This window comes from Agarivorans sp. JK6 (assembly GCF_045277145.1).
GTDB lineage: Bacteria > Pseudomonadota > Gammaproteobacteria > Enterobacterales > Celerinatantimonadaceae > Agarivorans > Agarivorans albus.
This window is the reverse complement of the sequence record NZ_CP113525.1, coordinates 3057844-3115514: the sequence shown is the minus strand read 5'-3', so window position 1 is coordinate 3115514 and position 57671 is coordinate 3057844. Positions and strand designations below refer to the sequence as shown.

39 protein-coding genes (2 of these 39 only partly in view) are annotated in these 57671 nt (G+C 45.3%); 14 read left to right on the top strand and 25 right to left on the bottom strand.

Annotation, left to right across the window (positions count from 1 at the left end):
• The 3 genes from OV592_RS14395 to OV592_RS14385 form a co-directional block, all read left to right on the top strand.
• Positions 1-832, top strand: partial view of an alpha/beta fold hydrolase gene (locus OV592_RS14395; protein WP_406609062.1) — the 3' portion only. It extends 104 nt beyond the left edge of the window; the window shows 832 of its 936 coding nt (coding positions 105-936); the start codon falls outside the window, past its left edge; it ends in the stop codon at positions 830-832.
• Positions 833-1050: 218 nt separating this feature from the next.
• Positions 1051-2010, top strand: a complete 960-nt coding sequence (locus tag OV592_RS14390; protein ID WP_406609061.1) for a diguanylate cyclase — start codon at positions 1051-1053, stop codon at positions 2008-2010.
• 362 nt (positions 2011-2372) lie between these two features.
• Positions 2373-3809 carry a hypothetical protein gene (locus OV592_RS14385; protein ID WP_016402816.1) on the top strand — a complete coding sequence of 479 codons (1437 nt, stop codon included), beginning with the start codon at positions 2373-2375 and terminating at the stop codon, positions 3807-3809.
• A gap of 65 nt (positions 3810-3874) precedes the next feature.
• Here OV592_RS14385 and OV592_RS14380 read toward each other — a convergent pair whose 3' ends face one another.
• Positions 3875-6553, bottom strand: a complete 2679-nt coding sequence (locus tag OV592_RS14380; RefSeq protein ID WP_406609060.1) for a polysaccharide lyase 6 family protein — start codon at positions 6551-6553, stop codon at positions 3875-3877.
• 459 nt (positions 6554-7012) lie between these two features.
• Between OV592_RS14380 and OV592_RS14375 the strand changes: the two genes are divergently transcribed.
• The 3 genes from OV592_RS14375 to OV592_RS14365 all read left to right on the top strand — a co-directional run bounded on the left by OV592_RS14375 (position 7013) and on the right by OV592_RS14365 (position 10012).
• A complete protein-coding gene (locus OV592_RS14375; protein WP_406609059.1) occupies positions 7013-8974 on the top strand; it encodes an ATP-dependent nuclease in 1962 nt (653 codons plus the stop codon).
• Positions 8975-9396: 422 nt separating this feature from the next.
• Positions 9397-9651, top strand: a complete 255-nt coding sequence (locus OV592_RS14370) for a hypothetical protein (RefSeq protein ID WP_406609058.1) — start codon at positions 9397-9399, stop codon at positions 9649-9651.
• A 109-nt stretch (positions 9652-9760) separates the two neighbouring features.
• Positions 9761-10012 carry a hypothetical protein gene (locus tag OV592_RS14365; protein WP_406609057.1) on the top strand — a complete coding sequence of 84 codons (252 nt, stop codon included), beginning with the start codon at positions 9761-9763 and terminating at the stop codon, positions 10010-10012.
• A 91-nt stretch (positions 10013-10103) separates the two neighbouring features.
• On the opposite strand, the gene putP is transcribed toward OV592_RS14365, so the two are convergent.
• From putP to OV592_RS14345, 4 genes are all read right to left on the bottom strand, one after another.
• Entirely contained in the window at positions 10104-11600 is a 1497-nt protein-coding gene (gene putP, locus OV592_RS14360; RefSeq protein WP_406609056.1) for a sodium/proline symporter PutP, read from the bottom strand.
• An 80-nt stretch (positions 11601-11680) separates the two neighbouring features.
• Positions 11681-12379: a hypothetical protein gene (locus OV592_RS14355; RefSeq protein ID WP_406609055.1), complete on the bottom strand. Its 699-nt coding sequence runs from the start codon at positions 12377-12379 to the stop codon at positions 11681-11683.
• A 1-nt stretch (position 12380) separates the two neighbouring features.
• A complete protein-coding gene (putA, locus tag OV592_RS14350) occupies positions 12381-15533 on the bottom strand; it encodes a bifunctional proline dehydrogenase/L-glutamate gamma-semialdehyde dehydrogenase PutA (protein ID WP_406609054.1) in 3153 nt (1050 codons plus the stop codon).
• A 439-nt stretch (positions 15534-15972) separates the two neighbouring features.
• Positions 15973-16740, bottom strand: a complete 768-nt coding sequence (locus OV592_RS14345; protein WP_406609053.1) for a helix-turn-helix domain-containing protein — start codon at positions 16738-16740, stop codon at positions 15973-15975.
• A gap of 246 nt (positions 16741-16986) precedes the next feature.
• Here OV592_RS14345 and OV592_RS14340 point away from each other — a divergent pair, with 246 nt between their 5' ends.
• The 5 genes from OV592_RS14340 (at position 16987) to OV592_RS14320 (ending at position 35523) form a co-directional block, all read left to right on the top strand.
• A complete protein-coding gene (locus OV592_RS14340) occupies positions 16987-18639 on the top strand; it encodes an ABC transporter transmembrane domain-containing protein (RefSeq protein WP_406609052.1) in 1653 nt (550 codons plus the stop codon).
• Position 18640: 1 nt separating this feature from the next.
• On the top strand, positions 18641-20692 hold the full coding sequence (locus OV592_RS14335) for a peptidase domain-containing ABC transporter (protein ID WP_406609051.1): 2052 nt from the start codon (positions 18641-18643) through the stop codon (positions 20690-20692).
• A gap of 2 nt (positions 20693-20694) precedes the next feature.
• Positions 20695-22020, top strand: coding sequence for an HlyD family type I secretion periplasmic adaptor subunit (locus OV592_RS14330; RefSeq protein ID WP_152779394.1), 1326 nt, complete (start codon positions 20695-20697; stop codon positions 22018-22020).
• A gap of 12 nt (positions 22021-22032) precedes the next feature.
• Positions 22033-34725, top strand: coding sequence for a VCBS domain-containing protein (locus tag OV592_RS14325; RefSeq protein WP_406609050.1), 12693 nt, complete (start codon positions 22033-22035; stop codon positions 34723-34725).
• A 186-nt stretch (positions 34726-34911) separates the two neighbouring features.
• On the top strand, positions 34912-35523 hold the full coding sequence (locus OV592_RS14320; protein WP_016401291.1) for a hypothetical protein: 612 nt from the start codon (positions 34912-34914) through the stop codon (positions 35521-35523).
• Here the strand turns inward: OV592_RS14320 and OV592_RS14315 are convergent.
• The 17 genes from OV592_RS14315 to yidA form a co-directional block, all read right to left on the bottom strand.
• On the bottom strand, positions 35496-36740 hold the full coding sequence (locus OV592_RS14315; protein WP_406609049.1) for an MFS transporter: 1245 nt from the start codon (positions 36738-36740) through the stop codon (positions 35496-35498). The genes OV592_RS14320 and OV592_RS14315 overlap by 28 nt on opposite strands.
• Positions 36740-37393 carry a DapH/DapD/GlmU-related protein gene (locus tag OV592_RS14310; RefSeq protein WP_016401289.1) on the bottom strand — a complete coding sequence of 218 codons (654 nt, stop codon included), beginning with the start codon at positions 37391-37393 and terminating at the stop codon, positions 36740-36742. Before OV592_RS14310 ends, OV592_RS14315 begins: the two co-directional genes overlap by 1 nt.
• A gap of 16 nt (positions 37394-37409) precedes the next feature.
• Entirely contained in the window at positions 37410-38162 is a 753-nt protein-coding gene (phnP, locus tag OV592_RS14305) for a phosphonate metabolism protein PhnP (RefSeq protein WP_406609048.1), read from the bottom strand.
• Entirely contained in the window at positions 38159-38761 is a 603-nt protein-coding gene (gene phnN / locus OV592_RS14300) for a ribose 1,5-bisphosphokinase (protein ID WP_406609047.1), read from the bottom strand. The genes phnP and phnN overlap by 4 nt, the downstream gene beginning before the upstream one ends.
• Positions 38761-39897 (bottom strand): alpha-D-ribose 1-methylphosphonate 5-triphosphate diphosphatase, encoded by a 1137-nt coding sequence (phnM, locus tag OV592_RS14295; protein WP_406609046.1) that lies wholly within the window; start codon positions 39895-39897, stop codon positions 38761-38763. The genes phnN and phnM overlap by 1 nt, the downstream gene beginning before the upstream one ends.
• A 4-nt stretch (positions 39898-39901) precedes the next feature.
• Complete coding sequence (phnL, locus tag OV592_RS14290) at positions 39902-40603, bottom strand: phosphonate C-P lyase system protein PhnL (protein ID WP_406609045.1); 702 nt, start codon at positions 40601-40603, stop codon at positions 39902-39904.
• Between the two features lie 24 nt (positions 40604-40627).
• Positions 40628-41452: a phosphonate C-P lyase system protein PhnK gene (gene phnK, locus OV592_RS14285; protein WP_406609044.1), complete on the bottom strand. Its 825-nt coding sequence runs from the start codon at positions 41450-41452 to the stop codon at positions 40628-40630.
• Positions 41436-42335 (bottom strand): alpha-D-ribose 1-methylphosphonate 5-phosphate C-P-lyase PhnJ, encoded by a 900-nt coding sequence (locus OV592_RS14280; RefSeq protein WP_406609043.1) that lies wholly within the window; start codon positions 42333-42335, stop codon positions 41436-41438. Before OV592_RS14280 ends, phnK begins: the two co-directional genes overlap by 17 nt.
• Positions 42322-43443 (bottom strand): carbon-phosphorus lyase complex subunit PhnI, encoded by a 1122-nt coding sequence (locus OV592_RS14275; protein WP_406609042.1) that lies wholly within the window; start codon positions 43441-43443, stop codon positions 42322-42324. Before OV592_RS14275 ends, OV592_RS14280 begins: the two co-directional genes overlap by 14 nt.
• Positions 43443-44042, bottom strand: coding sequence for a phosphonate C-P lyase system protein PhnH (gene phnH / locus OV592_RS14270; protein WP_406609041.1), 600 nt, complete (start codon positions 44040-44042; stop codon positions 43443-43445). Before phnH ends, OV592_RS14275 begins: the two co-directional genes overlap by 1 nt.
• Entirely contained in the window at positions 44042-44512 is a 471-nt protein-coding gene (phnG, locus tag OV592_RS14265) for a phosphonate C-P lyase system protein PhnG (protein ID WP_406609040.1), read from the bottom strand. Before phnG ends, phnH begins: the two co-directional genes overlap by 1 nt.
• Entirely contained in the window at positions 44509-45207 is a 699-nt protein-coding gene (gene phnF / locus OV592_RS14260; RefSeq protein WP_406609039.1) for a phosphonate metabolism transcriptional regulator PhnF, read from the bottom strand. The genes phnG and phnF overlap by 4 nt, the downstream gene beginning before the upstream one ends.
• 11 nt (positions 45208-45218) lie before the next feature.
• The gene (gene phnE / locus OV592_RS14255) at positions 45219-46007 is read right to left on the bottom strand and encodes a phosphonate ABC transporter, permease protein PhnE (RefSeq protein WP_406609038.1); all 789 of its coding nucleotides are present in this window, start codon (positions 46005-46007) and stop codon (positions 45219-45221) included.
• Between the two features lie 69 nt (positions 46008-46076).
• Positions 46077-47084 (bottom strand): phosphonate ABC transporter substrate-binding protein, encoded by a 1008-nt coding sequence (phnD, locus tag OV592_RS14250; RefSeq protein ID WP_406609037.1) that lies wholly within the window; start codon positions 47082-47084, stop codon positions 46077-46079.
• Positions 47085-47110: 26 nt separating this feature from the next.
• The gene (gene phnC, locus OV592_RS14245; protein WP_406609036.1) at positions 47111-47935 is read right to left on the bottom strand and encodes a phosphonate ABC transporter ATP-binding protein; all 825 of its coding nucleotides are present in this window, start codon (positions 47933-47935) and stop codon (positions 47111-47113) included.
• A 414-nt stretch (positions 47936-48349) separates the two neighbouring features.
• Positions 48350-48640 carry a hypothetical protein gene (locus OV592_RS14240; RefSeq protein WP_016401275.1) on the bottom strand — a complete coding sequence of 97 codons (291 nt, stop codon included), beginning with the start codon at positions 48638-48640 and terminating at the stop codon, positions 48350-48352.
• 332 nt (positions 48641-48972) lie between these two features.
• On the bottom strand, positions 48973-49797 hold the full coding sequence (gene yidA / locus OV592_RS14235) for a sugar-phosphatase (RefSeq protein WP_406609035.1): 825 nt from the start codon (positions 49795-49797) through the stop codon (positions 48973-48975).
• A 238-nt stretch (positions 49798-50035) separates the two neighbouring features.
• On the opposite strand from yidA, the gene OV592_RS14230 reads away from it, so the two are divergent.
• Positions 50036-50524 (top strand): GNAT family N-acetyltransferase, encoded by a 489-nt coding sequence (locus OV592_RS14230; protein WP_406609034.1) that lies wholly within the window; start codon positions 50036-50038, stop codon positions 50522-50524.
• A 42-nt stretch (positions 50525-50566) separates the two neighbouring features.
• Complete coding sequence (locus tag OV592_RS14225) at positions 50567-51907, top strand: GNAT family N-acetyltransferase (protein ID WP_406609033.1); 1341 nt, start codon at positions 50567-50569, stop codon at positions 51905-51907.
• A gap of 385 nt (positions 51908-52292) precedes the next feature.
• On the opposite strand, the gene OV592_RS14220 is transcribed toward OV592_RS14225, so the two are convergent.
• Entirely contained in the window at positions 52293-53327 is a 1035-nt protein-coding gene (locus OV592_RS14220; protein WP_406609032.1) for a YcjF family protein, read from the bottom strand.
• Positions 53324-54751, bottom strand: a complete 1428-nt coding sequence (locus OV592_RS14215) for a YcjX family protein (protein ID WP_406609031.1) — start codon at positions 54749-54751, stop codon at positions 53324-53326. The genes OV592_RS14220 and OV592_RS14215 overlap by 4 nt, the downstream gene beginning before the upstream one ends.
• 1028 nt (positions 54752-55779) lie before the next feature.
• On the opposite strand from OV592_RS14215, the gene OV592_RS14210 reads away from it, so the two are divergent.
• A complete protein-coding gene (locus tag OV592_RS14210; protein ID WP_406609030.1) occupies positions 55780-57444 on the top strand; it encodes a carbohydrate-binding module family 20 domain-containing protein in 1665 nt (554 codons plus the stop codon).
• Between the two features lie 139 nt (positions 57445-57583).
• On the opposite strand, the gene OV592_RS14205 is transcribed toward OV592_RS14210, so the two are convergent.
• On the bottom strand, positions 57584-57671 hold the final stretch of the coding sequence (locus tag OV592_RS14205) for a 3-phenylpropionate MFS transporter (RefSeq protein ID WP_406609029.1). The gene runs 1076 nt beyond the window's last position; 88 of the gene's 1164 nt are visible here — the last part of the coding sequence; the start codon falls outside the window, past its right edge — the gene reads right to left on this strand; its stop codon occupies positions 57584-57586.

Sequence of the window (57671 nt, the reverse complement as noted above, 5' to 3'; positions counted from 1 at the left end):
CGACGACCTTCCCGGAAAACACGTACAACTTAGTCATGGCTTAGTTCACTTTCATCGAGATGGGCAACGCACTGCGCCTGTTGTTGTGCTAATTCATGGGTTCTCTGCATTTTCTTATGTTTGGGAACGTAACGTTAATAGTCTACTTAAGCAGGGCTATCAGGTGATTAGCGTTGACCTATATGGGCGAGGTTATTCGGCTAGACCAAATACTGCTTATACTCGGCAGCTGTTTGTGGAGCAAATAAAGGAGTTGCTCGATGACCAGCAAATAGATGAACCGGTGTATTTAGCAGGTTTATCTATGGGCGGGGCGATTAGCGTAAGGTTTGCTGAATTGTACCCCGATAGAGTCGCAGGGCTTATCTTACTTGCACCTTTAACCACCACACCTAAAATTGCGCCTTTGCCTATACCTATTATCGGTGAATATGTGGCCTATAGCTTTGTGATACCTAGTTTGCCTAAACGACAGTTAGACGATTTATCTAACCTAGAAAAAGCACTCGATTGGGTGGCACAGTTCGAGCCTCAAATGCGCTACAAGGGCTACCGAAAAGCAATGTTGGCAACCGTAAGAGGTTTGATGCAAGAGCCAATGCTAGATGCTTATTTTGCAGTGGCTAAAACTAATATACCTAGCTTGATTGTGTGGGGAGATGCCGACAAAGTATTGCCATATCGCCAAGCGCAGGGTGTTCAAAAAGCCTTAGGCGAGCATTGTCAGTTAGTCACTGTTGAAGGGGCAGGACACGCTTTGCAGTATGAATATAGCGAGCAAGTTAATCAGCACATTGCTACATTTTTAGCATCTATCAACAAGCTTAAATAGCCACCAAGCTGGTTTGTTTATCTCGTTATCGAAGGCGCTGTCAGAGCGCCTTTTCTTATACTTTTGTTATCGAATAAAGATACATTTGTTATTTATAAACTTGCCATTTACAGCATTGCCATAGATACTAAATTTGAACATTTGTTAACGGCAACAAAGTTTCTAGAGCGTTGATTTATCAACTTATAGTTTACTTTTTGCCCTACTAGAAGTTAGCTATGCAAGCACCAAGTACACCTATTGGCGAAGCAAGTCGCCTTAAAGCTTTAAAAGATCTCGATATTTTGGATACGATGCCAGAAGAGCGTTTTGATCGGATTACTCGAATGGCCAAACGGCTATTTGATGTGCCAATTGCTTTAGTGAGTTTGGTTGATGAAAACCGCCAATGGTTTAAATCATGTTTTGGTGTTGATGCCAGTGAAACGCCTCGTGACATCTCTTTTTGCGGTCACGCCATTTTAGGTGACGATACCTTTCAAATTGAAGATGCCCTAGCAGATCCGCGCTTTGCAGATAACCCACTGGTAACAGGCTATCCGCACATCCGCTTTTATGCCGGGCACCCACTTACTACTCCACATGGAGAGAAGCTAGGTACCTTATGCATTATCGATACTAAGCCAAAAAGCCTAACTAAAGATGACCTCATTGCACTGGATGATTTAGCGGTAATGGTGGAGCAAGAACTGGCTGCACTACAAATGGCGATTACTGATGAATTAACCAACATCTCTAATCGTCGTGGCTTTATGAAGTTGGCACATTACTCGTTTGCCATGTGCCGTAGGCAAGTTATTCCGCTTACTATTGCCTATATGGATTTAGACCAGTTTAAACCCATTAACGATAAATACGGTCATGCTGAGGGTGACAATGCTTTGCGTTTATTTGCCGAGCAAATGCGTGTTTCATTTCGAGAGTCTGACCTGTTTGCCCGCATGGGCGGAGACGAGTTTGTAGTAATGTTTACCGATACCAACGAAGCGGATGCGACCGAAATACTACAACGATTCGCCAGCGATCTTAGAGCGGCTGCCAAGCAGCATAAGCTCGCTTACCCTCTATGTTTTAGTTACGGTTTGTTGGAAGTAGACTTTACTCAATATCCTTCTATCGACAGCGCGTTAGAGCAAGCTGATCAGTTAATGTATCGTCATAAAAGTTGCCAGCGCTAGAAATATCCTCGCGGTTAACCAATCTCTTGTTTGATTGTTAAATATTCGGCTTTTATTAAATTAATATGCTTGGATATTTTGCCGTTCGCAAACGCTAAACCTCTGGTATTACCTCTTAAAAATGTAAAGTGTTATTGTTTTAAAGCTGGCTGTATGAAGCTTAAACCGCCAAGGAAAGGCTTTTCTTGGCATTGTTTTTAGATTTTTATAGTGATCCTTGTCTCAGATTTTTTAATGCATTAGACAAATAAAAATTTATGCAGACAGGTTAACAAAAGATCAAATTGGTAATCCAATTGTGTTTTATTTGTTGATGTGTGGTGTTAGCTTTGCCTTGAATTTAACTCAAGGAGATGCAGTTCATGTTAAAGCGCCACCAAGCTTCAAGGAAGGTTTCATCATCATTAGTGGCTTTGTTAAAGCCTTCGGCCATTGCGGTTCTAGCAACCGTTGCTTTGGCTAGCGGCGCAAATGCCGCTAACTATACGGCCAGCAATGCCAGCCAGCTAAGTGCTCGTTTGCAAGATGCAGCCAACAACGGCACCGGCGTAGATGTTATTACCATTCAAGGCAGCATATTTACCGACCAGCAAATTGATATTCAAACTCCGGTAACTATTCAAGGTGCAGCTGGGTTTCGCGTAAGCCGTATCATTCGTACTTCTGATGATGGTTTTCAACCTTTGTTTAATATTCAAAGTTCGAATGTGACTATTCGTAATTTGCTGCTAATTGACGAGAAGGGCCAAAATACTAATACCCAAGTGGCCAGTGAAGCAGGGAACGACCACTCAAATGCGCGCTTAATTAACATTCCTTACGAAGACGCTTACCAGCAAATTGCTAACATCACCATCGAAAACAATACCTTTGAAAACACCGCTGTTGGTGTGGCGTCTTCTGGTTTAATTCCACGTAATTTGTCGATTACCAACAATGACTTTATTAAAGTGAATCGCAGTGTCGAACTGCTACGAGATGTTGGCCGGGTATACAACGTGTGGAATGTAAGTGCCAACAACGTGGTGCTTAACGGCGGAACACTAAACATTTCAAATAACCGTATTCGTGGTAATCGAGTGCGTTTAGGGATCTCTGTAGATGCGGGTAACGACGGGGTATACGTGCCGCCAAGCTTTACCAATATTCCGTTTTTTGATGCAGCAGCCCGCGCTCAGTTTAGTGATAAACCGGTCGTGTTTGCCAATGGCTCGCAAGTTAACTCAAACACTGTAGAGGGGGCCAACGAGTTTGGCATTGCTTTGGCTACTGTGGCTAACGTAACTGTTGCGGGTAACACAGTGAGTACAACGGAAGATGATATTAACTCGTCTGACGATATCGAGAACAACTTTACAGCAGGCATCAATGTTGAACATAACAGCCGCGATATTGTGGTAGACAGCAATACTATTACCGTGGGTGCTTCAGGTAACTTTGCTACGGGTATTAATGTATTGGCCTTTCAAGATCATCACGCCCCGTTAAACCATGCTCAAGCTAGCAGCAACATTACGTTGGTTAGAAACATCTTTAAAGGAACTGGTGAGAACACCATTTTAGCCTTTGGCTTCTCTAACTTAGTGGTTGAAGACAACAATGCTTCGCAGTTTACAACGCGTAACCCTTACCAAGTAACGGCGTCTTTTTACAACGTGCCTTGTGGTTTAAGTACCAGCACTGCACGCGGTACTAACAACAATATTCGTTACAACCAAAGCTCGTTTAACGGCACCGGCAATGCGCCGCAGTACTACGACAAAAACGGTAACGTTGTATCAGGTTATACTTGCCAATAGGCTTAGCTAAAATAGAAAAGCAGCACCTAGGTGCTGCTTTTTTTGGGGGGGGGGTTATTTTGCAGTTAGTCTTCGCGACTCATTAATCGAATGTCATCAAAAAAAGCTTCGCTAGCAGCATCTGGCGCTGCTGAATAGCTAAGTTTGAACTCATCTATCCGCACTTCTAATTCGTCATCAGTAAATTGTTCATGTGCATAAATTGCTGCGTCGTCGTAGCTTGCCGTGTCAATTTGCATATAAGCAAATACCTCTACGCTGCTATGTGCAGCTGAGTTAAAGCTTAACGTTACTTGTTTAAAACAGCTTTTAACGCTGCCTTGCGGGGCGTTGCTTAAGTCTTTCACATGGGCAAAGGCTTGGGCGATTATTGCGCCAGTGCTGTCTTTTGCGCCGTAATGTAAGGTACTTAAAGAGCTATCACCTTTGTTGTCACAGTAATACAGCGAGTACTCTAACTCGGTGTTTAGTGGAATATTTGCAACGGTTTGGCTTAAACCTGGGGTGGCAGTAAAGTCGTGATTGCTGGCCGAGTTTTTGAAGCGGATCCGCGCCGAACCACTACTAGTAGAGCCGCTGTCGCTAAATGCGCTGTCGCCAGAGCTACCAACATCGCCTAAACCGGCACCACTATCTTCGTGTTGTACCCAAGCATCACTAGAACCACTATTGCTACGAAATTCACCTAAGTTTCCATCAACCAAATCGGTATCGGTGGTTACTGCGTCGGGCAGGCTTAAAGTAAGTAGCGCTTCGGTAGCATCGCCAGAGTTAAACTCGCTGCTTACCCATTTATAGTCATCGCCGGTAACTACGCCTGCTTGCTTTGCTATGTCACCCAAGGCCAGCTGATAACTGCCTTTTACAAAAGCCGATAGAGCGTATGGAGTATTAGCCTTTAACTGAATCGTTTGGCTTAAGCTGCTACTGCCACTAAGTTGGGCGCTAGCACTTCTCGAGAACGATTCACTCGCCTCGGCGATTTGAGCACCGTTGTTAGTCCAAGCGTTTAGCTCATCGTCAAAGGCAGGGTTAATGATCTCTGCTTCTAACATGGTGGCTTGAGGCTTGCTGATTTGATAACTGCTTGGCCCTACATCAGCAAAACTCAGTGCTTTTAAACTAACACTGCTTGTTAGCGGTTGATCTGCGCCGACGCTGCTTGGCTCGGTGCGGGTTTGCCCATCCATATCTAGATTAACGTCAGCAAAATCACCTTTGCTGTAGTCACTTACTGCATCTAAGTTAGGCGAGCTGTCGGCAGGGCGATATAGCTCATCTGTCCCTCTTTGTAAGTTTGCCGAGTAAAACTCGATGCCGGCGGTGCCTAATGGCACAGCATCGTCATCAGAAAAGGCCTGCCCGTGGAAGATGTTCCCTACCACGGTTGAATCAGGCAGCATGCCGCGCTCAGCTTGGGTAATCACCGGCCCAATAGCTTTATCGATAAGGTTATTGGCCAAATAAACGGTTTTAGGCTGCTGTGGTTTGCCGCCGCCGTCAATATTTAAGCTGTTTACGCTATCAACAATGGTGTTGTTAGCTACGTGCACATTCTCTACTTGTTGGTAGCCGTTATCACCATCGCCCGCGCCGTCGTATCCTAATAATACAATGCCGCCGTGGTGGCTAGTATTTTGGTAGCGTGCGCCTTCAATGTAGTTATTCACCACCGAGTGACCGTCGTCGGCAATACGAATACCGCCAGCTAGTGGGTAGTCTTCACTTAAAATAAAGTTGTGTTCAATTTTGTTGCTGTTGCCGTGACGGTTGGTTAACGAGCCATAACTATTACGAATGGTATTGTAAGCAATAACGTTATTAGAACCTTTGTTAGAGATAACCTCGGCTTCACCTTGGATCCGCTCAAATACATTTCGCACAATAAATGAATTACCAGGGTAATGGTGGGTAAAGCTTAAACCGGTGCGAATAGCTTCATAATCGTTGTCGCTGCTTCCAGCATACATCTTGTTGTTGGCGGGCGGGCGATTAGCAATGTAGTTGTTATACACCACAATGCCTTGAGCAAGTTCGGCCAGTTTAGTGGCTTCATCCCAGCTATCATCTACCCAGCGGTTGAATGAAATCATCGGGTTTTGCACGGTTTTACCGCTAATTACGCTATGGTCTAGCCATACATCTTTGCCGTATATATGTACTAAAATCCCGTAGTCGTCTTGCGCTTTGGCATCAATAATCGCAATTTCACTAATTCGGCAATTGTGGCATAAATCGTTTGTGCCAAAACGGGTAGCAATTAAGTTGCTTCCGTATTCCACGCCATCAAAAATTAGCCCTTGCAACTGGGCATAACTGCCGCCCATGTTTATCGCTACTTCACCGCCTTTTAAGATGGCCTTACCAGGATGTTCGGCAGCTACTTTAATAGGTTGTTCCAAGGTGCCATTGCCACCAAAACTAAGTTGAAAATCACCACTGTATTCGCCGTCGGCTAAACAAAGCGTGGTACCTGCGTCCATTTCTTTAGATGCGGCATCCACCAAGGCCGAAGTGGAAGAAAACACCTGAGTACAGTTTATGCTAGCAACAGTTAACACACCTTCTGGTAGGCCAAAGCTAGGCTCATTAGGGGTGGGCTCTGGGTCAACTGGCGGATCAATAATCACCGGCGGGTCCACGGGGTCTGTTGGGTCTAGTGGGGTGGCAGGGGAGTCGCTACTGCTATTACATCCAACAACTATTAAGCCAAGAACAACTGGCAGGTACTTCTTAAAGTACATGGGATCTCCTTTTCACTGTTTGTTAATGGTAAGCGGGTAAAGCAATAAGCGACATTTTACTCAATAGTTATCAATAAAAAGTGATCGTATTAATATATTTTAATAATACATATAAAGATTTGGTGATTAAGCTTGGGTTATAAAGCCTTTATATGAAAGCTTTGTTCATGCTTAGTTGCACGCTTACTCAAATTACTCTCTTTATAAGTAGTACAAAATAGGTGGGACTTGAGTTGAAAGAATAAGGCGGATGGGTAGTTGTAAGCGCTTGAGACTTAAGCTATTTAGACCTCAGTAATTCAATTCCTCCTTTCTACAATGGCTTGCATCCTTTTATGCTGACTTTTTTATCAATTTTTTGTTCTGGATTGCTGATTGGTCATATAAATGCTGTTAGGCTGGCTTTTTCGATGCGTGAAAAGAGGAACACTTCCTCTTAATAAGCTAACTAGGATGAGCATGAAATTAGAGTCAGTTAGAATTCAAAACTTTCGATCTTTTAAAGACGAAACCGTGAACTTTGATGATTATAATTGCTTTGTTGGGCCAAATGGAGCTGGCAAATCAACAGTGATGAATGCATTGAATGTATTTTTTCGCCAACATAAAGATTCTAAAACCGACCTAAGCAAGCTTTCCGCTGACGACTTTCACCATAAAAATACGAATGAACCAATCTCAATTACGGTAACTTTCAAGGACCTTTCGGAAGATGCGAAAAACGGCCTAGCTGATTATGTAAGGCAGGACAAGTTAGTTGTTACCGCTATGGCTGAGTATGATGAAGGAACAGAAAGAGCGGAAGTAAAACAATTTGGTAATAGACTTGGTATGACCGAGTTCAAAATTTGGTTTGAGGCTGTAAAATCTAAGAAACCAGCAAAGGAATTAAAAGAAATCTTTGCTAGCTTACGAGAAAAGTGGCCTGATATATCAACAGCAAATTCAAAAGCCGATATGGCTGAGGCACTTAATTCCTTTGAGGCTGCTCACTCTGAGAGTTGTAGTCTTATTCCTAGTGAAGATCAGTTTTACGGTGTTTCGAAAGGTGCTAATAGACTTGCTCCACATTTACAATGGGTATTTGTCTCCGCGTCAAAAGACTTTTCCGAAGAAGCCGAGGAAAATAAAAATTCTGCTCTTGGCCAGCTATTATCAAGAGCTATAAGATCAAAGGTAAACTTCACTGAAAAAGTCACCGACTTACGAAATGGTCTAAAACAAAACTATCAATCAATGCTAGAAGCAGAACAAGGCGTTCTTTCTGGTATATCTGATTCATTGGAAACTAAGCTAAAACTATGGGCTAATCCCAGTGCCACAGCAAAAGTTATTTGGAAAAGTGACGCTGATAAAGCTATAAAAATAGAAGAACCATTTGCTCATATACAGATTGGAGAAAAAGGATTTGAGAGTGAATTGGCACGTTTTGGTCATGGAATGCAGAGGTCATACCTATTAACTCTACTCCAAGAGTTAGCCGATATTGATGACGAAAATGCTCCTAAACTTGTTATGGCTATTGAAGAGCCTGAATTGTATCAACACCCTCCTCAAGCAAGATACCTTTCTGAAGTATTACAAGAACTAGCAAATGACAATTCTCAAATCGTAGTCTGTTCACATAGTCCGTATTTTATACCAAGTGATAGTTTTCATGCAGTGAGAATGGTAAGAGAAGTTGGTTCTCCGATTTCTTCATCTGTAACATCACTAGAATATGATGACTTAGTTAAAGAGCTTACGGATGCTGGTGAGAAAGCAGTCAAAGAAAGCGGTATGATCGCTAAGCTTTACCCAACATTGCGACCTGAAATTAGTGAGATGTTCTTTAGCAAGAAATTGATATTAGTCGAAGGAGTAGAGGATGTAGCTTATTTAAGCTCTTATATTCAATTGATGGGTAAAATGTCTGAGTTTAGGCGCTCTGGATTCCACATAATTCCTGTTGGAGGAAAGAATGAACTAATCAAGCCCCTTGCTATAGCAAAGCTTCTCAATATCGAAGTTTTTGTAGTTTGTGATGCTGATACGGACAAAACGAGAGATTCTGAAATAAACAAACATAAGAAAGACAACGCTGCTATTTTGCACCTATTAGGCCACGACAAAACTGAAAATTGGCCTAGTAATGATGTGAAAAAATCTAACATTAGAATGTGGAAAACAAATATAACAAATACCATAGGGCCAGAATTTGGTGAAGATTGGAAACAACATGAAGATCAAGCTGCTGCTTTTTATGGAAATGCCGGTGGATTGAAGAAAAATCCTTTAGCTGTTTCAAGGGCTCTAGAGAGTGCTTGGAAAGCAGGCTTAAAGTCAGGTACGTTACAAAACTTAGTTAATAATATTCTTGGTTCCAGTGAGCCGGAAGCTAACAAGTCAAATCAGCCAGACAGCGCAAGCGCTGCTGTTTGAGGCGTTACATCTGCAAAGGATATGCATGGAAACTAGTCGTAGAATCAGGCTACTTGTAGCATTTATAGCGCCTCTTGGAATGGTATTAATCGGGTTTCAACTAGCTTTCTGGTCTTCATTTTTAAGTCCTTCGGCGCTATATGACTACACAATTCTATTTTTAAGTCTTGTGCTTGGAGCGTATGTTTTTTCTTCTGCTGTGGAAAAGCGGAAGGGCTTATGGGTTTCAATATATATTCTCGTAATGTTTATGCTGCTTTTCTATGTGGGGTTTGCTGTGGCCTGTATTAATGGGGTTTGCTTATGAAAAGCTATAACAAGTTCAGGTTGGCGATGTTTTAATCACTACTTTATTCGTCACAACTATCAAATCACACCAGCTGATGGTGTCAAAAGTAAAACCTTAACTCCAAGGAAGGAAAATGAATAACAGCGAAAAAATAGCAGAACTCGAAAAGAAGGTCACTAGAGTGACTTGGATAGAATCACCTGGTCCGATTATGTTTGGCTTAGGTCTATATGGAAAATTTGGGGCAGGGGGAAATGCTTTTCACCCTCTTCTTAATGATGCGACAGTGGTAATCTCCCTGTTGGTTATTGGTGGATTAATCATGATTTGGGGTGGTTATAATATCTTCACTCTTAAAAGGCAGCTGAATCGGCTAACTAAAGCGTGAAGAGATAATTTCAAGCAAAAGTTTCGTTATGCACTGTTCCTACTTGTAGACAAATACGAACACTGGCTTGTTAGTACTTTCGGTCGTAGTTGTATAAAAAGGTTAGTACATGGAAGTGACTATAGATTTGATCATCTGTGGAGTGTTATTCCAAATGGGAGTACACGCTATCTATACGGGGAAAATTCGGTTCGAGTTTGGTCTTACTAATGGGCAATCTGGCTCTCGAACGGAATTCGTTTCTTCTAAATCTGCCTTGTTAGAAGGCACTAGTGCAAGGATAGTGGGGGCTGCGGTGGCAGTATTTGCGGTTCTGTTTTACCTGTCTAGTGAGAGAGGCGAAGTGTTATTTGTGTTGTAAGCAGGCTTTAAGTCGCTAAATAAAAAAGCCGTTTACCCTTGGGTAAACGGCTTTTTGTTTAGCTGTTTTTAGCTGCCTTGTGGTTAACGGCTTAGTCTAATTCTACCAGCTGTTTTTCGTATTTAGCGTGAATGCTATGAATTGCTGGTGTTGCGCCACCTGTGGCTTTGCTCACTGTAATAATGGCAATGCTGGCGAACAGGAAGCCGGGAACAATTTCATAAATGTCGAACAAGCCGCCACTTAATTGCTTCCACACTACTACGGTTACGCCGCCTAACACTACGCCGGCTAGTGCGCCGTTGCGGTTCATGTCTTTCCAGAACAAGCTAAGTAGTAGTGCAGGGCCAAAGGCTGCGCCAAATCCTGCCCATGCGTAAGACACCAAACCTAGTACCGAGCTTTCTGGGTTCATGGCCAGAATTAAAGCCACTATCGACAATGCGACTACGGCGATACGGCCAACCTTAACAATCTCTTGTTGGCTGGCTTGAGGGCGAAAAACTTGTTTGTAGAAGTCTTCGGCTAAGGCAGACGAGGATACTAATAATTGTGAGTCGGCAGTACTCATAATTGCAGCCAAAATAGCTGCTAATAGTATGCCGGCAATTACTGGGTGGAAAATAGCATTTACCAACAGCATGAAGATGGTTTCGCCATCTTTAATATCGCCACCTAGGTGAGAATCTACATACAAAATGCCCACTACACCAATGAGTAGTGCGCCAGCCATAGAAAGAGCTGTCCAGCTTACTGCGATGCGACGGGCGGTGCCGATGTCTTTGTTGCTTCGAGTGGCCTGAAAACGCGCCAAAATATGTGGCTGACCAAAGTAACCTAAACCCCAAGCCACTAGCGAGATAATGGCAATGGCCGATAAAGGCTCGCCTTTTACGTCGGTCCAAAGGTTTAGTAGTTCTGGGTTTTTAAGGGTGAGGGCTTGGCTTAAGTCTCCAAAAGAGCCTTCCATTGCGGCAATCGGCACGATCATTAAGGCGGCGGCCATTAATAAACCTTGCACTAAGTCGGTCCAAGATACAGCTAAAAAGCCACCAAATAAGGTGTAAGACACCACACAAATGGTGCCGACAATCACTGCTGTGGTGTAGTCTAAACCAAATACTGTTTCAAACAGTTTGCCGCCCGCCACTAAGCCAGAGCTGGTGTAGAACAAGAAAAATAGCAAGATAAAGAAGGCAGAGATTGATTGCAGTAATTTAGATTTATCTTCAAAACGGCGCGCAAAAAACTCAGGAATGGTTAAGGCGTTATCCATCACAATGGAGTAAGTGCGCAGGCGTTTGGCGCAAATAAGCCAGTTTAACCAGGTACCAACGAGTAAGCCGCCGGCTAGCCAAATGGCCTCGATACCGGCTGCGTAAGCATAGCCAGGTAAACCAAGCAGTAACCAACCACTCATATCTGATGCACCAGCCGATAATGCCGCTGGCCATGGGCCTAGTGAGCGACCACCTAAGAAGTAATCTTCCGAGTTGGCGGTGCGTTTATAGGCGTAAATGCCAATTGATAGCATAACGATTAGATAGGCTATAAATGTAGCACTGATAGCAAAGCTATTTTCAATCATTCCTTTTTCCTTTTATTGCTGAGTTCAGCATGTTGGTTTATTTGGGTTGTCGCTGCTAATGGCTAACCAGGCCTTTAGGTTTATTCGCCGCTGCCTAGCTCAAGCAAGCTGGCGTTACCACCAACGGCGGTAATGTTTATGGTTCGTGTGCGCTCGGTTATAAAGCGCAAACAAAGTGTTGGCTCACTGAGTTGGCTAAGGTTACGCATATCGGTTTCATAGACGAACTGCGCAAGTTGGCCATCTCGCTCTGCTGCCAACTGGTTGTAGTGGATGCAATTTTGCTTGGTGCCTGCTAATGCAATGCCCGCAAACAAGCTGTTTTGTGCAATCTCCGGCCCCAAGCTATAAGCCAAGGGCTGTGCCACTCTATCTGGGCAGCCTGCGCGCAGTAGGTCGCTCAGTACTTCGTCTATAGGGCTATTTGCAGCACAACAAATAACAGTATTGCCAGCCACTAACACTGCGGCCATTAAACCTACTAGCGCTTCGTTGTTGGCTGTTTCATCGGCCACCAACAAAAAACAGCCACGTCCAGCGGTATATAGCTGGTTGCTTTCGCCTGTAGGCCCTTGTAGCTCATGCTCGTTAGCAATAAGCGCTAGGGCTTGTTGGCATTGAAAACGGATCATTGCTGTACATTCGTGGTAGCTTTGGTCTCGTTGGCCAAGCAGTTGGGCCCAAGCGAGTAGTAACTCGCTACGTTGAGCCACTGTTTGCTGCTGCCAAGCATCTTGCATTGCAAGACTTTGTTTTAATACTTTGTTAGTCGTGGTCATATTAGTGCTCCTGCTGGGCAAGGGTGTTGCTTATGTTCGCCTTAGCAAAACGGTACAAATAGTGCGGGCCACCCGCTTTAGGACCCGTGCCAGAAAGACCCTGACCACCAAAAGGCTGTACCCCTACAACGGCACCTACTTGATCTCGATTTACGTAGCAATTACCCACTCGAGCACGCTGCTCGATATGCCGATAGGTACTTTCATTACGACTATGCACGCCCAAGGTTAAACCAAATCCACTTTGATTTATTTGATCGATCACCCTATCAAGTTGATTTGATTGATATTTAATCACATGCAAAATAGGGCCAAAGTGTTCTTGTGTTAATTGAGCAATGTCTTCGATTTGATAAGCGCACGGCGCAACAAAGCTGCCTTTGCTGCAATCTTCTGGAAGCGCTACTTGGTAAATGAGCTGAGCGTTCTTTTCTAACCAGCTAATATGAGCCTGCAGTTTTGTTTGAGCTTGTGGGTCAATCACCGGGCCTACATCGGTGCTTAATTTTTCTGGATTACCAATGGCCAGCTCTTGCATAGCACCTGCAATCAGCGAATAGACGCGTTCGGCAATATCCTCTTGAATAAATAATACCCGCAGCGCCGAGCAGCGCTGGCCTGCCGAGGCAAAAGCTGAGCGTAGTACATCTCTTACTACTTGCTCGGGCAGGGCGGTGCTGTCTACTATCATGGCGTTTTGGCCACCGGTTTCGGCGATAAACGGCACTGGCAAGGCATCGCGTTTAGCCAGCTGTTTGTTAATGGCTTGCGCAGTTGGCGTTGAGCCGGTGAAGGCAACACCTGCGATTCGTTTATCGCTGCATAAGGTTTGCCCTAGCAACGCGCCATTGCCCAGTATGAGTTGGATAACCTGCTTAGGTATTCCTGTTTCTAGTAGTAACTCGATACAGCGAGCAGCAATAAGGCTGGTTTGTTCGGCAGGTTTGGCGATGACACAATTGCCGGCAACCAAGGCGGCAGATACTTGGCCGATAAAAATGGCTAAGGGGAAATTCCACGGGCTAATACACACAAATACGCCGCGCCCTTGGTAACTGACTTGCTGTGCTTCGCCCCGAAACGAGCGTTGCTGCATAGGCGAGCTAAAGTGTTGAATGGCTTGCTGTGGGTAGTAGCGTAAAAAATCTACTGCTTCGCGAATTTCGTCAATGCTATCTAATACTGTTTTGCCCGCTTCGCGATGGCACAAGGCCACTAACTCTGGCATGTTTTGTTCTAGCTTATCAGCTAAGTGCAGCAAGTAGTTGGCACGTTGGCTTACTGGTGTTTGTTGCCATAGTTGGCAGCCTTGTTCTGCTACATTAATTGCCTGCAAGGCTTGTTCTGCATTGGCCCACTTTACTTCTCCAACCTGTTGAGTTCGTTGGTAAGGCGCTGTTATAAGATGGTGTTCGCCACTTTGAGTTTGCCCTTCAATAATTGAGCTGGCTTGCCATTGGTGATTGCCTAAAAACTGGCTGACTTGTTGCTCAAAGGGCTGCCATTCGCTTTCTATGTCGGTGGCGATGCCTTGGGAGTTTTGCCTTTGCTCACCAAACAATTGTGGAGGCAGGGCTATTTTCGGGTTATGTAAGCAGCTGCGTGATTGCAATAAATCTACTGGATGCACGGTTAAATCGGTGACCGGACAACGGGCATCTACTAAACGATGAACAAACGAGCTATTAGCGCCATTTTCTAATAAACGCCGCACTAAATAAGGCAGCAAATCTTTATGGCTGCCCACCGGGGCATAAATACGTACTTCGCTATTTAGCAGTTGTTTGGCATGGCTATATAGCGTATCGCCCATGCCGTGTAAGCGCTGAAACTCAAAGTCTTGGTGAGTCGCCATCGCCGACACCGCTGCAATAGTTTGCGCGTTATGGCTGGCAAACTGCGGGTAAATAAGCCCGCGAATATGCTCGCTAAGCAATAAACGCGCACAGGCCAAATAGCTCACGTCGGTGGCTTCTTTGCGCGTAAATACCGGGTAACCATGGTGGCCATGTTGTTGAGACAACTTTAACTCGCTATCCCAATAAGCGCCTTTTACTAAACGCATGGGAATGACATCGCCTTGCTGTTTGGCCAGTGTAGCTAACCAAGCAATTACTGCTAATGCCCGCTTTGAGTAGGCCTGCACCACTAAACCAAATTTGCCCCAGCCTTTAACAGCTTGGTGCTGGTAGAGCTTGGCAAATAGCTTTAAGGATATTTCTAGGCGGTCGGCTTCTTCGGCATCAATGGTAATGGCAACATCCTGTGCTCGGGCATGTTTTAGCAGTGCTAAAACCGTATCAAACAGCTCTTGCAGTACCTTTTCGTGGTTGGCTGCTTCGTAGCGAGGATGCAAGGCCGAGAGCTTGATTGATACCGAGGCCGCAGGATGAGCTTCACTAGTACTTGAACGTTGCTTAGCCACAACGCTAATAGCTTGGTGATAGTCGTTAAAATACTTTTGAGCATCTTGGCGGGTAAGGGCCGATTCGCCCAGCATATCAAAAGAATAAGCAAAGCCTTGTTGTTGCAAAGGCTCGCCATTGTTTAAGGCTTCTTGAATATTGCGGCCTAGTACAAACTGATGCCCCATTATTTTCATGGCTTGATGCATGGCTTGGCGGATTACCGGCTCGGAGAATTTGTTTACTAGCTTGTTGAGCACCTTGCTGGCTTGGCCATCTTGCGGGGTATCTAAACTCACTACTTTACCGGTTAGCATTAAGCCCCAGGTAGAAGCATTTACAAACAATGAGTCCGAGTTTTTAAGGTGAGACTTCCAATCTGCCACGCTCATTTTGTCACGAATTAACGCGTCGGCGGTGGCACTATCGGGAATGCGCATTAGCGCTTCTGCCAAGCACATAAGCAGAATACCTTCGCGGGTATCTAGGCTGTATTCAAGCAGCAGAGCGTCGATCATTTGCACGGCATTTTTGTCGGCGCGAACTCGCTCGATAAGTTGAGTGGCCAACACCGTAGTTTGGGTTAATTCACTTGGGCTAGGTTTAGCGAGTGGGATAAGTTGGCTTAACCAGCTTGATTCGTTTACAGCATAAAGCGGCGAAATGCATTGCCAAACCTTGGCTAAGGGCTGCTCAATAAACGAAGCTTGGGTCATGGCCTTAGCATCGAGTTGCATAGTGTTGTGCATGCTGGATCCTCGTGTTGCCATCCTCTGCGAGGGGACAGAGGATGTTACGGCTTTGTTATTTAGAGGCCGATTGTAGAGCGCTTTGGGCGTCGCGTATTTCGAAAAACTCCGCGTTTTTTTCGAAATTCTCTGTTGATGAACAAAAAGCGAAGCAAGCGTTTAACAATCTATTTAACCTGAACTCGGGATAAGGGAGTGACAATAACTCTCCTACCCAGTGCTTAATTTAGCTTTATGTTTCTAGCGAGGTAGTTTTACTTAGTTCTAGGCGAAGCTGCGCGCAAATCGCTAGCCTATTGCAAGTGGCTTCAACACCGAAATAAGTAAAAATAGCCCTTAGAAATCGGTTTATTATCCCGAGCTCAGGTTATTCACGTTGCTTATTTATAGTGTAGTCAGCCTAGGCGGGGCGAGCGAAGGCGACGTGGATGTTTTAGCTTTAGCTGGCTTGTTTACGGTAGCGAGCCGGTGTGATGCCATAAAAAGTGCTAAATGCACTGGTAAAGCTACTTTGGCTAGCAAAACCACAACGATGCGATATTTGCTCAATGCTTAATTGCGGTGTAGCTAAAAGCTGTTTAGCCGCGTTAAAGCGTTTGCGTAGCAAATATTGATGTGGGGTTAATCCGGTTTGCTGGCGAAACAATAAATGAAATTGGCTTTCGGCTAAAAACACACAACCAGCAAGTTGCGCCACGGTGATTTTTTGCTGCAAGTGTTGTTGAATGTAGCGGTCGATATGCTCCATTTGCAGGCGGGTGACCTTAGCTTGATGTTGTTTGCTTTGAGCCAAGTGATTTTGCAATACACACAACAGGGTATTGGCACAGGCCTCGGCTAGCATGGTGTCTTGCGGCTTAGTTAGCATTTCCTGACAAAGTGCATTGACGAGAACTTGCGATTGGTTGGCTAGCTTGAAGTATGATTGATGTTCGAACAACTGCTCGATTTTGGTCTGCAAACTAGCATGTTGAGTATCGGCCAGATTAATAACCAAGATTTGATTTCTGCCTACCCCGGTAAAGGCATGATCCGCAGAGGCGGGCACTAAGCAACCTTGACCTGGCCCCACCAAATTAGCTTGACCTTGAATGTCAAACTCGGTTTGTCCTTGCAAGCCAATCACCACCTGAAAATACTGATGGCTATGGTGGTGAGAGTGGCTGGGTAATGCCAGCACTTGAGCTAAGTTGGCTGATTCATTCATATCTGTTTGTTTAAAAAGTAATAAATAGATTTAAATGACAACATATACAGCAATGCTGAAATCATGAGCTAGATTAACGCTAACCGATAGTGAATTAGTTTTGTATTTGTGTCAATTTTGTTAATGAATATGTTGAGGCTTATTCGCAGGCTTAAATAAAAACTCACCAAAAAAGAAAAACTTCGATTATTTGCTAGGCTTATCAATAACTCATCGCAGTGTTTATTGAGAAAGGAAGCCAGCTAAATGAGGTATGCGTTAAGCTTATTGTTTCGAAACCGGTCAGCAATCGATGTATTGCTCTCATCTACATTTATAAACTTACTCTCGCTCGCTTTGCCTTTTGCCATGTTGCAGATTTACGACCGCATATTACCCAACCAAGGCTACGGCACGGCTACGGTTCTTATGCTCGGTGTAGCGGTGGCTATTTTACTAGAGCTAGTGTTGCGATATATACGTAGTTGGTTATTGGCTTCTGCAGCCGCTAACTTTGAGTTGCATACCACTATTGATGCGGTGAAAGCGCTACTCGCCAGCAGTTTTGAACCTATCGCGAAACTTGGCAGGGGCGGGGTATTTAATGGCTTAAGTTCAATAGCAGGTATGCGAGACCTATATTCTGGTCAAGCGGCCTTAGCCCTGATTGATTTCCCATTTGTTGTTATTTTCTTAGCTTTAGTGGCTTACATTGGTGGGCCCTTAGTTTTTATTCCGATTGCCGTATGGGGGTTAATTAGCTTACTTGTATTGTTGCTTGGCAAGCAGTTAGCCCAAGCCACTAAAGATTTAGCGCTTAGCGAGGCTGAACGTTCACGATTGTTGATTAACGTATTGTCTGGGCTAACCACCACTAAAGCCTTAGCTCTAGAAAGTGGCATTGCCGCAAATTACCGAAAAATTAACTATAAGCGTTTGCAACAACAACAGCGGGTTGATTGGTTATCAGCCAAGCTGCAAGAGTTTATTCAAGGCGCCTCTCAGGGAACTACCTTAGTATTGGTATTGTTGGGGTGTTTAATGGTGTTAGATGGACAGTTAACCACTGGTGGCTTAGCGGCTTGTTCTATATTAGCGGGTCGAGCGGTTGCTCCTTTAAGCGCCATTATTAGTCTGCGCTCTCGAATGGTTACCGCTAAGTCTGCGATGCAACAAGTAAGGCAGTTGACAAGTTTAGAGGGAGAACGCTTTAGCGCCGAACATTGCTATCAGCAAAAGTTACCAGCAGGGCCCATTGAATACAGCCATCTAAGTGCTAAAACTTCGGTGGCCTGTATTGAAAACGCGAGTTTTAGCTTGCCCGTTGGCAGCATGGTGGTAGTGCAATCTAATCCTCTTAGCCACGCCAGTTTAGTATTAAGTACGCTGGCTGGCTTTCATCAGTTGCAACAAGGCAGCATTAATATTGCTGGTGTTGAACTTGGCCAGCATGACGCAAATGAGTATCGCCAATCCGTGGTGTATTTAGCGCCGTGGCCTACCTTGTTTGCCGGCAGTTTGATGGAAAACATGACCTTGTTTCGGCCTGAATTAGAAGCTAATGCCATGGTGTTAGCAGAAGAGTTGGGTTTGAGTGCTGCCATTTCCTTGTTACCAGCCGGTTATCAAACCCGCGTGGGAGACAGCGGTAATCAAATGCTTAACAAAGGAGCGATTAAACTTATCGCTTTGGTGCGCGCGTTAGCGCAGCAACCGTCGATATTGCTGCTAGACGAGCCTATGTTGTCTCTAGATGCTGATGCTCAGCAGCGTTTACTGGCCTTGCTAAGTAAGCAAGGCGATGACATGACGGTGATGATCGCTTCGCATTTTGACGAAGTAAAAGCCCATTGCGACATACAACTGCAAATTGCAGAAGATGGCTTAGTCAAGCTGTTAAAACAACAGAGGGGGGCTTAACATGGAGCAGCAAAATCCTGATTTAAAACCCACCTTAATTAGTTTGTTGCAGCAACTTGGTTTGTACTCTCAAGCAACCAATATAGAACAAGACCAGCGCATAGATTCGCTAGATGTTATGGGTTTTGTGGGGCTGCTTAAAAAACACCATATTGCCTATTCGGTGCATCGTCACTTGCCTTCCTTAGTTTCTCAAGCGGCTCATCCTTTTGTACTGATATCTGATCATCATGCTCCTAAGTTGTTGCGTCGCCATGGTGAGCAACTGGAACAGTTTGAGCAGCAGTGGCAAGCCTGTGACCCCGCAACTATCGGTGAAGACGCGCATCTAATTATGATTGAGCGCTTGCCTCAGCAGGGATCTTCTGCGAAAGCTTTTGCCGAGCAAGTGAGCAAGCGAAGTAAATGGTATCGGCCGGTATTTTGGCTCAGTTTATTGTCTAGCTTGACGGGATTAGCCGTGCCGCTATTTACAATGGCAGTTTATGACCGTGTAATTGGCGGTCAAACACCTGAGGTATTGCCCAGTATTGCTTTAGGTGCGGCATTGGCCTTAAGCATTTTAGTTGCATCTCGCTTGATTAGAGCAAGAGTGATGTCCTCAGCGAGTAATCGCATGGCGAGAGATTTGTCTGAACTTACCTTTCACCGTTTGCTGAACATGCCGTTAATGGTGTTATCGCGAGTGGGCATTGCCAATCATGTGGCGCGTATGCGTAATGCAGAAAAAGTTCGCACTGTGTTATCTGGTCCTGCTGCAGGTGGCTTAATCGATTTACCTTTTACCTTCATCGCCTTAGCGACCATTACTTTGTTGAGTGGTTGGTTGGTGCTGGTTCCACTGCTGATGTTACTGGTGTTTTACCTACTTATGCGACTAATGCGCAGCTACATTCAAAGCGCTTCTCCTACGGTATCTGGTGAGTATCAAAATGCGCTTAACGAGTTGGCTAAAAATCTCACCCAATTAAAAGCGGCCGGGCAAGTCGATGCTTGGACCACTAAGTTTGCCCGTTTATGCCGTGAGAATAGCCGGCAGAACTTTCGTTATGCGGCGCGCAATGGGCTAATGGCTGCCGTTGCTCATGCTTTAAGTCTATCCACTGCCTTGGTCACTGTTTTCTGTGGCATTTTCTTGGTGCTTAACCAGTCAATATCTGCTGGGGCGTTGATTGCCTGTGTCATGCTGATTTGGCGAATTACCGGCCCAGCGCAACTAGCGTTTAGCTCCACCCAAAAGTTCACCTTGCTAAAGGGGGCCGCTGAGCAGTTTGACCGATTTATGCAGGTGAAAACCGAAAATAGCGAACTGCGTTTGGATGTACCCGATATGAGCTGCGCACCTAGTGTGTCTTTTCAACATTTAACCTTGCGTTATGGAGCCGAAATGGAGCCGGCATTATCGGCCGTTAATGCTGAAATAGACGCTGGAGAAATAGTAGCAGTCATTGGCCCTAATGGCTGTGGTAAAACCTCATTGTTGCTATCAGCTTTAGGGGTAATTGAACCTCAAGCCGGTTATGTAGCAATAAACAACAAAAACATTCGCCAGTACGATCCGGAGCTATTGCGCTCATGGGCGGCTTATTGCCCGGCAGAGCCAGATTTATTTCCGGGCACTTTGGCTGAAAACCTACGAGTAGCAAATCCTGATGCCAGTGATGAACAATTAATTGATGCGTTGTTGGCTGCTGGTGGGCAAGCGTTATTTAGCGCGTTAAATGAACAGTTAGATGCGCCAATTGCAGGTGATGACAGTGCCATGCTATCGGCGGTAGAAGGTGGCTACATTTCTTTAGCAAGAGCACTACTAAAAGGGGCTCAGTACTTGCTGTTAGACGAGCCTTTAGCAAACCGAAACCCAGATGCTAAACGCCAATTTATTCGCACCTTAGAAAGCTTGCGAGGCAAAGCCACAATTATCTTCACCAGCCATGATCAAGAGCTAATTCAACTAGCCGACAAGGTAATAATTTTAGACAAAGGTACAGCCGCTTATGTTGGACCTATTCCTTCACAGCAGCCTCAAACCAACAGTGATACGGAGCAGTAAATATGGAACAGCGTCAATTGTCTAATCGTATTTGGCCAGAACATGAATTTACTGATGCCATTGAAGCCCCCGCGGAGAGAACGCTGATTAGGCGTATTGCGTGGTTTATTGCGTTGTCAGTATTGGGAATGCTGTTGTGGTCAATTTTTACCACTGTGGAAGAAATTGCTAAAGCCAAAGGGCAGGTAGTGCCACTGGGTCACCGACAAGTTATTCAAAGCCAGCTAGGTGGAACTTTAGCCTCTGTGAGTGTAGAGGAAGGTGACGTGGTTAAGCAGGGCGATGTACTTGCAAATTTTGTGGCCATTGATAGCCAGTCTTTAGAGGAAGAATTAGCCAGCAAACAAGCCAACTTAGAATTACGTATTGAGCGTTATAACGCCTTTGTTGAGCAGCGCCAAGCTAACTTTTCGGCATTTGAAGCAGAGTATCCTAAATTGGTGGCGCAGCATGTTTCAGCGCTTAAAAGGATGAATGCTGAGTTAGCTGCAACCTCAGCATTAACAGAATCGGAGATAGCTAAAGCTAAGGCAGAATTAGCAGCAGTAGAGAATGAAGTGCCAGCATTAAGTGATCAAATAGCGGCTTCTCGTAAAACCATCAACATGATGAAATCACCAGGTGGCATTCAGGTGGTTTCTAAATTACAGGTACTAGAAGCTCAACAAAAGCTCGACTCTTACATAAGAGAGCTAAAATCTTTAGAGGGTAAAGAACAAGTTTTAAGTAAAAGTCTAACTAACCTAAGTAAGCAACTAGATCAGAAAAATGCGGCTTTGTTCAATCAAGTAGGCGAAAAACGGGCTGAGGCTCAAGCCGAATTGTTAGGGGTTGAGGCGCGTTTAAAGTCTTCCGGTTCACAAGTTTCTCAAACTACTGTTTTGGCGCCGGTCGATGGGATTGTGCAATCTATTCCGACTACCTCCTCAGGCAGCGTAATTGCACCAGGCGGAACTGTCGCAGTAATTGTTCCCACTACCAAGGAAGCGCTAATCGAAGCCAAACTATCTCCACGTGATATTGGTTTTGTTACCGAAGGACAACCTGCAAGGGTGAAAATAGACGCCTTTGATTACAGCCGATATGGGGCATTAGATGGGATTGTGCAAAGGATTTCTCCTTCTACAGATACCGATGAGAAAGGGGGCGTTTTTTACAAAGTTAAAATAAGCATAGATAAACCCTATTTTAACGATGACCCTGAGCGCTTTGGCCTTATTCCTGGGATGACTGGTGAGGTGGATATTGTGACGGGGGATAAAACGGTATTTCAATACTTATGGAAGCCAGTATTTACCAACATAACCACAGCCTTTGGCGAACGTTAAGAGAGGTTTGTTATGACTAAGCAGCAAGATAAATCAGCCTCAAATGCCAAAGGCAAACTCTCTCTAGGTAGTAACAGCAACAACAAAGGTAAGGAGCTAAAAAAAGCCAAGCGTATTGATGAAGATGTTGCGCGACTTAAAGCTAAAGAACTCCGGGATGGAAAAACCGTAGGTTTAAGCAATCAAGATTTGGTTGCTGATAAATCTCATCAGCAACTGCTAAGTGAGCAGCAGGCTTTACCAGATGAGGGGTTATTGTCAGAAGCCACAAATCCGTTAGAGACAATTTCGAAAACCGGTAAAGGTGGGGAATCTGCTAATGCTAAATCCTCCGAATCCGATGACACTTCAAAAGCCGTTGCTGGCGCTGCCTTGGTGGAAGCTCCCTTAATTGATGGCAGCAAAGCGACAGCAAGAGTGGGTAAAGGAGGGGGTAGCAGTGCCAACTCTCATTGGTTTGCTGCACATTCATTTCTTAATCATGTTGGGGTTAAGGGTTTAACGAGCAACCAGTTGGCAAATGTTGAGGGTAATAATTATAAGCCCAGTGTGACAGTACAACAGCTTACTAAAGTTAATCACTCTCAAACTGACCAGCAGCAAGTACCTGTTATTCATGCTGAAGGGGCTCAGCAACAAAGCGGATCAGTAAAAGAAGATAAAGTGAGCGAGGTGAGCGGTCAGTTGCATGTTGCTGGTGTTGACGCTAACCAAGTAAGCTGGTCAGTTGAGTCAGGAAGTGGGGTTTATGGCCAGCTGGTTGTAGACTCTCATACTGGCCAGTGGCGTTATCAGTTGGATAATGTACTAGCTACGACCAATGCTTTGGCTGAAGGAGAGCACCATAGTGAGCAATTTGTTGTTTTAGTTAAAGACAATCTGCAGCATCAAATCAAAATGGTGGTTTCAATAGAGGTGGAGGGTAGTAATGATAAACCCCAAATCTCTGGTTTGCACCATGCCAACGTTACTGAGATGGCTGCACTTTCTGAAGTTGATGGTCAGTTATTCGCTAAAGATCCAGACCACAATGAGCAACTACAATGGGCAGTTAGCCACTCTCAAGGTCAATATGGCCGATTAACTATTAACCCTGATAATGGGCAGTGGCAATATCAGCTTGATAATAAGCAACCTGCAACCCTTGCGTTAATCGAAGGGCAAAAGGGGGTTGAGCACTTTGTTGTTAGTGTAACCGACAGTGCTGGTGAAGTAGTTAAGCAAGACTTAACTATTCAAGTTCTTGGCACTAATGAACAGGCGATCATTGGCGGAGGGTATAGTGGCTTACTCAGCGAAGATAAAGATGTTCATCAAGGGCAACTGCGCGCAGATGGTGTATTAACAGTTACGGATCTGGATAGCGGTCAAAACCAGTTCCAAGCCAATGTGCTACAAGGGCAGTTTGGTAGCTTATCTATTGACGAACTTGGCCATTGGACATACACAGCTGACAATTCTCAGACTGCCATTCAAGGCCTTAACAGTGGCGAGTCACTCACCGATACATTGTTGGTGCATTCAGTTGATGGCACTGAGCAAAAGATCACGGTGACCATTAACGGCTCTGACGACAAAGCTGTGATAGGAGGTACTGCAACCGCCACATTAACCGAAGACAAAGACCTTCATAGCGGACAGCTTCGCGTTGATGGCGCGTTAACAATTACTGACGCAGACAATGGCGAAGCCCAGTTCCAAGCAACGGCTTTGCAAGGGCAGTTCGGTACGCTGACTATCAATAATCTCGGCCATTGGACCTACACAGCGGATAACTCACAAGCCACGATTCAAGGTCTAAAAACGGGTGATTCGGTTACGGATACGTTATTGGTTCACAGCGTCGATGGCACTGAACAAAAAATCACTGTCGCGATTAACGGTACTGATGACAAAGCAGTGATTGCAGGCACCAGTACAGCTACGCTCACCGAAGATAAAGACGTGCATGGTGGTCAACTGCGTGTTGATGGCGCACTTAACATCACCGATGCTGACAACGGCCAAGCCCAGTTCAATGCCGAGAGCCTGCAAGGCCAATTCGGTACACTGACTATCAATAATCTCGGCCATTGGACCTATATCGCCGATAACTCACAAGCCAACATTCAAGGCCTGAAAACGGGTGACTCGGTTACGGATACTGTATTGGTTCACTCGATTGACGGTACATCACAAAAAGTCACCGTCACCATTAACGGTAGTGAAGATAAAGCAGTGATTGCAGGCACTTCAACTGCAACACTCACTGAAGATAAAGACGTTCACTCAGGATTATTAAGGGTTGATGGTGCGTTAACCATTACTGATATCGATAACGGCCAAAACCAATTTGTTGCCGATAGCTATCAAGGTAATTACGGCTACTTATCGATTAATCAGCTTGGCCATTGGGTCTATACTGCTAATAATAACAGCGCCGCCATTCAAGGCTTAAAAGCTGGGAACACGCTAACTGAAACATTATATGTGCATGCGATTGATGGCACAGAGAAAGTTCTTAAGATAAATATTAATGGAACCGAAGATAAAGCCCTCATCAGTGGTGTATCAAGCGTTTCACTTGTTGAAGATAAAAACCTACACGCTGGCTTTTTACATGCAGACGGTATGTTGGCAGTAAAAGATGCTGATATTGGAGATAACCAGTTTCAGGCCAATGCTTCACAAGGTTTATTTGGCGAATTAACCATAAATAATAATGGTCATTGGACTTATACCGCTGATAATAATCAACCTGCAATTAATCAACTCAAAACAGGTGAGTCGTTAATTGATACGATAGTTGTTAAATCTATCGATGGCAGCGAACATCAAATAAAAGTCATCATCAAAGGTCAAGATGATAAAGCAGTTATCTCAGGTTCATCCACATTAGATGTCACTGAAGATAAAAACCTTTTCCAAGGACAGTTGAGAGCAGATGGTCAGCTTAATGTTTTAGATCCCGACTTAAGTGAAGCCCAATTTATCGCTGGTACTCTCACTGGTCAGTATGGCCATTTTACTATCGACCCTTCTGGCGCTTGGACATACACCTCAAACAACAAACAAGCGGCAATACAATCTCTTAATGCAGGGCATGAAATTACCGATACGGTCATAATCAAAACTGCTGATGGCACCGAACAAACTCTCTGTGTTCATATTCATGGTACCAATGATAATGCAGTTATTTCAGGCACAAATACTGGGGTAATTTCAAATGCTTCTGGCGCACCAAATATTTTGTACGCTAATGGTCAACTTAACATCACTGATGTTGATACAGGAGAAGCACATTTTCAATCACAAGTAATAGCAGGTGCTTATGGGAGCTTTTTAACGATTAAGCCAAATGGTGAATGGCAATATGCAGTCGATCATTACAATGCTAATGTGATCAAGTTACCCCATGGGCAGCAGCTAACCGAAAGCTTTACCGTAAAATCCTTAGACGGTACCGAGCATACTATCTCAACCACCATTGTCGGTGATAACACGCCAGCGATCATCACAGGTACTGATGTTGCGCTATTTAAAGAAGACGGCACTAAACAAACAGCGACAGGACAATTGAACATTCTCGACCCTAATACTGGCGATGAGCATTTCAAGCCTGAAACGCTACAAGGCAAATATGGCGAATTACACATCGACGACAAAGGGCTATGGCATTATGCGCTCAATAATCAAGGTGTAGCAGTTCAAAGTCTTAAAAGTGGCGAAACCGTTGATGACTTGTTCTTTATTAAAGGTCACGATGGCACTCCACATGGTATTCAAATACAAATACTTGGAACCAATGACTTAGCCAATATAAATGGGGTAGATGCGGGTGTTGTCGTTGAAGACAAACTGAGTTCAGGCCTACTGATAACCAAAGGTCAATTGACCATTACCGATATAGATAATGGCCAAGATTTATTCCCTTCAGGACTACAACAAGGGCAATTCGGTCAACTTGTTATCAGTAATAATGGTCAATGGCAGTACATTGCTAACAACAATCAACCTCAGATACAGCAACTGTCTCAAACAGAAGCGCTTAAAGAAGTATTTGTGGTCCACTCAATTGATGGCACCAGCCACAAAATTGAAGTCAATATACATGGCAGCAATGACATCGCTAAGATCACCGGCGATACCTCTGCAGTGCTTCAAGAAGACATTCATAGCCACCGAGGAAATCTAGTCGCACAAGGCCAGCTAGTCGCCACTGATATCGATCACGGTGAATCCCAATTTATTGTGGATGTTAATCACGCTGCTTACGGTCAATTTTCAATAAATAATGACGGCCATTGGCAATACGTTGTTGATAATAATAGCCCTAATATTCAGGCGCTCACCAGCAAAGATACGCTCACAGATACCATCATCGTCCGCACCGTAGATGGCACAGAAAAATCCATTACAGTTACAATTAATGGCAGTGATGATAAAGCGATTATTGGTGGCGTTGATACTGGTGATGTCACCGAAGGCACCGCAGGGCTTGATATGTCACCAGATCAAGCTCAACCAGGTATGAGCCTTCTTGGACGCAGTCCGCTTTATGTCAGTGGTGCACTGACCATTACCGATCTTGATGCAGGTGAGGCAACCTTTGACTCTCGCGGCCTAGGATTTAATTATGCCGGTAAATACGGTGACTTAATGCTGCGAGAAGATGGAACATGGTCATATTATGCAGATGCTGGCAACATCCGAATTAAAGGTGGACATGCGACTAATAGAGGCACAGCAATTGATCAACTTGGTAAAGGAGAAACACTCACCGACACAGTAACTATCTATTCAAAAGATGGTACAGCTCACGATATAGTGATCACCATTCACGGTAGTAATGATCGCCCTTACTGTTCATCTGAGGTGACTCTCAATGCTGGCACAGAAGATACTCGCCAAACCATCACTGCAGCACAACTCCTATCCAATACAATTGATGTCGATAATAATGACGCAGGACTACTGACCATTGAGAATCTGCATGCAGACCATGGCTCAATTAAACACAATCAAGACGGTAGCTTTTCATTCACACCGGAAAAAGACTATAACGGCCAAGTACATTTCACCTATGACGTCTTAGATGCTCATGGAGGTACCACCCACACCGGCGCGACAACAGTATTAACGGCAGTTCAAGATAGCGCAATTATCACTGAAGTTAGCACTGGGAGCATTACTGAAGATGGGTCTCATAGAAGCAGTAATGGAGGAACAGTAACGGAGTTAGCAACGGGCTCACTTACTGTGGTTGACCCTGACACTGGTGAAAACTCATTCCAGTTTAGCCAATTCGGTGAAACAAAAATTCATGACCCTTATAATGGCTTGTTACGTATCGATAGCGCTGGTACTTGGACTTATCATGTTGATAACGCAAAGCTACAATACCTAGCTGAAGGTCAAACTGAAGTTGTTATATATCGCGTACATAGTAAAGATGGTACACCCTACGATCTTCATATTAATGTCACGGGGACTAATGATGCACCCACTGTAAACCAAGTGCATCTAACCAATGGTACTGAAGATGTCAGTTACCAAATGCAAGCAAGCCAGTTTGGTTTTACTGACATAGATACTGGCGACACCTTACAGGCTATTACCTTAACTAACTTGCCAAGCGCAGCAGAAGGCAAATTTGTACTTGATGGACATGATGTATCAGCAAATCAGATTATCGATGTTGGAAATATCAGTAAGCTTCAATTTGTCCCAGCTAAGGACTTTCATGGTGATGTTCATTTCAGTTATACCGTGAATGATGGCCATGCCGATTCCGCTCCCGCTCAGGCATCCATCAATATCGCAGCAGTGAATGACCCATTAACTGACAGTGGTGCCCGCAATTTAGGCACAACAGATGAAGACCATTCGATTCATATTACACAGGCGCAGCTACTTGAACATTTGTCGGACCCTGACGGGTCACTACAGATTGTTGGTACCCCAACTTCATCCCACGGAACCTTTAGTGGCGACGCAATTCACGGCTACACGTTTACGCCTACTGCCAACTTTCATGGCGACAATGTCGATATTATTTACCAAGTTACCGATGGCACCAGCCAGAGCACTGCGCATGCAAGCATAGACATTGCCTCTGTGACCGATAGTGCTCATGCAACACTAAGCTTTACCACTGAACAACAGGTAATGAGGTTTGATAGTAGTGGTCAAGGTTCGGTAATGAACAATGGCGAACTACAAACAGGCGACACGATCTCCAATATTGCCGTGGAGTTCAACGTCATCGGTGGCAATCAGGTTGCTACACAAGGTATACATGGGGCAACGTTTATTAGTTATGGGAACAGCCATTCCACCAACGAACTTTACGCTTGGAAACCATCAAATCTAACCGTATCGATTTGTGGCACTGAGTATGCGACAGGTATTGACACTACTGCTGACAATTTAACCCACCGTTACACACTATTGTGGGACTCCCACTCTGGCATCTTACAAGTATTGCAAGATGGTAAAGTAAAATTCACCCAAGATAATGTCCATCAAGGTGATACGATGCCAGGTAAGGGGATGCTGTCGCTAGCGCAGGATCAAGATGGCAACTTAGTCCATGAGGATGGCCACCATCAAAATCATGGTTTTCAGCCCAAAGATGCATTCCATGGGCAAATATTCAGTGCTGCAATGGTCACTAATCATCCGGTTGATGCCAGCTTATTATCACAAGCCCCGTTAAATAGCGTTGTGGATAAAAATAATGGCTTGGTTATTGATATTAGGATGGCAAATGGGGTCGCGAGCGATCTTACTGGCCATCATCAAATCACAACAACAGCTACTGGAGTGATATCAGAAGTCGTGCAAGTCGACAGCACCTTGGTCCCACCAAATCCTGATGCGCTCATTCGCTTAAATCCGGTCATCACTCCCCCTACCGATACTGACGACAAAATTGTCAAAACAGAGATTACTGGATTACTAAAAGGTACTGTTATCAGTGATGGACATGGGCATAGTCACACTATTAATGGAATGACAGATAAAGTCGATGTTAAAGATTGGTCGTTAGCCGATTTAACTGCACAATTGCCTGGTGGCGATAGTCACAATATGAATATAGGACTCATTGTCACCACCCAAGGACCAGACAATACTCAAGCGATAGACAGCCATTTTCAGGCATTAGTTCTGGATCCAACCAAACCAGTTCCCAATGCCCAAATTGGTGGTGATGATCTTGCCAATACTGATGAAGATACCAGCATCTCTGGCGTGCTAAGTGTGCAAGATACAGATACCGCGCAAATGCACTTTAATGTTGCTGCTCTAGATGGCACCTATGGACACTTAGCTATTAATTCAGCTGGCCAGTGGACCTTTACTCCAAATGCCACCGCTAATGCGTTAACCAAAGATGATCAGGTACACGAAACCTATACCGTTTCTAGTATTGATGGCACCCAACACCAAATCACCATCAACATTGATGGCCGTGACGATAACCCAATCGTTACTGAACTCGCAGCACCTAAAACCGTTATTGAAGACGGCGGACACGACCACGTTCGCACTTCAGGCATGCTAAGTATCAGCGATCCAGATACTGGAGACACCCATAGCATTACCGAACAAACCGATGTGTTGGGTACATATGGACACTTTACAATTGCAGCCAATGGCGGCTGGCAATACGAACTTGATAATGCTTTAGCTGCTACTCAAGCCTTAACCGAAGGGCAACACGTTACCGAAACATTTAATGTAGTCGTTACCGATAATGAAGGTGGTCAAACAACTCACACCATGCACTTTGACGTACAAGGTAGCAATGAAGCACCAACGATTGCGACACAAGTCATCCATGCTATTGAAGATGTTAGTTATCACTTTACTGATGTTGACTTTGGTTTTACTGACAGCGATGGCGGCAGCTTAAGCAGTATCACCATTACGGAATTACCCGCTGCCAGTTTAGGTGTGCTGCATCTAAATGGTGCTGCCGTAACGGTTAACCAAGTCATTAGCCAAACGGATATTGCTAACCTGATATTTACCCCTGAACAAGACGTTAACGGTAGAGTTAACTTTAAGTACTCAGTTAATGATGGCCATGACAACTCATCGGTAGCAACGGCTGAAATTGATATTGCAGCAAGAAATGATGCACCGACCTCAGTTCATCTAAGTGTTAGGGATATTGAAGACCATAGCCATACTTTCAGTAAAAATGAATTCAGTTTTGCTGATGTTGATACGGGCGATACATTGCAGCACATTACCATCACTCACCTGCCCAACCCTGCACACGGTAGTTTATTATTAGATGGTCGAGCAGTGGTTGCTGGCCAGCAAATTGATGCTGATAACATTGATAAATTGGTCTTTACGCCAGTAACAGATTTTAATGGCGAGTCTGCGTTTAAGTACTCAGTAAGCGATGGCAGCCTAGACTCGAAAGAGTACACTGGCGCAATCCACATTTCAGCAGATAACGATGCGCCAACTTTCTTAGCAGGTGGGCAATTTGCATCACTGCCCATCTCGGCGGCTTACGAATTTTCGGGTAATCAAGGCACCGATCTATCAGGCCGAAATAATCATGCCGTGCTAAGTGGCACCATCACTGCCACCACAGGTGCTGATGGCACGCCAGATTCAGCAGTGCAATTTCATGGTGATAGCGGTGCCAAAATCGAAGTCCCGGATTTACAATATGGCCAAGGTATTACGGTATCCGCCACGGTAAAATTTGACTCAATAGCTGACAGTTATTCCAGAGTGTTTGATTTTGGTAATGGCCAAGCCAAAGACAACATTTTGCTCACCCATAGTGGCACCACCGATACACTACAGCTCGAATTCATCGACGCTGCGGGTCAAAAGCATGACCTAATGGTGCCTCATGGGGTCACCCCGGGCCAATGGATGAAACTGACCGCGACCATTAGTCATGATGGTCATATGGCACTGTATAATAATGGCCAGCTATTAGGGGAAACCGATAGCGGCGCAGAGCTTCCCGCTACCGCTAGAAGTCAAAATTTCATTGGCAAGAGCCACTGGTCACAAGATGGTAACCTGCATGGTGCTTTTGATAATTTTGCGGTGTTTGATCAGGTCATTTCTCCTGCACAAATTAAAGCACTTGCTGCAGCAAGTAACTTGAATGATCTGCTACATAAGTACGATCAAATAGACCACGACCAATTTCACGCAACAGTTAACGTCAATCAAAGCTTTACCATCAATCAAGATGATATTTTAAACCAAGCCACTGATATTGATGGTGACACCTTATCGGTATCCCACGTATCCATTGCTGGGAATCACGGCACGATTCACGATAATGGTGATGGCACTTGGACCGTTACCCCTCAATCCAACTATCGCGGTGAATTGAAAATCGAAGTCGACGTGACCGATGGGCAAGAAACACTACCTGCGCACCTTACAGTTCAAGTAGGGAATGCCAGCATCACAGGCGATAGCAAGCTAACTACCGACGAAACCCATGCCGTTTCGGGTCAACTTACGGTGACCGACCCCGATACCAACCAAGATCACTTCATCGCTCAAGTACTGCCTAGCAGCCATGGGGAATTTAGTATCGATACCAGTGGTCATTGGCAATATACGCCTAACAAAGCCGCACAAGCGCTGTCACTGGGCCAAAGTGCCACCGATATCGTTACAGTTAAGACTGCCGATGGCACCCAACATCAAATCAGTGTCGACCTCACTGGTAGCGACACCGCGCCAACCACCGTCACCACCGATTTAGGCAAGGTTGAATCTGGCCACACACACGACTTTCAAGCAACTGATTTACTTGCGAATGTTACCGATGTTGATACCAGCACCGCGGGATTATCGATTGTGGCAGGTTCACTGCTCTCTCCCCATGGAACGGTAGTAACCAATCCTGACGGCAGCTATAGCTTTACTGCAACCCCAGGCTTTGTTGGTAACGATTTAGCCATTAGTTTCAAAATCAGCGATGGTCATAACACTATTGATGCCAACGCAATAATTGATGTCACGCCGCCTCTGGCAATTACCAGATTAGAATATGATACCGGTGTCAGTGACAGTGACTTTGTTACTAGCGACGGCCACATAATCTTATACGGAACTGGCGAGCCCGGTAGCACTATCATGGGCAGTGGGATTCTCAGCGGTCCTAAAGCAATTGTCGATGCAAATGGTCATTGGAAAATGGATGTCAGCGCAACAGATCGCGCCGATGGTACCTATACGCTGACCGTATTTGAAGTAAAAGCTAATGGCAGCTATGCCCAAGCCCATCATAAAATCACTATAGATACTGCTAAACCAACGCTGTCTATCGACCCTATCTCCAATGACGATTGGGTAAATCATCATGACCATCAGCAGGATTTAACTATTACAGGTGTCACAACCCATGTGGCTGATGGCAATTCGGTTGATGTGATTGTGGCTGGTACACACTATAGCGCCAGCGTTAACAATAACCATTGGCAATTGACCATTCCTGCCAACCAAGTTGCCAATATTGGCGACAACGCCTATCAAGTTCATGCTGAGGTTGTCGCTACAGCAACTGGCGATAGCGCTCATGAACAGAGGCAACTGGTGGTTTCAGCTGATCTCAGTACGCTGATACAAACTCAAGCCGTCGAGGAAGACAGTAAGACGACTGCAGCGGGAACGTTATTTGCTGTTGGTGCCAGTGAAACCGTGACCACTACCGGGGTGCTGCAGGGCAACTATGGCACCTTACACATGAACGCCGATGGTAGCTATCACTACACATTGGACAATCAAACTGCCGCGATTCAGCAAATGGGGCAAACCGATAGCCATGCAGATAACTTTTTCATCAGTTACACCAATAACCATGGCGACACCAAGCATGCCGTGGTCAATATTGGTATTCATGGCACCAACGACGCGCCTCTACTAACAGGCACTTTTGAGATATCCCGTTCAATTACGACGGGCTCAATGACCAACACCCACTCTTACGGCTATATCAATATTGATGACATTGATAACGCTGATAACCTCAACGTCGAGTACATAGATAATCAAGGCGGTCACCATCAACTGGATTTCACTCCAGGCAACCGCAATAAAATTGATGTGCAGGGCATTGGTTACTTTAATATTGATGCCGACGGTCGCTGGGACTTTACATTTAGCCACAGTGGTCCAGAGCGTGACAAGCTTGATCAAGAAGTGGCTGCAGGTAAAATCCATACCGAAACGGTCACCCTCAAAGTTACCGATGGCAGCGGTGAGAGCCGAGAAGAACACTTAACAGTACACATTGGTGACGGTAAAACCGGGCCGCAAATTTTCGGCGCGTCCGAGTCTGTGGTTACCGAAGATAAAGTCACACGCTCGCACGGTTTACTCGATTTATTAGTTGGTGATGTCAAAGTCGCCAGCGGTGTCACCTGGGCATTGCAAGCCGGAACACGTCCGCAATACGGTGACCTAACCTTAAGTAGCGATGGCAGTTGGCAATATCAGGCCCACAACGATTCGGCTCGTGTGCAGGCCTTGGCTCAGGGTGAGCGACTTGAAGAAACAATAATGGTGACCGCTACCGACTCTCTTGGTCACAGCGTAGACCAAGCCATGAAGTTAGTGATCATCGGTACCAATGATGTACCTGTTGTTGGTCATGCCCTTGCTAATACGGTTGTTGAAGATCATCTGCTCACTCTGAGTAAAGCTGATTTACTTGCTAACGTTCACGATACAGACGCTAAAGATGTGCTTGATGTAAGCCATTTATCAATAGTCGGTGGTGGTACTATCACCCAACAAGGTGACCATTGGGTTATTAATCCAGGGGTAAATTATAATGGGGAATTACGCTTAAATTATACGGTGACCGATGGTCATGTAGCGATAGATAACACTATGGCGATTCATGTGTCGCCTGATGCCGATACTCCTACCATGATATTTACTAAGCATGTCGGTGATTTAGCTTCGCCACTCGATACTATGGCGATTTCGGGGAATGAAAATTCTGATTTAGCACTTAATATTAACGTATCCAGTCCAGATACAAATGAAACGCTCACAGTTGAAATCACAGGCGTTCCACCAGGGGCTTCGCTATCTGCGGGGACTGAAAATAACGGCATATGGACACTACAACAAAGCGAATTAACTAACCTCAAAGTTATTCCTGAAGCTGACTTTCATGGCCATTTTGATTTAAATGTTTCAGCAATTAGTCATGATGGCAGTGAACAGGCTTCGGTTAGTCAAACTATTGGAGTTGATGTACTGGCGGCACCTGTACTCGCCGGAATAGGGCAATCAGATGCTCCACAAAGTGACACTGAAACAGATACGCTGACCTTTAGTTCAAATGTTGATGCCGATTTATCCAACTTGGCAAGCACTGGAGTTCTCAATGATCCTATTGCTCCGGTAGACCACTACTTTCAAATGTTGGGAATGACCAGAGATAACACGCCATTGGAGTCTTCTGATGGCGACCAAACAGATCTACTACCTGAATTTAACGTAGACAACCCTTTAGCTGATGCAGATGATTTAGCATTACAATCGTCGGATCCGTTTGACAATCCATTGGCTGAAGGTGAGGACCAACATCATCAACTTGATGATGCCCAAGACAATAATCATAGCCAACTTGTTGATGATAATACGGTTGTGGATAGTCATGATGATGAGCTGTTGCATTCGGCGCTCAACAATATGCACAATCAATGGTAAATATATCGAATGTTGTTTGAGCTAAATGAATATCAAATATTGCACTAAAATAAGGCGATATGTTAATTCTTAGCAAAATAAACTAAAAGGGGATGGTGAGGTAGTTTTTTCTCTTGGTGTTCACTAAGTGGCGTGGCAAAATGCCGCCTTACCCTCATATGAAGTTGTTTAGTTAAAGGACTCAACATGAAATTACGCCTCGCTGTTGTTGGCGCTGCTATGTTCGCTGCTCTTCCTGCTCAAGCCGATCTACTAGGTTTAACACTGGCTAGCCATATCGCTCAAACCAATACTGACCCAAAAGCCTCGTCGGCTTGGCAAGGAGATTTAGAGCTGCGTTTTAAGCATCCTATTCCGCTTATTCCAAATGTGGCAGTAGGTGCTAACAAACGTAAGCAAGGTGATGCGGCAGATGGTTCTAGCTACCAAGGTGAGTTGTATTACAACTTGTTTGATACTGCAGGCCTTTATCTAGATGTGGGTGCGGGTTACGAGCGTTGGGACAGTGCCAACACTGCCTTAGCTGGCTCTGATGACGGTGAGCAAGTATACGCTGTAGGGCGTGTGGCTTGGCGTTTCCCTGGTTCTGGCTTAGGTTTGGAAAGTGATTTAAAACTGTCGCTTACCGATGAAGATTACAAAGCTAACCGTTTCCGCGCGGGTGTTAACTACGAACTGTTTGATTTAGTGGCGAGCACTATTGATATCTCTGCCGGTTACCAGTACGAAGATATTGCAACACGTAGCTACAGCACCAGTAATAGCGGCGCTTACTTAGGTTTAGCTGTTAACTTCTGATAGCGAGTTATTTTGGCAGTTTGTTGCAAACAACAGGCTGCCATTGCCATAAACCCTAGGCCTGCACTAAGGCTGACTAAACCAAAAATACCCTGCTGCTGATTTAACTGCCAAGCAAAAGCACCAAGAAATGGGGCACTTGCGCTGGCGAGTAAATAGGGCACGGCCAACATTCCCGATATCGCTCCAAAGCCTTGTTCACCGAGTAATTGTTTGGTTAACACTGGCCGCAAAATACTGGTCACACCATAAGCACTCCCTTGTAATACGACAAACAGCCAAATAAGGTGCTGGAGATGATCGAGCTGCCACAGCAAAAAGGCGGCAACGAGCAAACTGCCAAAACACAGCATGGTTATAAGGGTATTCGATAGCCGTTTATCTACACTGATCATTGCGATGCGCCCAAGCACTTGCATTGGGCCAATCATCGCCATGACTAACACGGCATTATCTGCGCTAAAGTTGAGAGCGTGCATGCTTGGTAGTAAAAAGTTGACCAATACCGTGTGGTTAAGTGCGCTAAGAGAAAAGGCTAAGGCAATAAACCAGAACACTGCGTTTTTAAGCTGAGCATTTGGCGCGCTCGATTGCTTAATGTTTGCGATGGCTTGCGTTTTGCGAAGCTCTGAGCTTTGGGCCGCTTGAATTAACTTGGCGCTAATAAACAGCAATGGTGTAGCGATGAGCAAAACAATCAAGGCCAAACTCATGGATGTTATTCGCCAGCCTAAGAGGTCGATAAGGTAATGGCAAAGTGGAAAGCTTAGGGTACCTGCAAAGCCAGCATATAAGGTGACTTTGGTGATCGCCGATTTAGCGTTGTCCCCGCGATAACGGGTAAGAAAAGCAAAACAAGGTTCGTATAAACACCCAGCGCTAGCACAGCCTAGCACTAACCAAGCAACATAAAACTGCCATAAGCTCTGCACTTGGCTAACGGCCAGCAAAGCCATTCCGCCCAGCATAGCGCTGCAGCTTAAAACCCGTGGGCCAAATCCTTTGTCGATTAAACCGCCAATAAATGGCGAGCAAAGTGCAGAGGCGACTAAGCAAATTGTGAATGCTAACGAGACATCGGCAATCGACCAAGCAAGCTGCTGATGCCAAGTGAGCAGCGTGGCAGGAAAGCTATAGTAAAGGCATGCCCAAAGTAGTGTTTGGGCAATGGCCATTCCATGAGTGGCTAAGCGAATTTTCGTTGAGGCTAGTGCCACTAAACGCTTTCGCTTAGCAGTTGTTTCTCATAATGCTCTAGAAAGCTTAAGCAGTCTTCTTGGAACAAGGGAAGGGCCTCGGCAAGCTTTTCATGCGACCAATCCCACCAGGCGAGTTTTTCTAGGCGCTCGCCAGTGCTTGGTTCATCAAAGCGCGGCCTTAATACCTTGGCAGGATTACCCACCACGATGTGCCAAGCGGGTACATCTTTAGTGACAATACTGCCAGAGCCAACAATGGCGCCATTACCAATGTTTACACCTGGCATAATAATCGCGCCGTGGCCAATCCATACATCGTGACCAATCTGCACTTTGTTATCTGCACGCCAATCAAATACCTGATTGTCTACCTTTGCTGCCATTCCATACTTTTGCGGGCGGTAGCTAAAGTGGTGCAGGCTTGGCCGCCACCACGGGTGGTTGCTGGGATTTACCCTTACGCTTGAAGCAATAGAGACAAACTTTCCTACTTCGCATAAAGCAATATCTACGTCATTTTGAGCGTAGCTATAATCACCAAATTGCACGTTGTCTAATAGGCAGCGCTCGCCAATTTCAGTCCAGCTGCCTAGCTCAGAGCTGGTTACCTTACTGCTATTAGCTACGCTGGGCTGGCTGTTTAAATTTGCGCCGGGGTCTACTATTGCCATGGTTATTCCTTTGAAGTTATAAGCTTAGGCATAATTCATCATGCCCAACCAGCACATTGCTGGGTAAGCAGTTGGGGTGTTGCATGAGGTATTCGTCTAAATCGTGGCCAATGTGGGTGAGCACCCAAATGCTGTCGGGCAGTGCATGTGCTAACTCAAGCACGTCGCTAAGATTATTGTGATTGCCTGAACGATGCAGGGGAGAGTTACTGCAATCAATTACTACATATTTTGGCGGCTGGCGCAGCAATTGTTGCCAGCTTTGGTCTGGGATCCCTAGGGTATCGGTTAAGTAGGCAATCCGGCCATTTTCACTGGTAAACAAGTAGCCTAGAGTAGGTTTTGAGTGATTTAACGCTAGGGGAGTTATGTTGATACCTGCTAACGAAAAGCTATGCAAGGCCTGCCTAGCTGGCTGAAAATCTAGTAAACCAGGGTGCTTAAATAAGTCATCACAACCTAAGGGATCATCTGGGTGATAAACCGGAATTGGCTCGGCTACTCCCCAGCGTAATTCAAATAAAGCCTGTACATGATCCATGTGAAAGTGGGTGAGTAACATGGCATCAATAGACCCCGCTGGAAAGCGGGTTTGTAACTGCGGGTGGTTGGCGTCGATGAGTATTCGTTGGCCGCTTACCTCTAGCACCGCTGAGCAAAGTAATCTTGCTTTGCTGGGGTCTAAGCTCGCTCGCTGGCAGGCGAGGCAATCGCAGCCGTACACTGGACAGCCTGTGACATTACCGGTGCCAAGTAGGGTTAGTTTCATTGGATATATAACTCAGTCGTTTCGGTTTCAATGTATTTGAGCAGTTTGCTCACGGTGCTGTCTAGATTGCGGTTGTTGTCTAAGCGCCAACACTCTTCTGGTAGAGAAGCCTGATATTGTTCGCTGCGGCGCAGCCGTGCAGAGATATCGTGTTCAGATTCACGACCGCGCTTGCGCAGGCGTTCGGCCAATATGCTGGGGTCTACCTCTAAGGCGATTATTCGCAAGCGCTCCCCAAATAACTCTTCAGCTAAGGGGATCTGTTGGCGAGAACCGTTGAAAAGCACCGAGAACCCCATGCTCAACCAGGTATTTACTTCGTTACCCACTGCGTAATTGCAGCCGTTGGCCTGCCAGTCCATCGCAAATAAGCCGCTGTGTTTACGATGGGTGAACTCTGGCACGCTTAAGGCAATGTGATTTTCACCGCTATCATCTACCGCGCGGGTGATGTAGCGATGAGCAATCAGCAGGTTGCTGTCCGCTTGCAACTGGCTACGTAAGCCATTAATTATGCTGTCTTTACCTGAGCCAGAAGGCCCCACCAAGTAAAACAACTTGGCTTCGCCGTTGAGTTCACTGGCAGTTAGCGAAGTCATCAAAATACTCGCTCTCCTTCACGCCATACTTGCAACACTTGCAAGCGCTCATCATTGGGTTTGGCTAATACCAAGTCGGCCCGTTTACCCTCGCAAATACTGCCTCGGTCGTCCATGCCTAAGGTATGTGCTGGAGTTAGGCTAACCATTTGAATGGCCTGACAAAGATCGTAGTTGTTATCTTCCATGTTAGCCACCATATATGCGGCATCAAGTAAACTGGCTGGGTAGTAATCAGACGACAAAATATCCAGCACACCTTCACGAGCCAGCTCTGCCGCGGCCACATTGCCTGAGTGGGAGCCGCCACGCACAATATTTGGCCCACCCATCATTACCTGCAAGCCCGCTTCGTGTGAGGCTTTAGCCGCAGCAACAGTGGTTGGGAACTCGGCAACGGCACAACCTAATGATGCAGACTCTAGGGCGTGTTCAAGTGTGGCGTCGTCATGGCTGGCCAAGGCAATGCCTCGCTCGCGAGCAGAGGCTGCAATGTGTTTACGATTTGCGTCTGACCACTGCTCGGATGCGGCAGTTTGCTCGGCTTCAAAAGCTGCCATTTCTTTATCGTTTAAGCCGTATTTGCCCATGTAGTAAGTGCGATACTTTTCGCTGTCTACAAATTGGCGTTGGCCTGGTGTGTGATCCATTAACGACACCATGGCTACTGGCCCTTGCTCAACCAAAGTTTCGAATATGTTGGCGGTATCGGCATTCGGCAGTTCACAGCGCAAGTGCAGCAAGTGCTCGGCGCGATTAACGCCGCGTTGCTGGCTATTCACAATGGTGTGTAGCATCCGCTCAAGGTTGGCAAGGCGAGTGCCGTGGTCGTTAATGTAACCTAGTGCAATGGCATCAAGCACGGTGGTGATACCGCTGGAAATCATTAAGGCATCGTGGCTAGCCATGGCCGACCCACTGGGCCAGCTCACCTTAGGCCGTGGGGTGAAAAACTTTTCTAAGTTGTCGGTATGCAATTCAATAAGGCCCGGCAGCAGGTAAGCGCCGTCGCCGTTTATGGCACTACTGTGTTGGCTTTGAGTATCACTAAGCGCCACGATGCGGCCTTCACGAACTTCTAGTGACCCTGTTACTACTTCATGTTCCAGAACCATATTTACATTGGTAATAATCATCACACTATCCTGCTAATTGTGCTGGTTGTTGCATGTTGTGTAGGCGGTCTGCGACTAAATCGCGCACCCAAACATCGTGAAATATGCCAACAATGGCTGCGCCGCGTAGTTTGGCGGCTAGAATTAATTCAACCACTTGCTGAGCATTGTGTTTGTCTAATGAGGCGGTTGGTTCGTCTAGCAACAATATTGGGTAATCGAGGGCGAAACCGCGGGCAATGTTGACCCGTTGTTGCTCACCACCAGAGAAGGTAGCGGGTGCTAGGCTCCATAAGCGCTCAGGCACGTTTAGGTGGCTTAATAAGGTTTCGGCTTTAGCTTTGGCTTGGCTATCGCTAATGCCATTTTCTAACATCGGTTGCATTACGATATCTAAGGCCGATAAACGTGGAATAACCCTTAAAAACTGGCTTACCCAACCAATGGTATTGCGGCGTAACGCAATAATTTCTCTTGCTTGAGCGGTAGCTAAATCTAGCCACTGCTCACCTTGGCTAATCAGCAATTCACCTTCATCAACTTGATAGTTACCGTAAAGTGAACGTAATAGGCTAGATTTACCAGAGCCTGAGCTGCCGTTAAGCACCACGCACTCTCCGGCAAAAATCTCTAGATTTTGCTGGCGTAAAACCGGTAAACGCGCAGCCCCTTGATTGTGTAATACAAAGGTTTTGTTGATGTTTTTAGCGATCATGACGGGTTTCATGATGAATCCTTGTAAGCTAGGCGTTTATTGTTGAAGAACCGATGAAACCAACAATTGCGTGTAGGGGTGACGAGGGTCATCCAACACTCGGTCGGTAAGGCCGCTTTCTACCACTTGGCCTTGCTTCATCACCATGATTCGGTGCGCCAACAACCTTGCTACCGCTAGGTCGTGAGTAACAATAACCACTGCGAGTTGCAGTTCGGTGACGAGATTACGAATTAAATCTAATAAACGCGCTTGTACCGATACATCTAAGCCGCCTGTGGGTTCGTCCATAAATACCAAACGCGGATGGGTAACTAAATTGCGCGCGATTTGCAGGCGTTGCTGCATGCCGCCGGAGAAGGTGAGGGGCATGTCGTCAATTCGGCTTTGATCTATTTCTACCGCTTTTAGCCAAGTGAGTGCTTGCTGGCGGATCTCGGCGTAGTTGCGCCAGCCGTTTTCCATTAAACGCTCGCCAATGTTGCCGCCCGCCGACACCCTTGGGCGAAGCCCATCTAGCGGATGTTGATGAACAATGCCAAAGTTTTGCCTGATTAATCTGCGACGTTCCGCTTCACTAATTTTGTATAGCTCTGCGGTGTTGCTATCGCTTTGAAAACTAATGCTACCGGTTTGTGGAGCAAGGCGACCCGATAAGGTTTTGAGCAAGGTAGTTTTACCAGAGCCCGACTCACCCACAATGGCCAATACTTCACCGGGATAAAGGCTTAAGTTTACGTCTTCAAAGCCTTTGCCTGGCGCGTACAGCATGCTCAAGTTTTGGGCTTGGAGTAGGGCTGGCTCGGCTTGGTTCGCGGCGTTTGCGCGAGGTTCTTCAAGTTGCTTAGCTAACTGAGTCATGTTCAGCTCCTAGTTGCGCGGCTTGTTGCTTTTGGCAGTAGTCGGTGTCTGAGCAAATGAACATGCGTTGCCCTTGGTCGTCGATCAGCACTTCATCAAGAAAGGTGTCGTGGCTACCACATAGGCTGCAAGGCTCATCCCACTGCTGAATGCTAAAGGGGTGGTCGTCGAAATCGAGGCTGTGCACATCGGTGTAGGGAGGAATGCAGTAAATACGTTTTTCTCGGCCAGCACCAAAAATCATTAAGGCTTCCGATTGATGTAGCTTTGGATTGTCGAATTTAGGAATTGGCGATGGGTCCATAAGGTAGCGCCCATGCACCGTTACCGGATAAGCGTAGCTGGTGGCGATGTAGCCATACTTCACAATGTCTTCGTACAGTTTTACCTGCATCGAACCGTACTCTTCCAAAGCGTGCATTTTTTTGGTCTCGGTTTCGCGCGGTTCAATAAAGCGCAGCGGCTCGGGAATAGGCACCTGAAAAACCAGAATTTGGTTGTTGCTTAAGGTTTGCTCTGGAATGCGGTGGCGGGTTTGAATAACACTGGCTTGTTCGGTTTTTTCGGTAGTGGCAATGTCGCAAACTTTGCTGAAAAAATGACGAATAGATACCGCATTGGTAGTGTCGTCGGCGCCTTGGTCAATCACTTTAAGTACGTCTTGCTGACCGAGAATAGAGGCACTAAGCATAATGCCGCCGGTTCCCCAGCCGTAAGGCATTGGCATTTCGCGTCCACCAAAGGGAACTTGATAACCAGGAATGGCGACACCTTTTAAGATGGCACGGCGGATCATCCGTTTGGTTTGCTCGTCTAAGTAAGCAAAATTGTATTGCTGGCTACTATCATCTAGTGCAGTAGCCTGTTGGCTAAAGCTGGTCATGGCTGGCTCCTTGCTGGCGCATTTTTCGTAGCAGTTCTAGTTCCGATTGGAAGTCGACGTAATGGGGTAATTTAAGGTGAGAAACAAAGCCGGCGGCTTCTACGTTGTCGGCATGGGCCAGCACAAACTCTTCATCCTGCGCTGGGCTGCTTACTGGCTCGTTATAGCGCTCGGTTTGCAAAGAGCGATCGAGTAGGGCAACCGCCATAGCTTTGCGTTCGCTAAAGCCAAAGGCTAAGCCGTAACCTCGGGTGAAGTGAGCGTCTTTATCTTGTGGGCTAACAAAGCCATTTACCATTTCACATTCGGTGAGAGTAATGCTGCCTATTTCAACCTCAAATCCCAACTCTTCTGGGCAGATTGCGATGGCTACTTCTCCGCTACGAATTTCACCAGCAAAGGGGTGGTTACGCCCATATCCACGTTGGGTGGAGTAGGCCATAGAGAGTAAAAAGCCTTCGTCGCCGCGGCTTAGTTGTTGTAAACGCGCAGCCCGTGAGCAAGGGTAACTAATCGCTTGCTGGGTAATATCGGCGGGCTCTGCGCCACTGTCTGATTCAGGCTCGGCTAAACCTTGTTGTTCTAGTAACGCAAACACCTTGCTAAACGCTTGCTGCTTGTTGCTTGTTAAGGCTTCATCTTCGCTTGGTGTTGGTTGCGAGATTGAGTGTTGGCTTGGTTGACTGAGCTCCGCTTGTTGCTCGGCCAACAAGCTGAAATCTAATAGGCGGTGGCTATAGTCGTAAGTTGGACCTAATTGCTGCCCGCCCGGTAAATCTTTATAGGTGGCCGAAATTCGCCGTTGCACCTGCATGTTGCCGGTGTTTAAAGGGAGGCAAGTGGCTAACAGCGGTAACGTAGTGCGATAGGCGCGAAGTAAGAAAATGGCTTCTATTTGGTCACCGCTGGCTTGTTTAATTGCCAGGGCCGCCAACTCACGGTCAAAAATGCCGCCTTCGGTCATAACTCGCTCTACCGCTAAGCTAAGTTGTTGGCTTATTTGCTCAACACTCAGCTCGGCAACATTGGTGTCGCCGCGGCGACGTTTAGCTTGCAGTTTATGTGCTGCGGCAATGGCTTTTTCACCACCTTTTACTGCTACATACATTAGCGTAACTCCAGCTTGGTGGTGCGACTAATCGCCACCAGTGATTGTTGATGACAAAACATAAAATCGAGACCCAGTGGAAAGCGGTGGCTCGGCTTTAGCAGGTAATCAACGATGTTGGTGCTTAGGTCGCCTAACTGCAGGTCAAGCTTATGTTTTATGCCCGGCCCAGATAGTTGAAAGACTGGCCCGGTGCGCAAACTGTTGGTTTGAATTAACACGGTTGCGCTTTGTTCTGGGCTGGAATCTGTACCGGCTTTTAGCTGGCTTAAATCCAACTCTTCTTGGGCGTCTACTACAACAAAATCGGCTTGATTAATGGGCGCCGGGCTAAGGCCGTTATGAAAGGCTAAGTTGTGTAAGGCTTGTTCAATTGGCTGCTCTGCGTTTTTTGCTAAAGCAGCGCTTAGGTAAAGCGCAGTTTGCTGGTCACATAAACTCATAATAACTTGGCTAGCTGCGGCATTAAGCGGCGCAAAACCTAAGTGATGTTCAAGTGTTACTTGGCTGCCTGGTTCACTAAGCGCTTTGAGTATTTGTCTAAAACACTGTTGAGCGTTGTGTACGCTGTTAGGAAAGCCCGCTTCAATTGTTTGCATTAGTCTTCTCCTCGAACCACGGTGAAGAAATCTACTTTTGATTCTGCTGCTTGAGCGGCAGTTTTTGCTTGTTCTGCTTGTTGTTGCTCAGCCAAAGGCTGAATTACCGCTTCGTGTAAGCTGGGCGCATGCTCGCCGTTTTGCATCAAGGCATCAATTAAGGCTGAAAGCAGGGCGTGTTGTTTGGCCCGACCGCGTAAATAGCCGTAACCTAAAGTGCCATCGCTTAAGCGCACAGCAGCGCGAGTGATGGTGGTATCACCTAGGTTAAAGCGTTCGCCATTGCCACCGACCCGGCCTTGTAATTTGGCTAAACCGATCTCTGGTTGGCGAATAATTTCACATTCTGGATCTAGCTTTAGCTGTCGCCAGCGACTAGATAAGTCTTGATAAGAAGCCTTGGCTAATACTGCCATCCAGTGTTGGCGCGCGGCTACATCTGCCGCTTGGGTAGATTGTTGGGTAGTCATTGGGGGTGCTCCAAGCTTAGCTCTACGAGCTCGGCTCTAATATGGGAGATTGAAAATTCGAAAGGCTGTTGCTGTTGGTCTACGTTAACCGTTTGTAGGGTTAACAAGGGTGTACTGCCATCAATTTGCAAACAGGCGCAGTCTTCTCGATTAGCCATTTGCGCACCCACTACCGTGTGGTGTCGGCGCAATTCAAGCTGGCAATGCTGTTGTAAAAAACCGTGCAGTGAGCCCTGCTGATACTGGCTTAAGTGATTTTCATGCTCGCCCATGCGCAAGTGGTGAAAAACAATACTAATGGGCATTTGGTCGATAAAACGCAATGTTTTGAGCTGCAAAATGGGGCTGGCTAATTCAATGTTTAACCCTTTAGCCACCTGATGATTGGCGTTGGCGCGGCCAAAGCTTAGTACTCGGCTAATCGGTTTTGCCCCGGCATTTAGCAAGTTGTCGGTGAACTTGGACCCGGCATGAAGTGGGTAGCGAACCGGTTTGCTTAATACCATTACCCCTTTACCTTGCTGGCGCAATAACCAACCTTTAAGCACTAGTTCGTCGATGGCGCGACGCAAGGTGTGGCGATTAACTTGATAGCGTTCTGCCAAGCGTTGCTCGGGCGGCAAGTATTGGCCTGCTTGGTAAGCGTGGCTAATTTCTTTTTCAAGGCTTAGCGCGATTTCTTGGTAACGGGGCATCTTAAGCTCGCTTAAATAAACAGTTTTCTAACGCGTTGAGAGATAAAGTCGAGCAGACTTACAGTGACTACAATGATGATCATCACTGCGCAGGTTTGTGGAAACATAAAGCCGCGAATGCTTTCCCACAGAATTACCCCAATGCCGCCAGCGCCAACCATGCCTACAACTGTGGCTGAGCGAACATTCGATTCGAAGCGGTATAAGGAGAATGAAATCCACAGTGGGAGCACTTGCGGAATGACCCCATAAACAATTTCTTCCAGCTTGTTTGCGCCAGTAGCTCTTACCCCTTCTACTTGGCCGGGGTCGATGGCTTCTACAGCTTCCGAAAACAATTTAGCCAGTACGCCGGTGGTATGGATAAACAAGGCCATTACACCAGCAAACGGACCTAAGCCAACGGTAACAACAAACAGCATGGCAAATACCATTTCGTTAATTGCTCTGGCTGCATCCATTAGTCGACGCATAGGCTGATACACCCAAGCTGGAACCATGTTTTCGGCACACATCAAACCAAAAGGAACTGATAAAAAGATTGAGAAAATGGTGCCCCAAATGGCGATGTGCAGGGTCACTAACATTTCTTCGAGGTAGTAATTGATGTCGGTAAAATCTGGTGGAAAGAAGTCACTGGCTAACTCAGCCATGTTGCCGGCATCGTCATAGATCTTCATCGGGGCTATTTCAGCGCCTTGCCAGCTCCAAGTTAAACCGGCGATGGCGATGGCCCAAAAAAGTAGGCTTAACCAAGATGGCTTGGAGTTTTGGTTAAGAATTGCGGCTTCGGTAGTCATTTAAAGTTCTCAACATGTCTAGATAAGTTGCCTAAAGAAAAGCTGGGTTTGCACCCAGCTTGTCGTTCGCTATTGGGCCATTGCGGTAATGGCGCTTTGCTGGCGATTTAAATCAGCAAGTTGGGCGTCAATTACTGCTAGCTCAGCGGCTTTTTCGGCTTTCGACAACTTGGTGTCGTTTTCTGTAACAATGCGGTTTTTGAACAATACCAATTGACGAATAGGTAGTAGTTGAAGGTCGCTAGAGGCTTTGAACGGGGCCCACTGTAGCGCTTCTAATACTGCTAGTTCTTGAGCATCACCAGTGGTGCCGTACTCCATGAAGAAGTCATATACTTCGCCTTTCACACTTTCTGGTAGGTTTTTACGCCATACAATTGGGTCTGAAGGAATAAGTGGTGACTTCCAAATAACTTTTAACTGCTCAAACTTTTTAGGTGCAGTAATTTTTAAGCGGTCCATGTTTTCGGTGTTGCCGGTTGCTACATCTACTTGTTTCGCTGCTGCGGCTAAAGCGTTCGCTTCGTGGCCAGAGTTCATGCTGCGTTTGAAGTCAGACACTGAAATGTTGTTTCGTGCAAATACGTAGTACGAAGGTACTAAGAAGCCAGAGGTTGAATTTGGATCGCCGTTACCAAAAGTAAGGTCACCACGCTTGGCGATAACATCTTCAAGGCTGTTTAGCGGGCTATCTTTATGAGTAACCAATACGCTCCAGTAACCAGGGTTACCTGTAGCATCAACTGTCTGTGCGAAGATTTCGCCACCGGCGCGGTCTACTGCTTCCATGGCTGATTTATTGCCATACCAAGCTACGTCTACTTTATCGAAACGCATACCTTGAATAATGCCTGCGTAATCGGGAGCAAAAAATGCTTTTACCTTGAAACCGGTTTTCTCTTCCATCGCCTTTAAAAACGGTGTCCAAGTGGTTTTTAAGTTTTGCTGAGACTCAGTAGAAATAATCCCAAAGTTGATGGTGTCCATCGCTTTTTCAGCAGCTGAAACCATGGTTGAACTTAACGCTGTCGCAACAACTGCGGTTGCAAAGGCTGTCTGCTTGATTAGCTTTAACATGCCATCTATCTCCTTATTAATTGGGTTTAGGCCATCTGTGGCCAAAGTTGTGGTACTGCTTGGTCTTGGTTTTCGGTGGTTGTTAGTTGATCTTGCGAGCCGTATAACGCGGCAAGTTTGGCTTCGTTTAATTGCTCGCTAGGTCCGTCGTAAAATACTTTGCCAAGTTTTAGCGCCACAACACGTGGGCAATAACGTTTGGCGTAGTCAACTTGGTGTAAGGTCACCACTACTGCGATGCCTTCTTGTTTATTGATGTCGGTGAGTATTTCCATCACGATGCGCGACGACTCTGGATCTAAGGAAGCAATAGGCTCATCGGCTAAAATGATCTTGGCGCGTTGCATTAAGGCGCGAGCAATCGCTACGCGTTGTTGTTGTCCGCCAGATAGGGTTGAAACGCGCTGTAAAGCAAATTGCTCAAGGCCTACGCGTTTTAACGCTGCTAAGGCTTGGCGCTTTTGCTCAAAAGTAAAACGGCCAGTAAGACTGCGCCAGCTAGGAGTTGCGCTTAGTGCGCCAATCAAAACATTTTGCAAAACGCTAAGGCGTGAAACCAAATTAAACTGCTGGAAGATATAACCTGTTTGGCTGCGGCTTTTGCGTACGGTGTTACAAAACTTGCCGTCACGTTGCACTGGCATGCCAAGAACTTCGATGTAGCCTTTGCTGTTTTTGTCACTGCTAACCAAGCCATTTAAGTGGCGCAATAAGGTTGATTTTCCTGAGCCTGACGGCCCAAGTAATGCCACCATTTCACCTTGCTGAACACTTAAATCTACGCTTTTAAGGGCGTGGTTGTTTTCAAAGTGTTTGTTCAGCTGCTTTACTGTGATTACTTGATTGTTCATTACAGGATCCTGCCGTTGTTTTGAACAATAACTTAGGCTTGTAATGTGACAGTTAGCTTATCTAGACATGTCAGTTGGGTGACTTATTTGTGGCGATTTGGTTACAAAGTGTTCAGGATTTAGTTGACTAAGTAGACTGGAAGATTTTTCTTAGAACTTGCTTATGAGCAATAAAAACCCGTTTTGTGGTGTTAAACCAAAGAGGAAGTTGCAGTTTGAGGGTTAAACAATGACGAGTTAGTTCCTAAATGCTTCTACTAAATATCGAGGGCTTGTTTATAAGGACCAACAGAAAGGTCTTTCTTGAGTTTATTGAATAATCCGAGTGGGCTTAGTCACTCGGATTTTTTATTGAGTTTACTTAATCGAATGCTCTCTATATAAACGGAATTAAGTGAGCATTGTTGATTTAAATTAAGCTGCTTTGGTGTTTTCTTCAGTGGCGGTTTTTAGCATGTAAACACCACCTACAATGGCTGCTATACCAAATACAATAAACCCATAAGCTTTGTTTTTTTGTGCTTCTAATGCCGCATCTAAACCTAGCCCGCCCAGTAAATCATTCCCAGCACCACCAAATAAACCGCCTAAGGCTTGTGCTTGTTGCTCTGCGACTGCGATGTCATTAAGGCTAAAGCCACCAATAGCAATTAGAATCACACCAATTACTGCCACAACGATACCTACGGTTTTCTTAGTGCTCATTTTAGAATTTCCTTATTAATCAGTTATCTGAGCGCGAAATATAGCATCGGTAAAACTAATAACAATATGCCGAGAATCGGATGCTTGTTTGCTGTTCGTATAACTAAAATAGCTAAAAAAATTCGTTGGCTTTTGTAAGGCTTATGACTTATTTGTCTTGTGTGATGGTGTTTGTTTGCTGTTGTTTTTATAAAACTTATAAATTAGTCAAACAGATTTTAAATGGAAGGTTTAGGACTTGTTTTTGCTAGGAATGAGAACGGTACTTAATAGATAAAGGCGAAGCTAAGGGTTTTAGCTTCGCCTTTATTACTGTTTACTTACCGTTTAGCTTAACTGGTTGGGCAAAGCGTACTTAGTACATTTTCTTCAATGGCTACAGCAACTCCATCTTCTTTATTGCTTGGGGCTATGTAATTAGCCATTGCTTTAATTTCAGGATCGGCGTTTGCCATCGCAACCGCTAAACCCGCGTATTGCAGCATGTGGCGGTCGTTGTCGGCGTCACCAGCACACATTACCTGAGATGCATTTAACCCCAAGATATTGGCTAGCTGTTCTACACCCACACCTTTGTTGCTGTCACGGTGCAAAAACTCTAAGAAAAACGGTGCACTGCGCACTACTGTGTATTGTTCGCGTAACTCAGCAGGCAAGTTGGCAATAGCTTTATCGAGAATACTTTCTTCAGCTACAAACATAATTTTGGTAAGTGCATCGTTTACTTGCAGTGAGGCAAAGTTAACTTCACTTACATCCATGCCGTTAATAGAAGATTCTATATCGGTCCAAGGGTTGTGCTGTTGAGTAATAAGGCCATGCTCTGCAGAGAAGGCGTGGATAAAAACACCTAATTGCTCCGCTACTTTGGCTAGCTGTGTACCATCGCTGCCATTGAGCGTGGTTTTATGAATGATTTCTCCACTGCCTACACGCTGTACTAAAGAGCCGTTATAGGAAATAACAAAATCTTGGTCGCTGGTTAACTCGAGTTGCTCTAAATAAGGACGTAAACCTTCTAGCGGACGACCCGATGCAAGTACTACTTTTACACCCGCTTGCTTAGCTTGCTGAATGGCTTGATAAGTGCGCGGAGTGATTTTTTTCTCGTCATTGAGAAGTGTGCCGTCCATATCTAGGGCGATAAGTTTAATCATATATGGGCAAACCTTTAGTGAGAGCTAAACAAGCCGAAGTAGGCTAACAGCTAACGTTGTTCAAATGAGCGGCGATTCTACCTTAAAACTGTGACATTGGTGCAATTTAGATCAATCTATCCTTAGCTTTGTGTTTTTGTTGCTGCTTGGTAGGCCTTGGTTCTCATGCTAGGGTGCGCTTAGGATAATTAAGCGGCGGTTAATCGTAGCTATATTTGTTGAAGAAAAAGGAGGTACGGTGTTTCATCAGGTAAGTAATCAACATGATATTCAACAGCTTACAGAGTTGGCCAGAGAGATATGGCTAGAGCATTATACGCCGATTATTGGTGTTGAGCAGGTGGAATACATGCTTAGGACATTTCATTCTGCTACCCGCGTAGCTGAGCAAATTGAGACCGAGCAGTATTATTACTATCTGTTGCAGAGTGAAGGTGAAAACCTAGGTTACCTAGGGGTTCAGCGACAGGAACAGCAGCTATTTTTAAGTAAGATTTACGTACATTCTCGTTTTCGAGGTCGAGGTTTTGCTAAACAAGCAATGAACTTTGCCAAACAACTCGCCAATGAATTTGGCTTGCAGCAAATAACGCTGACAGTAAACCGACATAATCATGACTCTATAGCTGCATATCAAAAGATGGGTTTTGTTAAAGTAGCTGAGCAATGCACCGATATTGGCCAAGGTTACGTTATGGACGATTGGGTAATGGCATTGGCGTTATAGCTAGAAAGCTAATTAGGTGGGTATTGTTTTAGGAATCGGGTTATGGAAAAAGCTCAGTTTACAGTTCAACAAGGCTGGCCAGAACATCACAGGAAGACGGTGGCAGGCTTGTACGAACAAGCCTTTGGCCAAAAGTTTCGCTTGGCGGTTCCTAATCAACAGCAGCGTATCGCGCTGCTGGCCCAGTCTTTTAAGCCTGAATATGCACTGTCGGTAATCGATCAAGGACGTTTAGTTGCGGTGGCGGGTTTTCAAACCCCTAAAGCAGGGTTTACCAGCGGAATTGGCTGGCAAGGTTTGGTTGATTTGTTGGGCTATGTAAAAGGCGCTTGGGCAGCTTTAGTATTTAGCTTGTTTGAACGTAAACCAAGTCAGCACACTATGGTGATGGACGGCATCGCAGTGGCAGAAGAATACCGGGGTAAGGGTTTAGGCTCTATGCTGTTAGATGGCATTATTCAGCAAGCGCAAGTGCAGGGGTTTTCTAAGGTGCGCTTAGATGTCATCGACAGTAATCCAAGAGCCAAAAAGCTTTACCTTGCTAAAGGTTTTAAACAAGTAAAACGAGAGTATTATCCTTATCTAAACTGGTTGTTGGGCTTTAGTGGCTCAAGCACTTTAGAATATTCAATTCACCCTCAGCTTTCTCAGCAGCAAGGCGCTAACTTAAAGGCTAAATCTATGCCTCAAAAACCTGCAATGTATTCTACTTATGCCAAAGAATACGATGTGGCTATTCAAGACAACATTTACAACGCGCATTACGAACGCCCCTCATTGCAAGCCATGTTAGGTGAACTGGCAGGCAAAACAGTGCTCGATTTAGGCTGTGGCTCAGGCGTGTATGCAGAGTATTTATTAACGAAGGGTGCTAAAGTAACGGCGATTGACAGTTCAAGTGAGATGGTGGCCTTGGTAAAGCAAAAGTTGGCTACTCAGTTACAGGTGTATCTGCAAGATTTAGTCTTGGGGTTGCCAGAGGAGGCGGATGCCACATACGACTTAGTGATTTGTCCGTTAATGCTGCACTATTTGCAAGACTTAAATCCACTATTTTCCGATGTGAAGCGCGTACTAAAAGCCGGTGGTAGTTTTGTGTTTTCTACCCATCATCCGATGGTAGACATTGAAGCGAGCCCCAGTGGTAACTACTTCGCAACCGAACAAGTAACAGAAATGTGGGATACCGTTGGCAAACCGGTTGAGGTGAGCTTTTACCGCAGGCCGCTCTCTGCTTTGATAGCTGCGCTTACTCAAAATGGAATGGTGATAGCCGAGTTAAACGAAGGTAGGCCTAGTGAAGCACTAAAAACAATCTCGCCGGAGCATTACCAACGTTTAAGTGAGCACCCACAGTTTTTGTTTATTAAGGCGCTTGCTTAATTACTCCGAACACAATAGTTCATGCTTAGGCTTTCCATTCTGCTGGTTTAAATCTATTACTTTTATAGTTTGAGTACATAACAAAACTTATAAAGCGATAGCAGCAAGGGAAAGACCATGAGATTCAACCTACTCAGCATCGTGCTCGTTGCCACCGTGGCGGCCTGCACATCTGTTAGCCAGCCAGAGCCAGATCCTGTTGCGGAAATAGTGGCATTAGCTCAAACGAACACGTTGCTAACCAAGAGCTCGAGCTAACCATTCCAGCTAATAGCATCAAGGTTTTCTCCTTATCACTTAATTAGCCAAGTGGTTAAGTGATTAAGTTTGGGAAGCTAGCTCTAGGCCATTTAGCTAAGTAAATGGCCTATTGAAGACTGTGTTCTTAGCCTTTTAGCTTCTGTTTTACTTTGTCTAACAGTATGCCTTTTAGCTGTTGAGTCTTGGGTTTGTTGTTGAGTGTCCAAGGTATCGGCCTAACTTGCTCCATGGTTTTGAAACCAAGGCGGGCAGTAAGTAACCCAGCACCAATGCCTTGCGCTGCTTTGGCAGATAACTTGGCAGTAAGTTCTGCGCCCAATAAGTCACTACCTACATCTGCTACAACTTCGCTCGCTGCTGCGTAAATCATGTTAGCAAATACTTGTTTGATAAGCCGAATTCGACTTAAGTAACCCAGTTCTATGCCATAAATCTTGGCGACGGCTTCAATCATTTTAATGTTGCGCCAAAAGATAATTAGCATATCGACTAGTGCTAAGGGGCTTATTGCAACCAATACTGCCGCTTCGCTAGACCATTTGCTAATCACTTGTTTGGCGCGACTATCTAAAGGACTTAATACCGTTTCGCTGTATAAGCTTACGATCTCTTTGTTGGTATGACTGTCACTTAGCCAATTCTTCCAGCTCAAGTATTCTTGGCTGTCGGTTAAGCCTTGTAGCTTGGCCAGCTTTTCACAGTAGGCTTTAGCTTTTGAACCATCACTGCTTTCTTGGTCAAGTAAGGCTGCGCCTAATTGGTGTTCTTTTTGATAGTGTTTTAGGCGGCGTAGTTTGGCTAATTCTCTAAAGCTTATTGCTCCTAAACCCATCACAATGCTGGCTAATACTGCGCTATATATTGCCGCGCGAGTTGGCGAGCTTTGCCAAAGTTCACTAAGGCTTAGCGCCATTTCTCCAAAGGCGATAATTAAGGCAGCGCTAAAGCCGTATTTTAACCAAGGGCTGGCTTTTTTCGGATGCAGTTCAATATCTAGAGGTTCTAATTGCTCTTGAGTGTCATCTTCTTGCCAATTGAGTTCTTCATCGAGCACTTGTTTACTGGCCAATGGGGCAGGCTTGCCTTGTGTCTCTTCAGCTTGTTCATTTGGGATTTCATCGGTATGCAGCACTTGGCGCTGCTTTATAGGGGTATTCATTTAAATTTATCTCCTAGCAAAAACTCAATCGCTTGGTCGATACGGTGATGAGGTAGAGCCTGATAAGGGCTGGTGATTGGCGCTTGAAAAGGACTAAACTCGAAGCCTTGTTGCTGCCAAAAGTCTTGCTTGGGTAACTGGCTAGGCACTTCACCAGGAAACAAAGTAGTTTGTTGCTGACTTTCTACATCACTTTGCAATATACCTTTAATAGCAGAAATGCTTTCTCCATTCAGCTGGGCTTTACCGCTTTGTGTGGCTTTAATAGACGCTAAGGCCATTGTATCGGTAGTAATGCCTTCAAATTTCACATGGCGTTTGCCTTCAGCGACGACTTCACTTAGCAGTTGCACCAAGTTGCTGTGTTGATCGATGCTCACATGGTCGGCTTTAGTGGCGGCAAAAAGCAGTTTGTCGATTTTGGGAGCAAACAAGCGGCGCAGTAAACTGGTTTTCCCATAGTTAAAGCTATGCAGTATTTGGTTTACTGCTAACTGCATATCGCAAAAACTATCGTGGCCGCTATTGAGAGGGCTTAAACAATCCACCAGCACGATTTGTCGATCAAACTTGATAAAGTGCTGCTGGTAAAACTGCTTTACTACATGCTCTTTGTAGTATTCAAAACGTTGTTCTAACAAGCCCAGATATGATTGTTTATGTTGTTTTTTATCTTTGCTAGGACTATTTGCCAGCGCTGTTGGTAGCGGGAAAAATGCCAGCACTGGCGCACCCGCCAACTCACCAGGTAGTACAAATCGACCCGGTTGAATGTGGTGCATACCTAGTTGTTGTTTGCATTGGTGCAAGTAGTCGGTGTAAGTATTAGCAATGTCGGCCATGCGATTTTCGTCGGCAGTGCTATGAATATCTAAGTCCTGCACCATAGCTTGCCAAACGCTGGCGAGTTCGGTTTTGCGCGAGTCCTGCAAACTGCTTTCTATATGTTCGCACCATTGAGCATAACTTTGCTCAAGTAAGGGCAGATCAAGTAGCCACTCGCCAGGGTAGTCAACAATATCTAGGTTGAGTGTGGCGGTGTTGTTGAGCTTTCTCCACAGCATTGATTGTGGGGTATATCGCAACTTGAGGCGTATTTCACTCACCCCGTGAGTGGGCGAAGGCCAGCGTGGCGGCTGGCTTTGTAGTGCATCCATTCCACCTTGGTAATCAAAACTGGCTACATGCAAGTGCGGCTGCTGGGTGCGTTTAGCCCCTAAAAAACGGTGTTCACGGGCTAACTTCCATAAGGGCAGTTGGTGGTTCTCTGCACCCAATAGCAACTGATTGACTAGGGAGGTGATAAAGGCGGTTTTGCCTGCGCCACTTAAGCCCGTTACCGCTAAACGCATGTGTTTATCCATAGTTAGCTTAGCTAGGTCATCGGCTTTCGTTTTAACGCTAGATAGTCGAGAAAAATTCATGAATACAGCTGCAACCTTTTATGGGTGATTACTAGGGTCTATTGACCGTTCGTGGCAAAATTGAGTTCGAGACAGCATCATTTTCAGCGCACTTCTAATCTGTTACTGGCTTCTTATTTACGCTAACCGTACGTCAAGCCTTTGCCTTGGATAAACGACTCTGCTTACTGCCGAAAATAACAGCTCGAATGATCAACAAGCTCTAATTAATATCAGGGCTTATCACCCAAGATTCAAGTTAGGGGGCTAACCTCAGCTGGTTTTCGCCTAGGCCCTAATGTACCAAAGTTTGGCTGGTGGCAAGATTAAACTTTGTTCATCTAAGGGCTGGCTAGCTGCAAGTGTTGTTTCCTTGCAAGCTTTTCACTACATCCCATTGAGGTAATTTGATAGTAACGATAAATAAAGAAGGGAATAATAATTTTAATTGGAAAAAATAAATGTAATTAAAAATTCAATATTTATAGATGTTTTAAATATTGTATGGTGAGCTCGCTTTTATTAGCAGTAAAAGCTTTGTTTTAATTGTTTGATTACTTTCTTCTTAGGTAATATTAAATAATTTCTCGCTGTAATAGGCACTTGCTTCACACTTTAGAATATCTCCTTTGCTCTTCGTTGACACACACCGATATGTCAGTAAATTACCTGAAGTTGATGTTTTGTTGATGTTATCGGCGTCGATAAGGCAGTAAACGAAAGAGTTATAAACTCTCAATTAGCCACAAGGACCAGTGATGCAGCGTTAAAATAGTGGAGATCTCCACAATGCAGATATTATGACTTAGCTTGCTAACAAGATTACAGAGCGGTTTTATACAGCTCACTTAAAGTAAAAGAAAACAATAGCACTAAGAAATAATGTATTGAATGCTTCTGCTGTTTTAAACGTTGTCGTAACAATATAATTTAATTCTATAAATTGGTCTTTGTGTTCATTAAATATAGTAATCATGGGAAAGGATTTACTAATAATGAAATACAAAACTAAAGCGAATGCTATAAATACGTGTCTATTGGGTGCTTCATTGGCTGTTTTTTCACAGTTAGCTAGTGCCGATGTTATTTTACATGCCTTTGATTGGCGATATTCAGAGGTAGCCGAAAAGGCAGCTGAAATCGCAGATATTGGTTACAAGAATGTCTTAGTCGCGCCACCACTGAAGTCGGATAGTAGCAACACCCAGTGGTGGGCACGCTATCAGCCACAAGATTATCGAGTCATCGATAACAACCGCGGTAATAAAGAAGATTTCCAAAACATGATTAATGCCTTGAAAGCGCACGGAGTAAATACCTATGCTGACATCGTAATTAATCAGATGGCCAATGAGCGTGGAAACTCTACCTACTTCCCAGGCAGCGATACTCTTAACAACTATGCAAGTAATAGTGATTACTGGAATAGACAAAAACTGTTTGGTGATTTAAATAATAACCTGTTTTCTCCTGGTGATTTCCACACCGGCTTCTGTATCACTAACTGGACAGACGTTTGGGAATCTATGAACGGCCGTATTTGTGGTGGTAATGGCGACCCAGGTTTACCCGATTTAGATCCTAATGACTGGGTTCGTGCACAGCAAAAAAGCTATGTTCAAGCCATTAAGAACATGGGTGTTACTGGCTTTCGAATTGATGCTGCCAAACACATGACTACTTGGCATATCAACCAAGTGTTCGACGCTAACATCAAGCAAGATATGTATTTATTTGGTGAGATTATCACTGGTGCTGGTGCAGGTAATGCTGATTACGATACCTTCTTAGAACCTTACCTACGTGAAACCTCGCATAGCGCTTATGATTTCCCACTATTAAAAACATTACGTGATGCCTTCGATGTTAACGGTAGCTTAGAAGCCTTAGCTAACCCTAAGTCTTGGGGCGGAGCGATTGATGGTATTCGAGCTCTTACCTTTACCATTACCCACGACATCCCAAGCAATGACGGCTTCCGCTACCAGATTATGAGCGAAGCTAATGAACACCTTGCTTACGCTTATATTATGGGTCGCCAAGAAGGTGTGCCAATGGTATTTAGTGATGCGACCGGTGTTGATAATGGCCGTTGGGTAAATGATTACAAACAAGACAACCTTAAAGCCATGGTTAAATTCCACAATGGCGTTCAAGGTGCTGACGAAGAAGTATTGTATACCGATCAATGTGCCATTGTTTTGCGCCGTGGCGATGCTGGCGTAATGGGTATTAACAAATGTGGTTATGCGAAAGACATTAGTATTAACGCGAGTAATTTAAACAGCGCTAAAAACTATGTGGATGTATTCAGTGGTTCAAGCTTTAAGGTTAACAGTTCTTACTACACTGTGAATGTTCCAGCTGGCTCAGCAAGAATGTGGCTGGCAGAAACCGGTGGCGTTATTGACCCAACAGATGAAGTAGACGTTAGCTTCACTTGTAACAACGGCAATACCAACATGGGTGATAGCGTTTATGCGGTGGGTAACAATGCTGCACTGGGTAACTGGCAAGCTGCTAGCGCGGTGTTATTAAGCCCAACAAGCTACCCAACTTGGACTGGCACCATCAAGCTTCCTAAAGCGACGGATATTGAATGGAAATGTATTATTCGTAACGAAACTGACCCTAGCAATGTTATTCAGTGGCAATCGGGTGCTAACAACGCAGTGAATACCGGTAATGGTGCTTCAACTGCAGGTAGCTTTTAAACCAAGGCTTGCTTTGTAGTACTACTGTACCGCTAGTCAAAGCTATGGCTAGGCAATAGCTAAAAAACAAATCCGAGTGTAAATCATTACACTCGGATTTTTTATTACTCACCATTGCAATTTTTTCGCTGGTGCTTAATCACGAGTTGCTTGCTTTAGCTGACTTTGCATTTAGCAACAATAGCGGAATTGCCAGTGCAGACAAGCCGCCCATGATTAGAAAAATC

Coding starts and splice junctions, on each gene's coding strand:
- OV592_RS14390 (WP_406609061.1), top strand. CDS start 1,051: ATGCAAGCACCAAGTACACCTATTGGCGAAGCAAGTCGCCTTAAAGCT.
- OV592_RS14385 (WP_016402816.1), top strand. CDS start 2,373: ATGTTAAAGCGCCACCAAGCTTCAAGGAAGGTTTCATCATCATTAGTG.
- OV592_RS14380 (WP_406609060.1), bottom strand. CDS start 6,553: ATGTACTTTAAGAAGTACCTGCCAGTTGTTCTTGGCTTAATAGTTGTT.
- OV592_RS14375 (WP_406609059.1), top strand. CDS start 7,013: ATGAAATTAGAGTCAGTTAGAATTCAAAACTTTCGATCTTTTAAAGAC.
- OV592_RS14370 (WP_406609058.1), top strand. CDS start 9,397: ATGAATAACAGCGAAAAAATAGCAGAACTCGAAAAGAAGGTCACTAGA.
- OV592_RS14365 (WP_406609057.1), top strand. CDS start 9,761: ATGGAAGTGACTATAGATTTGATCATCTGTGGAGTGTTATTCCAAATG.
- putP (WP_406609056.1), bottom strand. CDS start 11,600: ATGATTGAAAATAGCTTTGCTATCAGTGCTACATTTATAGCCTATCTA.
- OV592_RS14355 (WP_406609055.1), bottom strand. CDS start 12,379: ATGACCACGACTAACAAAGTATTAAAACAAAGTCTTGCAATGCAAGAT.
- putA (WP_406609054.1), bottom strand. CDS start 15,533: ATGCACAACACTATGCAACTCGATGCTAAGGCCATGACCCAAGCTTCG.
- OV592_RS14345 (WP_406609053.1), bottom strand. CDS start 16,740: ATGAATGAATCAGCCAACTTAGCTCAAGTGCTGGCATTACCCAGCCAC.
- OV592_RS14340 (WP_406609052.1), top strand. CDS start 16,987: ATGAGGTATGCGTTAAGCTTATTGTTTCGAAACCGGTCAGCAATCGAT.
- OV592_RS14335 (WP_406609051.1), top strand. CDS start 18,641: ATGGAGCAGCAAAATCCTGATTTAAAACCCACCTTAATTAGTTTGTTG.
- OV592_RS14330 (WP_152779394.1), top strand. CDS start 20,695: ATGGAACAGCGTCAATTGTCTAATCGTATTTGGCCAGAACATGAATTT.
- OV592_RS14325 (WP_406609050.1), top strand. CDS start 22,033: ATGACTAAGCAGCAAGATAAATCAGCCTCAAATGCCAAAGGCAAACTC.
- OV592_RS14320 (WP_016401291.1), top strand. CDS start 34,912: ATGAAATTACGCCTCGCTGTTGTTGGCGCTGCTATGTTCGCTGCTCTT.
- OV592_RS14310 (WP_016401289.1), bottom strand. CDS start 37,393: ATGGCAATAGTAGACCCCGGCGCAAATTTAAACAGCCAGCCCAGCGTA.
- phnP (WP_406609048.1), bottom strand. CDS start 38,162: ATGAAACTAACCCTACTTGGCACCGGTAATGTCACAGGCTGTCCAGTG.
- phnN (WP_406609047.1), bottom strand. CDS start 38,761: ATGACTTCGCTAACTGCCAGTGAACTCAACGGCGAAGCCAAGTTGTTT.
- phnM (WP_406609046.1), bottom strand. CDS start 39,897: ATGATTATTACCAATGTAAATATGGTTCTGGAACATGAAGTAGTAACA.
- phnL (WP_406609045.1), bottom strand. CDS start 40,603: ATGAAACCCGTCATGATCGCTAAAAACATCAACAAAACCTTTGTATTA.
- phnK (WP_406609044.1), bottom strand. CDS start 41,452: ATGACTCAGTTAGCTAAGCAACTTGAAGAACCTCGCGCAAACGCCGCG.
- OV592_RS14280 (WP_406609043.1), bottom strand. CDS start 42,335: ATGACCAGCTTTAGCCAACAGGCTACTGCACTAGATGATAGTAGCCAG.
- OV592_RS14275 (WP_406609042.1), bottom strand. CDS start 43,443: ATGTATGTAGCAGTAAAAGGTGGTGAAAAAGCCATTGCCGCAGCACAT.
- phnH (WP_406609041.1), bottom strand. CDS start 44,042: ATGCAAACAATTGAAGCGGGCTTTCCTAACAGCGTACACAACGCTCAA.
- phnG (WP_406609040.1), bottom strand. CDS start 44,512: ATGACTACCCAACAATCTACCCAAGCGGCAGATGTAGCCGCGCGCCAA.
- phnF (WP_406609039.1), bottom strand. CDS start 45,207: ATGCCCCGTTACCAAGAAATCGCGCTAAGCCTTGAAAAAGAAATTAGC.
- phnE (WP_406609038.1), bottom strand. CDS start 46,007: ATGACTACCGAAGCCGCAATTCTTAACCAAAACTCCAAGCCATCTTGG.
- phnD (WP_406609037.1), bottom strand. CDS start 47,084: ATGTTAAAGCTAATCAAGCAGACAGCCTTTGCAACCGCAGTTGTTGCG.
- phnC (WP_406609036.1), bottom strand. CDS start 47,935: ATGAACAATCAAGTAATCACAGTAAAGCAGCTGAACAAACACTTTGAA.
- OV592_RS14240 (WP_016401275.1), bottom strand. CDS start 48,640: ATGAGCACTAAGAAAACCGTAGGTATCGTTGTGGCAGTAATTGGTGTG.
- yidA (WP_406609035.1), bottom strand. CDS start 49,797: ATGATTAAACTTATCGCCCTAGATATGGACGGCACACTTCTCAATGAC.
- OV592_RS14225 (WP_406609033.1), top strand. CDS start 50,567: ATGGAAAAAGCTCAGTTTACAGTTCAACAAGGCTGGCCAGAACATCAC.
- OV592_RS14220 (WP_406609032.1), bottom strand. CDS start 53,327: ATGAATACCCCTATAAAGCAGCGCCAAGTGCTGCATACCGATGAAATC.
- OV592_RS14215 (WP_406609031.1), bottom strand. CDS start 54,751: ATGAATTTTTCTCGACTATCTAGCGTTAAAACGAAAGCCGATGACCTA.